Origin of the sequence: Azospirillum tabaci, assembly GCF_014596085.1 — a bacterium.
Classification (GTDB): domain Bacteria; phylum Pseudomonadota; class Alphaproteobacteria; order Azospirillales; family Azospirillaceae; genus Azospirillum; species Azospirillum tabaci.
In genome coordinates this window covers 56,599-110,785 of record NZ_JACCJY010000025.1, presented here as the reverse complement: position 1 = coordinate 110,785, position 54,187 = coordinate 56,599, and the positions used below count along the sequence as shown (strand labels likewise).

The following is a 54,187-nucleotide window of genomic DNA, read 5'->3' as shown; positions in this document are numbered from 1 at the left end:
GCCGGGCTGTTCCATCGGCTCGGCGAGCTGGTGCGGCTGGTCGCCCTGGCCCGCTGGAACCCGAAATGGGTGGTTGGGCTGGTTGATCCGGAAACGGTGCCGGTGTGGAGCGGGCGGGGCGGTGGCCGGCGCCGGCTGGAGGAGCGGCCCGGCATCCTCTATCACCAGAGCGACGTGGGACGGCTGCCGCTGCACCTCATGCGGTGGAGCCGGGCGGCTGTCGCGCTGGACCTGGAGGTCATTCCGCACATGGCCACGACCTGATGCGCCTGGGACATGGAAGCCTCAAACCTGTTACCCAAGGAATGAGGCTGGTGGGGTGGAGGGCAGAGCAGTGAGGAACCAAGGGGTTGGAAAGTTCATATCCTTCAAGGCGGCGGTTCGGTGTGGGAGCGTCGCGTCGGCATTGCTCATAGCGGCCTGCGCCAACCTGAGCCCGCCACCTCAAGCCGCTCCAGAACCCGGCGCGGTGAGCGCCCTGGATCGGCTAAGCTCAAACGCTTGCAACGACGTTGTCGCGTCGTCCCTCGCCGGAGCACGAATACCGGTATCCGATGTCCGCTATCTGACCTACGGGCTTTATCGCGATATCAATAGAGGGGAAATCGTCGGCTATGATGCCTGGATGGGAATGAACAACCAGCCTGGAGCAGTCGTTGTGCAGCTCGATGCAGTTTGCACACCAAAGCAGATCTATGCCCGTGGGGGCGCCCAACTGCCGAGCGTCCAATGATGAACAGCCCGGCTCGACGTCAGTGGATGGTCTGCACGTCGATGGCCGACAGCACCGCCCGCCGCCCGCGGTCTTCCCACCCGAACAGCGCCTGGGTGTAGACGAAGGGCCGCCCCACGCCGGTCACCGCGATCCGATTGAACAGGGCCTCGCCCGCGCCGATGGCCTCGGCATATTCCAGCCCGATCCGGTGGGCATAGTCGGCGTGCGGGTCGGCGGCCTCGGGCTGACCGATCATGGACCGACTCCAGCCCATGCCGAGAACCTTCACGGTTGGCGCGCCGATCCGGCGGAACAGCAGCGGCGTTTCCGCCTCCATCGCGGCCAGCACCGTGCAGCGGTCGAACAGGCCACGCCGTTCCAGCCAGTCGAACAGGTCGGCGCTGAGGGCGCGGCGCCGTCGGCACTCCGCAGCGATGTCCTGTTGCCAATCCGCGGCGGCGCGTAAGGTGAGCCGCTCGACGTGGATTTCGGTGTGGATGGGGCGCGGTGCGCCCCGATCCGTGTGGAACTGCAGGATGGACATCAAGCCGCCTCCATCATTTTGAGCGCCGCCGTCATCCCGGCCCGGAAGGCGTCGGGAGAGCAGCCGGCGGCGGTGGCGCCCGCCTCCACCATGGCGTCGGTGATGACGGTGGGGACGGCCGGCGCGGTGCGGGGAATGGCCCGGTCGGCGAGGCTGGCGATGGCCGCACCGAAGTCGTCCGATTCGGTCGCGACCGCAGCCTCGCTGGTCAGCATCACCTGCAATTCCGGCACCGCCCGCAGCGCGTCGGCGACCAGCCCGAAGATCAGCGCGTCATCTTCCTTCCGGGCAGCCGACACCGGGGGCGGGAAGGGAAGGGCGCCGGGCTTGCTGTCCGGGTGGCAGGCCACCGGGTGTCCGGCCCAGAGCAGGATCGCCTTGGCGGCCATGGCCAGCGTCGGGTTCCCGTCGTAGGTCGCGATCTGCATCGCGAGGCGGAAGGCCTCCTCGCTCGAGTCGATCAAGTCGGCATCGTCCTGGCCTTCGGCCCCGATGGTCGCTTCCAGCTTCAGCCAGCGGCGGACATCGGCGAGGAACGGGCCGTGGTCGGCGTCCTCTGACCCGGCGAGCAGCGTGTCCAGAGCATCACGCACGCGCTGAAGCGCCGGAGCATGGCGGTGCCCTTCACCGGCCAGCCCGATCTCGGGGCACAGCAACCGGTCAAGCACGGCCAGCACGTCGAGTGGCGTGACCGGCTGCGCAGCCAGCATCTTGTCTTCCAGCGGAGCGTATTCATGATGCAGGCCGTCCCGCGCGAGGTCGGCGATCCGCTGAGCGGCCCCGGCAAAGGTCAGGCCGATGCTGGGGATCATGGTGGAGCGCATCAGCGATCCTCCCGCGGCTGAACGTCAACCAGCCGCTTCCGCGCCACCTCGATCAGGTCGCCCAGCTCGGCGAGATTCTGTTTCGCCATCGGCCCAACGCCGGAGAAGGCCGGCGTCTCGTCCACGATGCTCTGCATCTTGTCCAAGAGGACGGCGATGTCCGTCGCTGCGTTGGCAGCATGCGTGCCGGCCTGGATCGTCCATGCCGCCTGCGCAGCGGCACGGGCGATCGCGCCTTCTTCCATCCGGTAGAGATCGTGTTCCGAGAACATGTTGGCCGGCAACCTCACCTCCGGCCAGATGGACGGATGCGGCATCCGCATCCAGCAATGAATCTTCTCGTCTTCACTGAGAGGCTGAAGGCTCGGGAACTGCAACCACTCACCACCCTTACGGAGGGCGGTGATGGCGTTACAGCCACCCGTCCAAAGCAGCAGCACATTGTCCTCGTTGGCCGGCGGCTCACCCTTGATGAAGACGAGGCCGCACCGGGCGAGAAAGTCGATGATGCCCTTCATCGCGAAGGGCAGGGGCAGCATCTCGTCTTGGGAGCCGCCGGTTACCGACTGCTGCGTGATGCTCAGCGTCGCCTCGGCAATTGCCCCGCACGCTTCCAGCAGCGAGACCGGATCGACGAACAGTTTGCTGGCCTGCTCGATCGCGGTGGTTTCCATCGCGGGGTAGGCCGTCGGGTCGAAGCGCAGGACGTCGCGCATTTCATCCTCTCGCGACCGCGCCGCATAGGCTTGGCTGACGAGCCGGTTGACCACCTCGCACAGATCCATCGTCTCATTGCGAAGGGCGTCGCGTTCAGCCTCAGCCTGCTTCAGGCTGGTGCCTAGCGACTTCGCCAGAGCGATCATGCCGTTGCCGGTCATGACGGTGGTGGCGAAAGCGTCTTCCAGCAGCTTCAGTCGGCCGGCGACATCTCTGTCGGCCGCCACGTTCGAACCCGACGCGCCAGCCTGTTCGCTGTCACCTTCCACGCTCGATTCGCCGTAGCCGGCCAGCGGGTCCAGGTCACTGCTCCCGAACAGCCAGTCGAAGGTGTCGCTGATCGCACCAGCTTCGACAGCCCCATCGCCGCCCGCTTCGGCCAGCACGGCGCAGCGGCCTTGAAGATCAAGAACATCGGCGGGGGAGCGCGACACCCTCAGGATGTGCACGTCTTGGAGGTGCTCTCCCGGCACACTTTCATCGCGCGCCTCGCTGAGTATCATGGTATTTTCCGGGTCGGTCTTCATGGGTTTTCCAATGCTGGTGGGGACCGTTGAGCCGTTCGCGCGGCTCTGCTGATAGGCGCTCGGCTGTTCGCGCAGCCGGGCGCTTGTCGTTTGATGACGGCAGGACCTTGGAGTGCCGCTGCAAGGCTTCCGGGTCTTTTTAATGGGTTGCTATAACCACCTTTTGGGTTACGATATACCCACTCCGCCGAAGCCGGCAACCCAAAAGTGGGTTCTCATAACCAAAAACAGAGGTGGAAAGGTATGTCGCTCACCATAAGCCGTCAGATGAAAGCGGCTCGGGCGCTCATCGGATGGGAACAGAAGGACCTTGCAGAGGCGGCAGGGGTAGCGATCAACACCATTCGGCGGATGGAAGCCGGAGACGGACCGATCAAAGCAAATGCGGAAACCCTGCGAAAGGTTGAGCGCGCGTTCATTGAGGCCGGTCTGGAATTGTTGAACCACGGTGCGCCCGGCGTCCGGATTCGTCCGGCATCGACATCTTGACCGTGCCGTGGTTTTCCCGCGCGCATACGCTTGCGCGCCCCAGATTTCGGGGGCACATTCAGCTGCATCACTCGCTCCATTGGTGAGTGTATGGGCTGGCGAACGGGAGCGGCGCCAACCACACCCCGCTCACCAGCCTCACCATCATGCTCTGTGGTAAGGCGCCCAGGTCGCCTGCCCGCGGCCTGGGCTACCGCCACATTCAGGCTGCATGGGCACGGTTCCGCACCAGCGGCCACTCATCGCCTTCACCCGGTTCGCGGTAGCATTCGGCGCCGGCCATAGGGTGATCCGCGTAGGGATCGACCGGCATCGTGTGGCCGTAGCTGACGAGCTTGCGCGTCATGGCGTAGGCGGCCTCATAGGCTGGCGTGCCGTAGACGCCCGGCGTGTGGTCCACGATCTGGCCCAGCGCAACCATGCAGTCCTCGAAATACACCCGCGGGCGCAGCATGTGGGCGTGCCACACCTTGTCCACCAGCTTCGACGGGACGAGGGTTTCCGTCGGGTAGGCGGCCACAGCAGTGAGGAACGACCGATAGCGCTCAACCGCCACCGAAGCCTCATCTTTCGGCATGCCGCTGCGCACGAGGTCATCGACCAGAATGTCCAGATTCATGGCGTTGATCGCCTGGACCTTGCTCAAGATATCCATCAGCTCTTTCCTCTTTTCATGATTTGCCGCGAAACCGGGCGGCTCCGGTAATCGCCCCCAATACGGCTACCCAGCGGGCAAGGCCCGTCTGACCGCGGTTGGCGAGTGCCCCAACATCCAGTTTCTTCAGGATGTTTTTGACCTGTTCGCGTCCGGTGCCGGGCGCTTTTCCGAGTTCTTTTGCTGCGTCGTCATTGGTGAAGCCGTTGCCGATCATGGCGGCCAGTTCAGCCTCCGCCGGGGTCAGCTTGAAGTCTCGGTGCAGCACGTCGGAAACGGCTGCGACATCAAGACTGGCCGGCGCGACCATCACGACCGCCGACCCGAGAGAATCACCACCTCGCGACACCGACACGATGTGCGACCTTCCTGCTGCAGCTCGAATGCTGGTGGCTGCGGTCGGCGCCAAAAGGCGGCCCAGGCTGGCAAGCGCTACGAGGCGCGACAGCTCTGAGGTGTCATCACCGTGAAGCGCTGATAGGCGTCCTTGCTCGTCCACCAACAAGCCGTCGGACCGACTGATGAGATCGGCCATGGCGGCGTTCTTGTGCTTGATCCGTCTGTCCGGTCCCAGAACTGCGATGCCGAATGCCAAGCAGTCGAGCGCCGCTGCGCACTGCTCAGCAGCTTCCCTTTGCCGGATCGCTTCGAGCAGCCCAAAGGTCGGAATGTCGCGTGAGAAGTATTGCCGAAGGCCGGCCCGATCCGGTTCGACACGAAGCTGTGCGTTCCACCCGTTGTCGAGACGGATATGTGCGCAGATCAATTCCGTTGGAAATCGGCGGGTGAACTCAAGGCGAGGGCTTCGGCGAGCGTTCTGTGCATCAGCAAGCTGCGCCTCGAAGTCTGGTGGACTGATGATCCCGTTATCCGCTCCGTGTTTCCATGAGGAGCGCAGCATTGATTCGAAGGTCAGTGGTGCAGAAAAATCGATGAACGGATACAGGCGCTTCTTATCTTGGCTGGCGTAAACGACGTTATCGTTTGGATCGATGATGACGAGAGATGCGCGCAGCCGTGACGCCATCACGGCCATGTCGGCGAATGGACCTGGGATGTCCCATGGGAGCGGCAGCATCGTCATCGTTTGGGCTATTCAACGGTTGTGGCTTTCCTTTCGTCTGAACGTAACAAAGCGCTCTTGCACGCTACCACCACCCACGTGGGGGGTGCGATGCACCGGCGCTCCAAATCTATGAGTAATTCTGTGGAGTTGGGCGCACCCAAATTGGCTTCAGGTGCTTGATTCGTAAGCCTTGCTGGGAATTTCATTGCGCAACCAGCGCAGCTCAGGGGGCAATGAACTTTTTTAGTTGCAGTAAGGCTGATGCATACCAGTATGTGTAGGTGGTGGCTGCGGTTGCTCGACACGATAATAATGCTGCACAATTTTCTCGAATCACGGGGGCGACTCGGACGAATTTGAGCGCGAATCGGACTGCTCCACCTTGAACACGTAGAGTGCCGCCCCAATGATCATCGCCGACCCGACCGCCTGCATGCCGCCCGGAACCTCGCCGAACAGCACGTAGCCAGCCACCAGGGCAATCGGCACGTCGATCAGCGACAAAGGTGCCAACCGGGCAGGGGAGGCGTAGCTGTAGCCCCGGACGGTGAACCACTGCGCCAGTCCGCTTAGCAGGGCCATGCCGACCAGCAGCGGGATATCGGCGGCTGGCGGCTCGATCGCCACGCTGGACGCGGGCACCGCCACCACGGCGGTCACCAGGATCGCAGAGACGGCCACCACGACGCTCGGTGGATTGGTCAGAGCCAGCCGGCGCATGCAGATGTGGCTCCCAGCTCCCGCGAAGGCAGCGAGCGGCAGGATCAGCGCTTCCCAACCGTCCCACACAGCTGCCGGCGTCCCAATGGTCGTGAGGCGAGGCCAGAGTGCTACGACACCCCCAGCAATGCCGAGGCAAACGGCGGCCCACACGTCGGGGCCAACCCGCTCGCCGAGGAACAGGCGAGCCATGGGGATCACCAAGGCAGCCCTGACGTACATGAAGGCCGTCACCAGGGCGATTGGCAAGGTGGCGTAGGAGTGGACTAGCGCCATCAGCGACACCGCGCCCACAATTGCCCGCACGAGGTGGATGTAAGGATCTCGGAGTTGGCGCAGATGGAGGAAGGCCCGCCACGCAACTAGCACCATGATCAGGCCGCCGGCCGACCGGAACATGGCCATCTCCAGCGGCGGCAGCTTGGCGCCCAGGTGTCGGATCGCGATGTTGGCGGCCATGAAGGCGAACGCTGACGCGATGATCCACAGGGCGCCGATGATCGTGGGGCGGGACATACGGCCTACTCTACCGTGGAAGGCGCAGGAGCGCCTACCAGAGACGATTGAGGCGTTTCAATCAATGTATCAATCGCCCGTATGGATATGATGTTTTTCCAATGCGTATGGAAGGCCGAGATATGCATAATTGTCGCTCCCATAGATTGCAATCATGCTGGCGAGGTGGATGGTGTCGAGAAACCCGTATTGGACCGATTCCAACGCAGAAAGCGAACGGAAGCTGGAGTCGTGGCAAAACCCAGATGCTAAAATTACATTCTCAGCGGGCTCCAGTAATTATTATGAAAATATCGGTTCTACTTCGGGGGCTTTTACAACATACGAGGTGATAGACTTCGTAACGTTAAGTCTTTCAAGTAATGCGACATATATGTTCGTTGCTAAGGGTACTTACCAAGTTGATATAAGTATATTCGATTCCAGTGGATATCTGCTCAATTATAAAGATGGTGATGACGTCGGGTTACCTGATGCGTATGGTTATGACAGTATTGTTGGATTTAAGCCGGACGCATCAGGAACGTATTATCTGAGTGTATCAAACTCGTTTATACGCGGCTCCGGAGTTTGGGGGCTCGCGGTTGCTGAAGATGTTGGCGGTGACGGGAAAAACACATCTTCAAATCCACCTGTGTCAAATCCGTCTACTCAAAACGACACGATTCCGTCAGCGCCAACGACAGTGACAAACCCTGTTACGCAAACCGTTGAGCCAACCAAAATTTTCGCGCGAACTGTTGGCGCCGTCAGCGACAGCGTTGCGTCCACAACCTATTCTGGTCCGGTATCCGGTCTCAAGTGGCAGTTCATCGGTTCATCTGCAGACGAGGCCGTGAAAGGTTCCGCCGACAATGATTTCTTAAACATGACTGCTGGGAATGACGCGGTCGACGCGGGCGACGGGGATGATGTGATCGACGGTGGTACCGGCTCTAACTTCCTAACGGGTGGGGTGGGCAAGGATACGTACTTCGTCGATGGTCGTGGCGGCGGCGTTACGTGGTCCACGGTGACCGACCTGGATGCTGGGGAGTGGACCACTGCTTGGGGATGGAGAGAGGGAACATCGACAATTACCTGGGCCGAAATGACCGGTGCTGACAACTACAAAGGCGCGACTGCTCATATTGATTTGGACGCCAACGGTTCAATCGACATGAGTGTTACATTCACTGGCAAAGCCGTCGGAGCGCTGACGAGCACAGTTGGGACGGTCGGTGCGGACTCTTATCTTGCCTTTATTCTAAAGTGACTTCGGAGGGGCGGCGAAGGTACACATCAATTTACCTTCGCCGCTTGATGCAAGGTTATACGGCCGAATAGGGATGAGCCAGCCACGTCGCACTCACCTGGATCGATGTCAACCGCTTTTAGTTCTTGAAAAGTTCTCATTCCGCGCCATCCTCGCCTGAGGGTCCAAATGGGGGAGGTGGGCATGCAGGCGCCGGTTCCGGTGTTGATGACGTCGTGTCCGGTGGTGGCGGTCGAGGCGGTGGTGTCGGCGGGCTTTCCCAGCCCGGCGGCGGACTACGTGGAAGGCCGCATCGACCTCGCCGAGGTTCTTGTGCCCCACCCCAGCGCCACCTTCACCCTGCGCGTTGCCGGCCACAGCATGACACGGGCGGGCATCCACGACGGTGACCTGGCCATCGTGGATCGCAGCCTGACCGCCCGGCATGACGATGTCGTGGTGGCGGTGCTGGACGGCGAATTGGTCTGCAAGCGGCTGCTGATCCGCGGCCGGCGGGTCTACCTGATCCCGGAGACCGACGATCCGAGCTACCGGCCCACCGAGGTCACCGACCGGCCCGGCTTCGAGGTGTGGGGCGTGGTCACCAGCACCGTCCGCCTGCATCGGCGCTGATCGCCATGGCGCCGCAGGTCTACGGGCTGGTGGACTGCAACAATTTTTACGTCTCGTGCGAACGGGTGTTCGACCCTCGGCTGGAGGGCGTGCCCGTCGGCGTGCTTTCGAACAACGACGGCTGTTTCGTTGCCCGCTCCGCCGAACTGAAGGCGCTGGGTGTGAAGATGGGCCAGCCGCTGTTCGAGGTGCGCGAGCTGGTCCGCCAGCATCGGGTTCGGGTGCTGTCCTCCAACTACTCGCTGTATGGCGACCTGTCGGCCCGGGTGACCGACTGCTTGCGCGGCTTCACGCCACGTCTGGAAGTCTACAGCATCGACGAGTCCTTCCTGGACCTGTCCGGCTTCGAGGGCCGCGACCTTCGGGCCTACGCCGCAGAGATCCGGGCGACGGTCCGGCGGTGGACCGGCATTCCGACCTGCGTCGGGATCGCCGTGACGAAGACACTGGCCAAGCTGGCCAACCACGCGGCCAAGAAGACGCTGCTGGACGACAGCGGCGTCTGCGATCTGGGCGGCGAATCGGAGCGAGAGCATGTGCTGCGCGTCGTGCCGGTCGAGGACGTCTGGGGGATCGGGCGGCGCAGCGCCGAGAAGCTGGGCATGCTCGGCGTGAAGACCGCGGCGGACCTGCGCGACATGGAGCCCCGGCGCGCCCGCCAAGTGCTGACCATCGTCGGCGAGCGGATCGTCTACGAGTTGCGCGGGCTGTCCTGCCTGCCGCTCGGTCAGGCGCCGGCGCCGCGCAAGACGACGGCGGTCACGCGTTCGTTCGGCCAGCCGGTCACAGAATGGGAGCCGATGCGGGAAGCGGTGGCGGCCTATGCGACTCGGGCCGGTGAGAAGCTGCGCGCCGAGGGGCTGGCTGCGGAGGCGCTCCAGGTGTTCATGCACACTTCGCCCTTCCGGCCCGGCCCGGCCTACAGCAACGCCGCTACGGTCGAGCTGCGACCGGCGACCGATGACACCTTTGCGTTGGTCGCCGCGGCGACGGCCGGCGCCGGCAGGATCTGGCGTGACGGGTTCCAGTTCAGCAAGGCTGGAGTGATCCTGACTGGGCTCGTGCCGGTGTCCAAAGTGCAGCCGGACCTGCTGGCCGCCGCCGATCGGGCGCGTGGTGCCCGGCTCATGGCGGCGATGGACGCGATCAACAGCCGGATGGGCCGGGACACTCTGGTGCCGGCAGCCATCATCGGCAGGGCGTGGCGGATGCGCCAGGACAGCCGGTCGCCCAGCTACACGACCGAACTGGAAGACGTGCCGGTGGTGCGGGCTTGATCTTCGAACAACACCCTGAACGGCTTGCCCCGTGATCCGGGCACCTCGGTGAGGATCAGCGCGAAATCCACGCCATCCAGAGATAACGTGTGCAGGATCTCGGTGACCTGGAACGTGAATGGCGTTCCATTCTCCTCAAACTGAACACCGTCGCCCCTGCTCGGTGGCAAGCGGAACGCCTTCTCGCTCCAGATAGGCGCCTCTCCTTCTCGGATGAGGAGGCAACGGCACTGAATGCTCACAGGTTTCCTCCGGCATAATAACGATGTTAAGGCAAGTAACCGCTCGGCTTAGAAGACGAACAAGTAAACAGCGATCATCGCGATAATCGCGAGCGGCAGACTTATCCCAAGAACATACCGTCCGACGTGTTTAATACTGCCTTGGCGGGCCTGCGTGGCGGTCCGAGTAGGGGGTGGCTTCTGATCGATCATGACGTTCCAGCCTCTGTCAGGTAGATTGTTGGCAGTTGGAAGCCATTCAGGTGCTCAGTCGATCTGATGGACCGATGACGGGCCTGGATCAGCTTCTGCTTCACCAACATCAATGGCTGGCAGTGGTTTCGCGCAGTTCTCGAACGACCTACTCACGGTCGACCGGCCGTGAGCGACTATGAATCTCGCATTTTGGATGGTTGCCCGGTAGCTACCGTGCTGTGGCAGAGCTTGGTGGGGTTCTGCGTCACATTGTGCGTACGGTTAGATGAATTGATTTGATAGGTTGTAAATCATGCCATAGAGTGCACGCACCGAAAGGATGCGTCATGCTCGCTGTGAAGAATGTTATCGTGAATGGGCGCCGCACGTCGATGCGACTGGAGCCGTCGATGTGGGAATCGCTGAACGATATCAGCCGGCGGGAAGGAATGAGGGTGAGCCAAGTAGTGAGCTTGGTGGAGCGGAAGGTTGTTGCCTTGACAGGGGAATGCTCGAATCTCACCTCGTCGGTCCGGACCTTCGTCGCCGAGTATTACCGGGCCGCAGCCACTGAAGAAGGGCACCGCTTGGCCGGGCATGGATGCGGAGATCCTGTTGAGGTGATGCCGCAGGATGCGGCCCCGAAGATGGAAAATGTGGAACTGCCGGAACACTCTGGGCAGCTGGCCAGCGAGGAGAGGTGCCTGATTGCCGAACAGGCCCCACCTGCTATCGAAGGTCAGTTCAACGCGTCTGGTCGAGGAGCGGCAGTCTGGCAGGCGGAGGCGCCGACAAGCGCATGCCTGTGATGGTCGCGCGTTTAGAAGACGCATCAGTCGGTTGCACGTCGTAAGCCCACAATGGGCGCCGATATAGCCTCCATTAGGCTATGCAACTTCAATGACTTGAGGCCAATTGGGAGGGTTTTTGTCCGCCTCTGGCTCCCAACTTGGGCAAATCCGAAATTGGATTCCTATGGGGATGCCTTTCACTTCTTGGACCGCACGCAGCGCCCAGATCGCATGCCAGGAACTGAGGGAGATGCGCCGCCGCGAAGCTTGGATTTACACGCAGGGCGCTGCGACGTGGACTAGGGGGACACGGGTGCTGCCATCAATCAGAAAGGTGGTCGTCTGCTGAGCGACACTCGCTCAGGTATTCCTGCTGTGGTGTGCCTGCGATCATTCGGTTGCACTATTCCGTTGACGATGGAATGGTGTGCTTGCGCTTACGCTTGAGAGTAGCAATGAAAGCCCTGGATGATCCGAGACAGGTAGACGCCTGGTACTTCAGCCTCGGTGGCCGCGCCGCCGGACCGTACTCACTAGACGATGTCCTGGGAATGGTGGCCGATGGCCATATCAAGCCCAACGACATGATCTGGACTCCAATGGGAGGCGAGTGGATCCAGGCCTGCCACGTTCCCAGCCTATTTCCGGCAAAGTCTGTCGTGCTGCCTGTGTCTCCTAGGGTGTCGGCAGAGCTTAGAACGCCGCAGGCCGCCGCCGAGCCGGACGACGCGGATGACAAGATTCCGGCCAGATCGGTGGGGGAGAAGCGTAGCAGGTTGGGCCGGTCCTACATCGCCCGCCACTGGCGAGGCGAACTAAGCTTGGGCGTCTCGTATTGGGTCAATGGCTTCCTCGGAAACATCGCTGCCATGGCGGCAGCGGCCGGACTGACAGCGGCATTGCCGGACATGTACGATCCCATGATCGGGCTGGTCGGCATTGTGCTCATATCGGCATTGGTTCTGCTGGTCACGCTATGGCAGGTGGTCGGCGTGTGGCGCTCGGCGAGAAGTCACAAGTCCCGTGGCGGTAAAGCGGTGTGGGCGCGCATCGCGCAGTTCATGATGGTACTGGCCTGCCTCCAAGCTGCCAATGTACTCGGCAGACAGGCCGTGCCGCAGATCACTGAAGCGTATCGGATCGTCAACGGCGATCCGACCGTCGGCACTTTTGAGCTGAGGTTGCTCAATGGCGGGACGGAGATCGAGTTCATCGGCGGCATTCCGTTCGGTGCGACCAAGGAGTTGCGGAAGTTCCTCGACGCCGCTCATGGCATTGGGGTTGTTCATCTCAACAGTACCGGCGGCCGGATCGCCGAAGCCCGTTTGATGCGCGATCTGATCCGCGAACGGAAACTGATTACCTATACGTCGGATCGCTGCCTGTCCGCTTGCACGATCGCGTACTTGGGTGGTGTGCAGCGGTATGTGAACCCTATTGCTAAGCTGGGTTTCCACTCCAGCAACTTCCCTGGCCTGACGGCTCAGGAGTTGCGCGAGGTGAACAATCTAGCGAAGCGCGAGGCGGTTCAATTCGGCGTCGGGAGCGAATTCGCCGAGAAGGCGTACAGCACCACCGCCAACACGACGATGTGGTATCCTAGCGTCCAGGAACTGCTGTCGGCGCGCTTCGCCACCGCTATATCCGACGGTCAGTTCGCGCTTTCGGGCGTGGGTTCCCGACCGAACCCTGAGGATATCGCGCGCAAATTGCGTGAGATCCCGCTTTACAATGTGGTGGCGCGGGCCGATCAGGCGCGCTTCGGCAAGCTCATGGATACATTCGTGGATGGTGCGATCAAAGGCCTGCCTGAGGCCCAAGTGTACTCGGCGATGCGAAACAGCCTCGGCGACATGATCCGCGCCTATCTCCCGCGAGCATCTGACGACGCCCTGATCGCCCTGGCCAGTGTGCTCGTCGAGGAGGTGGACGGCATCGGTAAGGTGAGCCCGGAAGTATGCCACGACTACGTCATGGGGACGCCCGGCAAACACATCGAACTTCGGTCTTACTTGTCGCCTGACGTGCTGCAGCGCGACCTCCGGGCTTCCGAGATGATCCTCGAGAGCGGGGTCGCCGGAGCGGGAAGTGCCATCCCACCGAAGGAGGCGGAAGCTTTGGGACGCCTGATCTTCACGAACATCTCTCGCAAGTACGGAGCCGCGACGGTCGAGCGCATGGCTCAACTCGGGACGTCACAGATTGCGAAGACCGACACCTGCGGCCTAGCGAAAATCCTGTACACCGAAGCTCTCGCAACTCCGGCGCAGATCCGAGGGAAATTGCTACGCACGCTGCTGACGGCCAAGTAGTCAGGCTTTGAGCCGCAGAATGCGATTTGATGTGGAATGTGGCATCAACCGGTACGACAGCAAGCTGTTGGAGCCGCGGGTCGGTGCCGTGTCGGCGACCCGCCAGTGTGCCGGACGGCCACGACGGTGTCCGGCCAAGCTACACGCCGACAATGGCTACTACTTCGTCCATTTCCGGCGGGGCTGCGCCAACGAGCGATCACTCTGCGGATTGCCCGGCGTGGCGTCGAGAGCAGTAAGCGTCTTGGCCGACACCGATGGGCAGTCCGGCGGACGTTCACCTTGTTCGTCCGCTTCCGCCACATCGCCGTCCGCTACGAACGGCGCGCCGACATCTTCACCGCCAGCCTCAACTGCAGGCGCTTTGTCCAGAGATGATTTTGTTTGGCGCTCTAACCCCAAGGATCTTCCACCTTATCGGTCGGCTTGATCGCTACTTGGTCTGGCAGTGCCTGCTCCTTCTCCAGCGCCGCGATGACGTCATCCAGGATAGCCTTCAGCTCGCGAGCATGCTGTAGGCCCTTCTTGTCCTTGGTGACGATCAGACTGCCGTAGATCGACACCCGGTCGGTCTGGTTCTCGACGGTGAGTTCGTCGACTTGAAGCGATTCGGCGTCGCTTGCGAAGGGCTTGATCTGCGACGGCATGGTCACCTCTCGAGGGGCAGGAATGGCGCTGGTGTGAATGTAAGCCGGTCGTCGCTGTCCGCCATCATCACCTGCGCGGCTTCGGCGTGGGCAACGTCATTGCGGTCGCCTTGGTCTCAGGCGGAAGTCCAGGAAAAACAGAGATGCCGGTGAGCTGTTCCAGCTCGGAGATGGACACGACCTTGAATGCCTTGGTGTCGATGTTCTCGACCACGTAGGCGCCGGCGGCGCGCTTGGCCGGGTCGTAAATCGCCTTGAACGCATGCGTCGGCACGATGACACGCCCGTTGATCCGCTCGAAGGTCGCACCGCGCTGGTAGATCGGCCCGGTCACGACGTACAGCTCACCGGTCCGCACGGCGTAATCGCGTGTTGCCGACTCGATCTGCTCCCAGATGATCTGGTTCATCCTACGGTTCTGGGGGATCATGTTGGCGAGGCTGAAACTCTCATGCTGAGCCTGGGCGTTGGGCATGTCTCCGCTGGGGCTCATGTGACCGCGGTCGAAGCCCGAGCCCTTGTAGTCGTCCAGTTCCGCACGCTCGTCTGGCGGCAGGTTGGGATCAGGATGGAACGTGTTCTTCCGCTTCATCTCCCGTGCGGCGGCTAGTCGGTCGGCGGTCAGGTGTTCGGCTGACCAGAGGGAGGTGCGGCTTACTCCAGAGTGGAGCAGGGCGTAAGCGCTGTAGCAGATAGGCCGAGTCTTCGCCGAGAGAGCTTGGCGGACCAAGTCCGGAGCCTGTCCATCGAGGAAGTGCTGTGGGCAATCGGTCGGCGCCGCCGCTGCACTCTGGAGGGGCCCAACAAGCGTGAGCGCGCCGAAGGCAAGAACGGCGGCAATGTGGCGTCCGAACATTGGGCGGCTCCTCTCGCATGGCGGCGGGGCCGGAGTATGCCGCCCGGACTGAGGTGGTTGCAATGAAGCCTTAAGGATCTCTCGTCAGGATATTGTGAGATTCGCCTTCTAGTTGGTGAGAACGATGCGCCGCTCGCTCCTTCTGCCCTTGATTGGGCTCATCATCGCAATATCCGGTTCACCTGCGACGGCACGCGGCCCAGCCCTGACTGATGACGAGGTGAGGGAGCGGATCATTCAGGAGTCGATCGCGTCCTACCCAGGTAACTGCCCGTGCCCATACAACACGATGCGGAACGGGCGGCGGTGCGGTGGGAACAGCGCCTATAGCCGGCCGGGCGGGCGGTCACCGCTTTGCTTCCCGAAGGATGTCACCGACAGCATGGTCAGCCGGTACCGGCAGACGCATTGAGGCTCAGCGAACAGGCAGACTGGATCGCACCGTGTAATGGGCTGGGTGGGCGACGCGGCCAGCTGCGGCGCCCTGGTGGATGTTACCGAGGGCGTGTTCATCCTACCGAAGAAGACGGCCGCCGTGATCGCCGCGGGTGGCCGGGTGAGCTGGGACAACACCGCGCACCAGTGCGACTCGCCCGGCGCCGGGCTCTACCCGGTGGGCGTGGCGGTGGAGGCCGCCGGCAACGGGGTCAGCACCGTGACGGTGCGGCTGGACGGCGTAAGCACCGCCGTTGCGGCCTGATCTGGGCGGTAGGAACTGGGGCGGCTGGCGGGGACGAGACTGCTGGGCCGGCCCAACGTGTTTATTAAATTCGCTGTTGAACGCAGATAGTACTCTTCTTTAAGAGACAGATCGTTATAGATCTACCCACCCGGTTTGTGCTTTGTATTCGGATGCTCGAGAATAGAAAGAAAAGCAAATCCGCTTTAATTAATCCAATTTCATTGATTATTTTCATTGATTATGATGACCGCAAAATCGCCCTTTCGCATCCAATCCTGAAACAAAGCAGTAAAGATCGATGTTGAGACTATCTAGCCGTTTGCGAAACTCAACCGCATTTTGTATCTCTTCCTCGCTATTCTGTCCTGAAAATTTGCAAGTAGATGAGTTTTTTTTCTCGTATATTTCCTTATAGTGAAGACGGTTAATGCAGGAATGAAGTTCACCGAACTGCGGCTGTATTTTTTGCTCAAAAAATCGTCGTTTCTCTAATCCATAATACTTGTTAATAAGCATGATATTGACCATAAGATCAGCATTCCACTCATCTAGAACTTTTAGGTAGCTTTCCCATGTATCTTTGCGATCCTGGGTGGGCAAACCGTCCTCGACAGCAAGCCCATAGCGCCTCATCCAAAACATGCGCCTCCAGGCGCTGCGAGTAAGTTCCCTTGAAAATTTTCCCTTGGCGTCTTCATTCGCTATCTGTAAAGAGTCTGGCTTAAGACCCAACTGAACTTGTGCTTTATCAGCTAAGTCGAGTACATCCTTACCAAATGATACAGCAGCCACAATAAGGCCGGATATTGCCACAACCGCAGCAATCTCAGGCTTTTGGCGTAATTTTAGGATGAGATTAGCCGACCACCGTAAAGCCATTGCTTTCTCCATAAGATGGCAGTTGGTAGGTTCATATTGCCTTGATTCAAGGGTTGGCTCAACTCAGCTTACAGGCAAAACATATCTCTGCAATATCTCGTCAAAAAGCATCAATAAAGATTATTCATGTTACTCAAGATCTTCATTGACCTGCTGGTGTCAACAGAAACGCTGCGTATTTTTCTGATGCTGCTGTTCGACGTGTCCCGCGCCCACACCCGAAGGCCAGCCCGATCCCGCGGCCGGCGCCATAGCCGATGTCCTGCGCCGGGTGGAGGTGCTGGAGGCGCATGTCGCCGACCTCCGGGGCAAGGCTGGCCGGCAAGCCAAGGTGGCCAGCCAGCAGCAACGGCTGATCGCCGCCGCGGGCCTGGAAGGTGTCATGACCCGTCTCCAGTACGCCGCGCACATCGGCGTGTCTAACCCGACGCTCACGCGCTGGGTGAAGCGGGGGATGCCTATTTCGTCATGATGGCCCCAGTCACTCAAGGAACGGGGCCTTCGGGAAACCCGGCGCGATTCACCGCCGCGATAGCTTCGCCCTGGTCCAACGGCCAAACCGAGGGACCGATCACCAAGCTCAAACTCGTTAAACGCCAGATATACGGTCGCGAAAAGCTCGATCTCCTTCAGGCGCGTCGTCGGCTTCCCGTGGCCGGCCACCATAGCAACTGTGTCAGAGCCCTTTCACAAGCCGATCCTGAGTCCCTTTCCAATACCGAATGACATACACCGATCTGCTTTTGGGAACGGAGCGCGCAGCGTTCGCAACAGATGCCCTACTCTCTTACGGACGCAAAAGTCGAACATAATTATTAATGATCCACAGAACGCTACCCCCGTCTTATATTCGAGCAGATGAGCAGCAGAACAATTGAGTTATCCCTTGTTTTTATCTGGTGGATCGGAATTAAGGGATCAACAATGCGCCGCTCTCCTCATGGCGAACCGCTGATGAGCAATGCCGCAGCAAGTCATGAGCAAAGGTGGGGCGGCTCGTGGGGGTACAGCGAAGCGTATCCACCTTGTTGAGCGAGGATCGATGCACGCACCCTGGGCCGCCGCCCGACACCAGCGCCGTGTGACGGCCTTAGTCCTCTCAAAGGGAGGTAGCGCAGGATGGCTGTGGGGATCGCAGGGATCGTACGTGCTGGCCGACTCGGTGGCACTGCGTCGCCGGCCATCGTCAAAAGGTTCCTGTGTTTTCTGAGATTTCCTTGCCTCTGTGAAACCGCCCGGTTCCGGACCCATCCAATCCGTACGATTTATGGGGCCTTTCGAGCCATCATGCACGCAGGCCGTAGCTTCGTTGACCGCGAACCGGCACACATAACCGATGGCGACTGTGGGACGGGGCGGAGCGTCCGCGCGCCAAGGCTGCAGCTTGTACCTGCCGTGATGGTGGCGATGGACACCCAAAGTGGAGGGCGTGCGTTGTTGTCGTCTGCCGCCGACAGTCGTTTCGGCGCGATCTGAGGAGCGTGACAGGAGCGCGGCACGAGGCGGGAACTCGCATGTAAAGACAAATCCCGGCGTGTTCGGCCCTTTACAGCGTGGCAAAAGGAGATGGCACCATGGCAATGACCGCGTCAGGCAAGTTTGCCTCCGGCAAGAACACCAACGCTGGATACAAGTTCGAGCTGGTGCGATCAGACGATGGAAAGGCCACCATAAGCATGCTGAAGGACGGCTCTCCGGTGTCAGGGTTGTCCGGAGTCAAAGCAGTTTGGGACGATGCGATTCCTTGGTCGGCCGGCCCCAAATTCCTCAAGTATGACCGTGACGTCTATGTCGATGCGCCATCGTTCCGAATGAGCCCGGAGCCAGCCGGCCGCACTGGTATTTTGCTGCACAGTGATGGTGGGTTTCAAGGCACTACAAAACCAACGAATGTTACGTTGGGCTGCGTGGCCACGGACGCTGACTTTTTGAAGTCTGCCGCCGACCTGCTTGCACAGGCCGGTGTGAAACATGCAAAAATACCTTTTGAGGTCAAGGACGTCGGCGCCGCACCGGTCGTGCAAATCGACATCGCTGTGAACAATCCCTCAATCAAAGAGGGCGAAAGCGGCACATTTAGAGTTTCTCTGTCCGGACCGGGAACTGCGAACGGTGTCACCAAGGACATCTGGGTGCGCCTCAATGTTGAAGAGCCTGTTGGAAACCAGCCAAAAGCGGATTGGGACTTTGTTGCAAGAAAGGCTGACGGCACGCCGCGCAAAGGAGACTTCGCCATCGTTCCGGTCGATGGCGGGCAAACTACTTATCAAAGCACGGACATGGCATATGAAGGCGGTGGGCTCCTCAGCAAGCAAGGCCTGTACGTCAAGATCCCCGCCGGCCAGCAATCCGCAACCTACAAAGTGGTGGCGCGGAACGACCGCGAACCAGAAGGAACCGTGGCGGGTGGGGCAAGAGATGGCAAGGAGGTGATCAATTTATCGATTGACGATTACTATGTCTACGACGAAAAATGGAAAATGTATGGCGACTCCCAGAAGCAGCCGGGCGTGTTGCTTCCGAAGGCCAAGCCTGCATCAATGACGATTGAGGATCCCTCCAAGCTTCTGAATGAAAACCTGTCCGGTGGCGTGGAAGGACTGCGCAAAGTCTACGATGTTACGGCGGGAGACGTCATCTCGTTCAACTTTGACGCCCTGTCGGTTCCGGACTCACTCCTCATCACAGATGGCCAGAGTTCGGTCGGCACGGGTGGGCTGGTGAGCGGTGTGCACACGGGGCAGATGACCGCGGCTACAAACCAGATCAGCGTGGTCGTGGTCGGCAGCTCGTCCGGCACCGCGTGGACGCTGGGCTTGCGCGCGCAGCCCGCAGTCGTCACCACCTCGGCCATGGCGGCGCTCGCCCCTGAGCCCATACAGGCCGGGCAGCTGTTGGCGGAGGCTCCCCAAAGCGCCAGCAACGCTGCGGTGGCGGTTCTCGGGTTACCCGAAAATACAGCATCCGCTGCCACGCCCATGAACGTCGCCTCTCGCGGCGCGGCGCCGCAAGCGGCGCCCGCGGCAGCGACCGTGACGCTTGTCCAGTCCTGGGAGGTTGCGGTCCCGGCCAACGGGGAAGCCGCTCCGGTGTCGTACACAGCCCTTGCTGGGCGAGAGTACCTGGCCCGCCTTGTGGGCGAAGAGTCCACAGGCCGCGACCCGGACCTGGATGATGGCTACCTCAAAATTCATGAGGGCAGCAACAGCCAGCCCGCGAGTGTCAGCCAGTTCTCGGATATGAGGGGCCAACCGGCGGAATTTTTCAAGCTGTCGGCCGACACCACCCTATCCTTCGTGGCGGGATCGGATATCGTCGGCCAGGGCGGGACCGCGCGAATCGAGCTCTTTGATGTGACCGGCATGACCGCGCCGGTTCTGCACATTGACGCTCCCGATGTCTATCGCACGAGCGAGGGAACCCGGGACGGCGTGGCGGTCCGCATCGCCCGAATCGGTGATCTGGAGCAAGCGGCGACCTACCAAGTGGCCATCACGCCAACGGGAGCCGCTCCCATCGCCGCCGATGATCTGGGGGGAGGGCCGCTGACCCGGACGGTCCGCTTCGAGGCGGGGCAGAGTGCCGCAGTGATCGACGTGCCCGTTCCTGACGATGGGCGAGCTGAGGGCGCTGAAACGGGCCTCCTGTCGCTGGATCTCTCGGCGGTTCCGGCGGAGGTGAGCGACAATATGGCTGTTTTGGGCCTGCGCTCGCAGGTAGGCCTGGAAATTCGAGATCGCCCCGCGATTATCACCCAAATCGTTCCAACGCTGTCAAGCGGCAACGCCGCGGCGGCCGAAGCCGACGGCTTCGTACGCTTTGAAGTCAGGCTCAGTGATGCGCCGACATCGCCGGTGTCCGTGTTTTATACGACGGTCAACGAGACCAGTATCACGGGCCAGGACTACACGGCGCAGTCTGGCGAGATCACGTTTGAGATTGGCGAAACGTCCAAAGTGATCGACATCCCCATCGCACGCGACGGCGTCGTCGAGCCCGACGAAACGTTCGCCCTGAAAATTCTCGACGCTTACGGCGTGATTCTGGATGGCAATAGCGAGGTTCTCACTTATCGCGGCACGATTCACGACACCGCAACGGCGACTTACCAGATCAGGAGCGACGCGACCGGACCGTTCGTGACGCGAAACGCTGGCATCTATGGGGGGCCGGTTAACGGCCTGGAGTATGAGATCATCGCTTCGGATGGCGACGAGGTCGTCGTGGCGACCCCCGGCAGCGACTTCGTCAACATGCTCGGCGGCGTGGACGGTGTGGATGGGGGGGGCGGGAACGACGTCCTGGATGGCGGCACCGGCTCCAATTTCCTGACTGGCGGTGACGGCCGGGACATTTTCTTCCTCGACGGGCGCGGTGGGCAGGTGACCTGGGGCACGGTCACCGACTTCAGCCCCGGCGAAGAAGTGAATCTGTGGGGCTGGCAACCTGGGCAGTCGAGCGCGACCTGGGTGTCGGACGCTGGCGCGCCGGGCTACACCGGCCTGACGATGCACGCCGACTTGGATGGCAACGGCACGGTCGACGCGAGTTTGACCCTGTCGGGCTGGTCCGCCCAACCCAGGGCGCAGGAGTTGAACGATCTGCTCTGGCTGTTCGGATAGCGGCGCCGGCGTACGGTCCTGACCCTTGAAATCTCTGCCCCGATGTAGTTGGCATGACAGTTTAGTATGAGAAAGAGGTTCTGTCGGACGCGGACTTTCAGCACAGCGGTATCGTCGCGGGCCAAGATGGCATCCGGGCCGCCAATCAGTTGATCAGTCGTTCACACCGGGATGGATTCGAGGGGAGCCGTGTCCCGGGAGCGGATGGCGATGAAGTTGTGCAGTTGGTCGTCGTCGCCGGGCGTTAACTTCGCGGCGATCGGCTATTGGCGGAGTAAGGTCTGCTTCATTAGCTGACCGTTCATGCTCTCGGCCTCGGGAGATGGTTGGTGCTGACCATTCCGATCCCACCCGTCGGCCCGTGGGGAAGGCTGGCGCCAAGCACCCCGATCCCATCGGGGCACTCACCCGCCGGCTTGGAGCTGCTCACCTGCATGGTGATGATCGCCACGCAGCTCGCCAGCCGGGCGGGGAGGGGCGTTGTCCGCCTCTCCGGTGCTGGGTGTCGCCTCGACCGGCGCCCGGTGACCGGTGACCAGCCAGTGGATGCCCGATGGAGCGCGATCCTGTGGGCCGTGGGTGCGGTCTACAAAGAGTAGAGAGATGCACAGCGCGCTCAAAGACCTTCCGCAGGGTTTCTGCGGTGTACCGGCTGGCGTTGGTGAGGAGCGCCAGCCCATCAACCAGTGTTTTCTATACAAGAAGGTAATCAGGCATTGGAATCGCTTTTCTCAGCATCCACAAGATCGAGGTGCTTAAAAGCAGGCACAGAAGATTCGAAGTCCGCATCGTAAATGCCCTTCTTTATCTTCTTTCTGGCGACCCCGAAGCACCAATTGGGCGCTGTCACGCAAAGCTGGCGAGCCTTTTCCATCCTCCCCATGGTCGCATCGAAGTGGCGTTCGAGTTCCTCTTCATCTTTGTGGACAGAAACAGTTGCGACCTGCCGAAAACGGTCGCGCAGGTTGGTGAACTCAGCAGCTGCTTTACTTACTTCCGTGATCCTGGTGCTCAGCTTGAGGGCGCGCTGAACGATGGGGAGCAAGCCTGCCAGCAGTGCAAAAATACCAACAGCAATCTTGTTTTCCGTAGCATCGAATACGCGCCACGTTGCCAGAGCACTGAAGATAATCGGCAAGATCGAAAGCGAGGCGTCGCAGAAGCGAAGAAATTTCAGCCACTCAAAAAGAGCGGCTGCTGTATAGAGGCAGTTTTCAAACTGGCGGCGCGCTTCCTTGGCAAGCTCAATTGTGTGTTTGTTCATTACACATACCTCGGAATATAGTAACCGAATATCTTCTGCCATTCATCACCTGCGGTAATCGTGTCATCTGCCTTCTCATAATCCGCCGCACGACAAGCCCTTGCATAGCCTGATTGCGCACGACTTAACCATGCGTCACCGAGCCAAATCAATTCCCCTGTCCCTGGTACTATAACATACCCATTTGCTCTCTGGATAATATAGTAAAAGAAATCCCGAACCATGAAATCATGATAGAAGTAACCATTGCCCTTGTGCGGCCATGCGGCCATGAATTCAATGGCGAGAAGTTCAATTTGGAATGATCGCAGTGGAACGTTGCACTCTGCTTGCCAGCATTTCATCATCTTGATTAGGTGTCTAAGGTCTCCTTTGGACGCGGTGTTGCAGTTGCTCATATTTGCAATGTCGGCTTTGGTGTCTGTTAGTTTGTACTGACCATTACCGTTGGTGTCGCAAATCAAGAACTGGCCATTTTGAAGCTCGAAGGCGGGAACTACTTCAACGGTAAAAGTAGTGAATGCAACCACAACAACCTGTCCGTCGCCGCGCATAGTGGTTGATGGGTATTTTGATGCAAGAACCCCTTTCACCTCTTGCAGGAGTTGGGACTGCTTATTCCCTCCTCGGTTCTCGAACCGATAATAAACTTCGCTGGGAAGGACAAACAGCATGTCAATGTCGCGGGGTGGGCGCATGCGTGTGGATTTACCCCACGAACCGGCCAAGATGCGGTTGCTGCTAGTCGAAATACTGTTCCAATACCAAATATTTAGGCACTGAGTAATTCCCTCGTGTTTGGTGCGGCCGTCGGCGATCTGTGCGTCCGTCAGCTTGAGGTTGGCGGCTAGCGCTTCAAAGCGCTGGCGGACAGCGATCCACATGACGACCCCATCTGCGTCTAATGAAGGTGTGTAGATTGGTGGTTATGCACGCGCAATCGACCAATGCCAAGCTTCTGTTGGTGCCTAACCACCTCTGTTGCCTGCCTCCCTTTTGCTCACTCTGCCGTGGCCAGATAGCCCCGCCGACCAATCACACCTTCAGCACACGCTCGACCAGCGACGACACCGACCGGTCATCGTCCTTCGCTGTGCGTGCGCAGCCGCGCCCCCGGCCCGCCTTCGCCCTTGTAGGGGCCAGCGGGAAGCAAATCGACCCCGGCTGCCTCTAGGGCTGAGCGAATGGCTATAAGGTTGGCGGAGACTGGCGTACGGCGCCCCTTCTCGAAATCACGGACGGTGCTCAAGCCGACCTGAGCGGCGTCGGCGAGCTGCTGTTGAGACCAGTCGAGAAGCCCGCGGGCCGCTCTGCTTTGTTCGGGCGTAAGCATACGGGCATCATACCTACCGGACGCAGAAGGTCAACGAATAGCGTTGACGGGTAGGGCGTCAACGAATATCGTTGACTGCATCGGCCGAGCCGAGTGGTTACGACACCCGGCCCGGCCTGACCACAATCGAGCTGACTGGAGCTACGGATCATGGCTGATTCCGAGAATACCACACCCTTGCCCGGCGCCGGCCGCCGGAAATCGTCCGGCGCCCTGGTGCCGACCAAGCCCGCCGACTTGCCACCCCTGACCCCCGATCAACTGAACGACCAAGACGGGGAGCCGCGCGTCTCCGACGTGATCCTGGCCGAGCGGTTGGGGTTCGGTCAGCCGTGTGACATTCGGAAGCTGATCGAGCGGAACCGGGCGGAGCTGGAAACCTATGGGGAGGTTTGCGCCACCGTGGCGCAAACCACCGAGAAGGGAGGCCGCCCCGGCAAAGCCTACTACCTGAACGAAGGCCAAGCGCTGGTCATCTGCGCCCTGTCCCGCACCCCGCAAGCCGCCCTGGTGCGCCGGCAGATCATCGAGGTGTTCTTGGCTTACAGGCGGGGCAAGCTCGCCTCGCCCGAGGGGGCCGCTCTGGCTGCCCTGGCTGCCGAGGTGGGCCGGCTGGCCGCGGTGGTGGGTGAGCTGGTGGCGGGTGCCGCCAAGCCCGTCCAGATCGCCGCGGCGAAGCCGAAGGCGCTGACCGGGAGCAAGGTCCGCATCCGGGCGACCGACAAGAGCGATTCCGATCTGCTCTACGGCGTGCCTGCCATTGCCAAGCACCTGAACATCCGGCCTCGGCAGGCGTACCACCTGATCGACAAGGCGGAGCTGCCGGCTTTCAAGCTGAGCGGCAAGGTGTGCGCCCGCCAGAGAGACTTAGCGAAGTGGCTGGACGGAAAGGCGGTGGCCCATGCTTGAGTCGACCGTCTGTCCGACCCCCAAGCACCTTGACCGCGTGAAGGCGCTGCGCCGCGCGATGGAAGGCGTGTCCCAACCGGCCCTTCTGCACCAGCTCCAGGCGGGCCGGTGCTTCTACTGCGACAGGCCCATCGGCACCGCCAGCCACGCGCCCGACCGGCCCGACGGCTGGACCATCGACCACGTCATCCCGCAGACCTTCGGCGGTGCTCGGTTCTTCGGGAACAAGGTGCTGAGCTGCGCGGCCTGCAACGGGGCGAAGGGGAACCGGCTCCCAACCGATCTGGAGCTTGCCGCAGTCCGCCAGCTCTGGGCCGCGGTGCTGATCATCAACCCCGGTGCGGCGCCGCTGCGCGCCCGCCCGGCCAGCGCCACGCACTGAGGGAGGGGTGGACCATGACGAGCTTGAATCTGTCCCACCGCTCCATCCTGGCCGGCGCGTCGGCGGTGGCCCTGGCCGCTCCCGGCTCGGCGGATGCCGTGGACCCCTTCGGCGCCGCTATCGCCTCGCTCGAAGGGCGTGCACTCGCCGCGGTGCCTGATCCGGTCCTTTCCCTGTGCGCGCACTGGCGGGAGGTGGACGCGAAGTGCGAAGGCGCCAACAAGCGGGTGGATGCTCATTGGGACGAGCTGGAGCAAGCCGGCCTGACCCACGACGAGATCCAGCGCGACCCGATCCAGCGCGTCATGTGGGACGAGACGTACCATTGGAGCGCGGAAGTCGATGCGGCTGAATCCGTCATCTGCTCCACCCCTGCCGCCACCCCCGCCGGCATTCTCGCCAAGCTCGAAGTCTGGAAGCAGACCAGCGAGGCGCTTGTGGGCGATTGCCAGCTCGTCGTGTCGGCCATCGAAGACCTCCGTCGGCTGGTGCATGGCGACGCCGGCCCATAAGGTTGCGGCAAAGCGACGCCCATCCCAAACAATACGATCGCGTCCAAATGGTGAAAATTACGTGAGAACGTGATGAGAACGCTGATCCTCGTACTATGACACCTTTCGTGCCTTCGCGGACCGTTTTTGTTCTCGCGCATTGCGCGTGTTGCGCGACAGCAAAGCCGCAGAAACAAAGGGATTTCACCGGTTTTGGCGGTGACTGGAAGTGGCGTTAACGGGTTTGCTAAACCGTTATAGGGGCTCAAACCCCTATCGTGGGTTCGAATCCCATCCCCTCCGCCATTCCTTTGGCATCAACAAGTTAGCAACAGATCAACGGGCGCGCCGAAGGCCACAACCTTCGTTAAGCCGTTGCAGCTATGCCAACTTCTGTGACGCCCCGTCCCCCGAACGTGCAACGCCCGTTGCCAGATCACGGGCTCCTCATGGTTGAGGTGCATGGCGGTCATCTTCGTCGACGGGCGACGGGGAGTGAACTGCAGGCCGTAGTTGCTTTCGCCGTCGCACGGATCGTTCGCCGCGAACAGGTGCCGCAGCCCATGCAGACAAAACGAAGGGGATTCCGCGCCCTTGTCGGCCTCTTTGGTCACCGCATTGATCTGGTTCCGGATCTGGATGTGGCGGGACGCCATGTTCCGGAGCGGCGGGCCGTCGTCATGACAGAAAACGTGCTGGGATGACGTGCTGGGATTTGGATGTGTCGGTGGTGTGTCAGCTCAGTGTGACGCCAGCCCGAAGGCGCAGTCGGGGTATAAGCCGCTTGGCTTCAACCTAAGTGCCTGATGTACAAGAACTTCTGGGAAAGGTTGGTTGGGGGACTAGGATTCGAACCTAGGCTGGCGGAGTCAGAGTTGGCGACAACGACAGTAATTTCAATAACTTACCTTCCGCATGTTGCAATCGTGTTGCGTGTAGCGCGTCACCCCAAAAGCCGGGCCTGAAGTTGCTCCATCGCAGTCCGGTCATCGTCAGGCGACGGGAACAGGTGGCCATAGACATCGAACGTCACCTGAACGGAACTATGCCCCATGACGGTCTGAACCTTCTTCGGGGTCCATCCCTGTTCGATGAACAGCGAGGCCGCAGCGTGCCGCAGGGAGTGGAAGGGATAGGGCGGTTCCGTGTCCTTGGCGCCCATCAACTCGCACATCTTCAGCAGCGCATGGAAGCCCTGGCGCAACAGGTTGGTGTGCAGAAGCACGCCGCCGGACTCGCTGGGGAATGCCAGATCAAGGTCCGTCACCGGGCAGACCAGCCGCCATTCGCGCAATGTGTTGATGACCATCGGCGCCAGAGGAATGTCGCGTCGACCGGCCTTTGATTTCGGTGGCCCCAGCTTCTGGTAACGGTCGGCGCGCTCGCGCACCCGGATCACGCCAGACTTTAGGTCCACATTGGGCCAGCGCAAGCCCCGCAGTTCCGACGCGCGCATGCCGGTGAAGATCGCCGTCACCAGCAACGGGCGCCACGGCACCGGCACCATGCGGCGCACCCGGCCCTGCCCCGCCATCCATCGACCCTCGACCACGCGCGTCAGGTCCCACAGCTTTGCCGACTTCGCCAGCATCAGGCGAATATCATCCTTGGACGGAATTGGCGCATTCTCGTCCTCTTCTTCGACCAGCCGGACGCCTTCAGTCCGGCGCTTGTCGATGGTCACGTCGTCGGCTGGGTTCTGGACGATCAAGCCCCGGCGGCGCGCGACCTTAAGAATCCCTTTGAGGCTGGTCAGCACGGCACGAGCGAGCGCGCGGGATCGCGTCCTAAGCAGTTCGTCCTTGAACGCCTCGATGCGGGGAGTATTGAGCTGGGACAGTTTCACGTTGCCGATCAATGGCACGATGTGCAGGCGGACATGTTCCCGACGCTGCTTCAGCGTGCTTTGCTCCAGGCCGTCCACTTCTCCGGCCTCGATCCACAGCGAAGCGGCACGCTCTACCGTCTCCGCAATGGAATCGGCGACATGCACACCCTGGGCAACTTCAGCGCGAGCCTTTGTTTCGAAGTCGGTCGCCTCGCGTTTCGTCGGGAATTGGCGTGACCGGCGCTTGCCGTGCTGGTCTCGGTAATCGCACTGCCACACCACCTTGCCGCTTGGGAGGGTGCGTTTCCGAACCGACGCCATGGCGATTGCCTTCCATCCATTCCGCTCGTTGACATACGCTAAGTGCCATTTGCGCTCATGTCAAAAGCATTTGACGCGCCTCCATTCATTCCCATAGGGTGTGATCGATAGACCAACCGAGTGGGTTAGGCGATGGCGAAGTTCTCCCAGTTGATGGCGTGCCTGTCGGAGGCCACTCGTGTTCCGGAAAGTGAGATCAAGCAAATTGGTCGGCGCGCAAGAGAAGGAGGTTTCATCGCTCAGGGCGCCCGCGGTAATGCAGCTCCTGACGTTGGTGTGCGCGATGCTGCCAACCTGCTGATTGCTTTCATGTGGGCAAACTTTGCAAAGGATGCTCCCGAGGCAATCGTTCGCTACCGTTCCCTGAAGCGAGGATATCGTCACGACGATGGGCGAATCACCAAGGTGAATTACGCTGTATTCTCGCGTGGCAACATCAAGCCCAAAGTGCTGTCGTGGTTTGAGCGGGAGCATGACTTCGGAGCGGCCCTTGAGTTCCTGATCGAGAAAGCGGCTGATGGAGCTTTCGATAGAAAGGCTCCTTCCGCAACTTCATCTCCGTTTGATGGCCGTGATCCAAAGGAAATAGAAATGATGTTCGCGGATTATGAGTTCGGGAACATGTCTTTTGCAATTGAAGTAAATAAAACAACTGATGTCGCTCGCATTGCGTTTTACGATGCGGAGTGTCCGAAACGAGTTGTCTGTGCTTACGTGGAATACAACGGTCGGCACACTGATGCTTCGTTTAGCAATGTTGTCCGTGTCGACGGAGATGTTTTTCTCAAGATCGGAAAGCTCCTCAGAACTTGAGGAGTTTTTTTGCGACGCCATTTGTCATAGGCGCAAATGACGCTTGCGCCAACAAGGAGAAGCCCACATGAACGCGCGTGCATACGAAGCTGGTGACCTGGGGCGCAGCAACGAGGCTGGAGAACAGCGCGACGATCGATTCGATCTGTCCGGTGACTTGCTGGAGGGGGCGGAAAAGATCGGCGCTTTCATGGGCTTGACGGCCCGGCAGGTCTATCACCAGAGGGAAAGCCTGCCCATTTTCACGATCGGCGCCAAGTTGTTCGCTCGGAAATCCACGATCATGAAATGGATTGCTGAGCAGGAGATGCGTGCTCAGGCGAAGCGGGCCTGATTATGTCGAAACTCTGTCGCCTCCCCCTGTGGCGCAGAGGCGGTGCTGGCCGCCCATCGCGATACCGGGCGCCGCCTTCCGGACCCCCACGGCCTGGGGGCGCTCAATGAGCGAGCGCTCTATCAAAGAGGACATCTGCGGCGGCCAGCCGTATGCGATCGTTCCCGCCGATGCTCTGGAGGACAAGAGCCTATCGCGCGATGCGAGATGGTTGTTCGCGGTCCTGTGCCGGCACGCCGACCCGGATGGGCACTGCCGCCGATCCATGACCAAGCTCGGGGCGCAAGAGGGGACGTCGACCCGGAGCCTACAGCGCTGGCTGTCGGAGCTGGAGGTGGCAGGGCTTGTCATGAAGCTGAACGAGCGGGGCAAGGTCGGCGCGTTTCGGGTGGTTCGTGACCCAGCAGAACGGAGCGCGGCGCAGCGGCAAAACCAAGCCACTGTCACCGCCCGGAGAGAAGAGTTCGGAGCCTATGGCCGGAAGGGCGCTCAATGTCGGTACACCCGTGACAGGGCTGTCACCTCACCCCTGACACCCCTGTCACCCTCCCGTGACGTGGCTGTCGCCTCTCCCGTGACAGCCACGTCGCCTCCCCGCGACACTGCTGCCGCCTCCCCCCGTGACAGGGCTGTCGGACAGAACAAGACCCCTGTGAACAAGACCCCGGAAGAAGCCCCACCACCACCACCAAAGGCGCGGCGAGGGTACGGCGAGGCCAAGGCGGAGAGGGAACGCAAACGGCTGGAGCGGGAGCAGAAGCGGGCTGAGCGGGGAATGTGGAGCTTGTACCGATGACAGCCCGCTCCACAACCATCGCCACCGCCGCCCGCGAACTGCTGGCCATCATCGTTGCCGGGGTGGAGCCCGCGCCCGATCCCGAGGCGCTGGCCAGCCTGGAGGCCGCGCTCCAACGACAGATTGTCGCCGTCGGTCCCGCCGTGGCCTCGGCTGTTTTGGACCGGCTGAAGGCTGCGCCCGGTCCGGCTGATCCAGCTCTCCGGCGGGCGAGGTTCACCGGACTCGCTGCGGTCATCGCCTCCGAGCCCGCCGGGCGCCCGTAGGCGCGGCAAGCCCGGAGGGCGGTGCCACCCCACTGTGCGGATGGGCGAGACCCACACCAGAGGCCGCCGGAGGGGCGCGGAGGGGGAGAATCGGGGGGTGAGGCGTGTCCGGGTCCTTCCAGGGGCAAAAGACCCGGGGGCAGCACCCGCCCCATGTCGCGAGGATTTTCCGGCCCTGAATTCATGGAAACCAGATGGTTTCGAAACCGCAGGCCGATGACAACCCCTTGACCTTGCATGTGAAACAACCCGTGCGCCACGGCGTGGCGGTTTCCTGTGCCTCGGTTTCCTAGCGAAAACAAAAAACAGTTTCGTTGACCCGCTTTTTCAAAAGCGTTACGTCTGAACCAGATTAGGACTCCAGACCTGAGGAGATGACATGGACCCGACCGAGACTTTTACCGCCGGACAGGTCGAGGACCTGACGGACATTAACCCGGAGACGCTTCGTGTCTGGCGCCGTCGCGGCTTCATCCCGCCGAATCCCGGCGGCGGGTGGGCACGGTACAGCTTCGGCTCCGTCGTCCTGATCGGCACCCTCTTGGACCTGACCGCGACGCACCGTCTCGACATCAGCGAGGCCTGGGACAAGTTCGTTCGCGGGGCTGGGGACTTCTACATCCGCGAGGCCGCCGCCGCTGCGCTGAACGGTCAGCCGGACATCTGGGTCGTGCTGGTGTTCAGCGACGTGCGAGAAGGGGGGCGGTCTTGGAAGCTCATCAAGACCGACGATCCCGCGACCGTGTATCGCGACATGAAGGCGATCCGGAGCGTACTGGCGATCAACGTCGGCGATGTCGCCCGCGGGATCATCGCCCGCATCGAGCGGCTGGAGGGCAGCGACGATGACGATGCCGAATAACGCCCCGGCCAGCGCCGTCAGCACGCGCGCCGCGTCGCTGGCGCCGTCCACCTTCAACGCCGACCGGCGCGAGGTGGAGGTGACCGCTTCCTCCGGCGCCGACGTGCGGCGCGTGGGCATGCGGCCGGACGCGACCTGGGGCGCCTGGAAGGAACGCCTCGACGTTGCCGGGGTGGATCTCTCCCGGTTCACCGGCGCGTCCGTCCTTCGCGACCATCGGCCGTCCACCGACGCCGTTGTCGGTTCGGTTCTCAGCGCGCGGAAGGCCGGCGGAGAACTCCGCGCCATGCTGACGTTCGATACGACCGACGCGGGCGAGCTGGCGTTTCAGCAGGTTCAGCAAGGCTCAATCCGACAAGTCTCGCTGGGCTACTTCGTGCAGGAATGGGCCGCTGGCCCTTCTGACGACATCGCCGAACCGCTGTTCATCGCGCGGCGCTGGCAGCCCGTCGAAATTTCCATCGTCGCAATTGGCGCCGATCCTGCGGCGCGCACCCGAAGTGCAGAGGGAACCACCATGAGCACCCAGACCACCCCGGCGCCGGCGCCGCAGCACCAGCCCGCTCCCGCCACGGAGAGCCGTGCGGAGCTGCTCGATCACATCCTGTCCCGCGCCACTTGCGCCCAGCTCGCACTTCCGCCCGACATGGTCCAGCGCGCGGCGGCGGACCCGACCATGACGATCCAGCGCTTCAACACCCTCGTGATCGATCACGTTGCGGCGCAGCCGTCTAACCAGCGCAACATCAACCCGCACATCCAGATGTTCGACAGCTACGATGATCCCGTGACGACGCGGGCATTCATGGCCGAGGCCCTGGCCGCGCGCTTGGCGCCCGGCCTGGTCAAGCCGGGCGAGCGGGCGCGGGAGTATATGGGCTGCTCGGCCATGGGCATGATCGGCGAGCTGATGGCCGCCCGCGGCGAAGCGGTGAACCGCCTGAACCAGAAGGAGCTTCTGAAGCGGGTCCACACGACCAGCGACTTCCCCCTCCTTCTCGAAGCCGCCGCGAACAAGGTGCTCCTGGCCCAGTACGCCGCGGCGGCGCCGACGTATCGGCTGTGGGCGGCCCGGCGCGGCTTCAACGATTTCAAGCCGGCTAAATTCCTGCGGGTCGGCGATTTCCCGTCGCTGAAGCCGATGGCGGAAGCCGGCGAGCTGAAATACGGCACGATGAGCGAGAACCGGGAAACCGTGTCTGCGAAGGAGTACGCGAGCGGCATCATCCTGAGCCGGCAAACGCTCGTGAACGATGACCTGGGCGCGCTGGGTGATTATGCCATGATGATCGGCGTCCGCACCGCCGCGGACGAAAACCGGATGGTGTATGGGCTTCTCAACAGCAACCCGACGCTCGCTGACGGAAAGGCCCTGTTCCATGCCGCGCATGGCAACCTCGCCGCCGGCGCGGCGATCAACGTGGAGAGCATCGGGAAGGCCGTGGCGCTGCTGCGGAAGCAGAAGAGCCTCGACGATATCCCGCTCAACCTCGCCCCGCGCTTCCTTGTGGTCGGCCCGGACGGCGAACTGGCCGGGCGCCAGCTCCTCGCCGCCATCGTCGCGAACCAGTCCAGCGCCGTGAATCCCTGGGCCGGATTGATGGAGCTGGTGGTGGATGCGAACATCGAAGGCACGGCGTGGCACCTGTTCGCCGACCCGTCGCTCTGCCCGTCGATCGTTTTCGGCTACGTCGGCGACGCGGAAGGGCCGCAGATCCTCACCGAAGCCGACTTCGACACGCAGGCGGTGAAGGTCCGCGCCTCGATCGACTTCGGCTATGGCGCCATCGACCACCGCGGCGCGGTCAAGAACCCTGGTGCCCCCTCAAGCTAAGGGGGCGCCGACCAAACGCGCGGCGATTCTCTGAGGGCCAGCGGCCGGCCCGACACCGGGAAGCTCCCTCCCTGCCGCGCGCCGATCCTTCGGGGGCGGACGTTATGTGGGACAAGGGAGCGAGGCCGAAAGGAAGGGGCGGGACTGCGGTTCCGCCCCTACTGATTCCAACGCGTGATACCGCCTCGTTCGTCTTCGCGACTGATGAGCAGCAGGATGAGTTGCTCGCCTATGGCTGAGCGGTTAAGTGCTGAGCCTATGAGCCGCATTGTGAGAGTGGCTTCTACTGAACCAAGGTGCGATTTGCCCTATGGGATGGGAACCCGCGCAGTGCGAGAACGAAGGGTTCACCTTTCTAATTTAAGCGAGTTGCCTGAAGGAGGGAGCTTTGGTAGGTAGGGGAAAAGCACCTGAAATACGCTTCAAGGGGCGTGCCTGCCTATAATTGATGCAGTGGAGTTGAATGTGAACGGCGAGAACATAACCTCATCAAGCATTGATAAGGCTCCGCGTTTAGTTGATCAAGTTAATGACATCAAAAGAAAAAACCAATCGCAGGCCTTAGTGGCGTCGTATGTTGTGGCTTTTTGTCTGGCGATTGTTTTCACCTCCGTCTTTGCTCATGATTTGGCTTCATTTTTTTCCGGAACCAAGAATTCATCACGCGTTACAAGTGAGCAGTACGCAGACATGGTGGCCTCGAACGTAAGTGCAATTAGAATTGGGGCGGGGTTCGCTGGTGTCGTGGCAGCTGCCATGATCACCTTTCTTTTTGCATCGGGGTTTTCATTTTCCAGATTCCGAGCGAGCAGTCAAAGTCAGGACGTTGCGACAGTGGAGGGGCTTGACGCCAGGACGCTTGCGACCATGGTTGATTCGGTTCGTGATGCTGCTGAAACAATCCGCAGCAGTCGCAATATCACAGATGAGGACCGTGTTGTGATCAGTAACCAACTCCAGGAGTTGGTTCGCTCATCTATTCCTGCTGAGGTTCTATCTGGGATCGACAAGAAGTATGGAGGCGCGATACGAAATGAGGTTGTATCGAGCTCTGTTTCCCAGCAGCTTAATGAAACGCGTATGCGGCTCAGCAAATTTCAGGACGATGTTTCGAGAAAGGCCACGGCTGCACTGGTTTGGGGATTGGGGGCAGCAGCAACAGGTGCGGGATTGCTAGCGTTGTTCATTTTAAATGGAAATACTATGCAGGGAGCCAGCACCGTTGCCGAAGTATTTTACTACACCATGCGTATCAGCCTTGTCGGATTGATTGAGGTGGTGGCATTCTTCTTTCTCCGCCAATATCGTGCCACTCTCCTTGATGCAAAATATGTAAACAACGAAATAACAAACATTGAAATGCGGCTACTTGCTATGAGTGCCGCCTTGAAGCTGGGCAACGCTACTGCCTGCTCCAAGATACTTCCTGAGATAGCTAAGACAGAACGCAACTTTTCTCTCAAAAAAGGAGAGACATCGATATTTCACAGTGCTTCTGGCAGTGACATGCTGCCGTCGAATGTTGTCAGCGATATCTTAGGTAAGGTAACAGCCGCAACGCGAAGTGGAAAGGAATGACTCTTGGCGTGTGCTCACCTGTGCGGCACCTTGAGGTGGCTTGACCCATGTACGTTGTGCCGGGCTGGTGTGCTGGCGCGGTGCGTGGGGGTGGCAACGGCGCCGGCACGGTAAAGGTCCGCCTGGACGGCGTGAGCACCGCGGCGGCCTGACCTGGGCGGAAACGCCCCATCCTTGAGCCGGCCGGCGCGTCATGCCCGGCCGGCTTTTCTATGCGAGGTGACCATGAGCAAGCCTGAATCGTCGTGCCCGGCCGTCGAGGTGCTGGACCTTCGCCTGTCGGACGGGAGCGGACAGACGCTGGCCGTTGCCGTCGTTCAGGTGGGGCCGGTGGAGATCCGTAACGTGCGGGTGACCGACCGGGACGGGCGGCTGTTCGTTCGGCTGCCGGGCACCCTCATGAAGAAGCGGCTGAAGCCGGCCGTCTGCCTCGACGAGCCGGTGTTTCTGGAGCTGCGCGAAGCGGTGCTGGCGGAGTACCGGGTGGCGACCGGGGCGGACCCGTGGGGCGATGTGCGATCGGCATCGAGGCCCCCTTGCGAGTCGGCTGGGAGTTGAGTGCGCGACCACTCCAAGCTAGTATCCTGCCAGTGGCTAATGAGCCTATCCGGCACCCCAAACCGGGGTGAACCGAAAAGGACGAAATCAGTCGGAAAGATCGTTCCGACTTTCGGAAAGACATTTCCGGTTAGTCTTGTCCCATCTCAGATTGATTTGTGTGATTGTTGACTTCGCCCAAGGCTGAACGTCACGATGTGCCTGTCCAGCACCTTGCTGCGACAGCCTTCTGGCCGATACAGCCAGAACTCAATGAAGGGAGGCCGGCTAGAGGGGCGCGGACGGGCGGTGAAGTGGTCACCGCCCCGCCGCTCTTTGGAGAGAAGAAGATGAAGGATTTCTTCAGCCTCCTGATCCTGGCTCTGGAGATCATCAAGCGGTTGCTTGACCTGCTGAGCTAAGATCGGGTCTGGAGGGCGGGGGCTCGTCCCCCCCGTCCTCCTCTTTCCAATCGTATTTCGTTACCGGTAACGAAACAAGCGGATCGAACCATCTGCCTCATGAGGGTTGCCCACCGACAGCCGGCTATGGCCGTGGGCCGCATCATGGCTGGCAAGCCAAGGTGGCCAGCCAACAGCAACGGCTGATCGCCGCCGCGGGCCTGGAAGGCGTCATGACCCGTCTCCAGTATGCCGCGCATATCGGCGTATCCAACCCGACCCTGACGCGCTGGGTCAAACGGGGAATGCCGGTGCGCGACGATGGGCGGCTCGATGTCGAGGCGGTGGAGAGCTGGCGGAAGGCGAACGAGTCCCGACTCCTGGCGGAGAGGGTGAAGGGGTAGAGGGGCAGGGCCGGCGAGACCGGGGCCAGCATTTACGGCACCGGCTCATCGGAGCGAGATATCCGGAGAGGCTGGTAAGCTACCGATAATACTTAATCCTCATCGCTTCTCTGGCGTGTGAAACCGAATCGCTTTCTGTGACAAATTAGTGCTTGCTCCGTTGAGTGCATCTCCTTATCGATAGGGGTAGTTTATAACTAGCGGCCTGAGCGCTATGAGTGTCGCAGCAGATTCAGAGTTGGTTGTCAAGCTTCCGTACTCCCTCAACGAGGCCGGAATGTACGATATAATTCAAAAGACACCTAGGCATCTGTTTGACAACCCTGGAATAAAGATTGTATTTGACTTCTCTGGACTGAGATTTGCCGAGCCAGTTGGTCTATCAGCTTTCTATAACCTTCTATCTCTCTTGCGAAAACTAGACGCTGATGTTTGGTTTAGAGGAATAGATGCGTCTATTCCATCTCATGCTTATTTGGATGACTGTGGATTTTTTAAAGATTATTTAGGGGAGTCGTTGCGCTCTTGGTCGGACCCCCGCAGATCAACTTTTCCTGTGGTAAGAGTTGAGCATCGCGATAGTCATTATTGGCTGTCTGAGAACTTTCTTCCGTGGTTGGCAAGAGAGCTGTGCGTTCAAAAGGGCCATCTTTCTTCGGTAAAAACATGCATCGGCGAGCTTTTCAACAATATTGAAAACCATTCTGGTGAAACAATCGGATGTGTATTTGCTCAGCACTTCCCGAATAAACGCTGTATTAAAATTTCTATTTCAGACTTTGGAGTAGGTATCCCTCATACTATTAGAAAAATGAAGCCTGAGCTTTCTGATCCCGATGCGCTTGTTACGGCTACAATTGAGGGCTTCTCCTCAAAATCACTCCCTACGAACCGTGGAGCGGGATTCGGATTCGTTACCGATAACGTGGTTGTCAGAAACCAAGGAACTGTGCGTATATACTCTGGGTCAGGGATGCTGACCTGTGCGCCTAGCTCGAACGGAGTGCAACGTTCCGCCCGTTTGGCTGCTGGCATTTATCCTGGTACGCTGGTTGAACTGACTCTAGAAACGGATAAGTTCCGACCAGACGAACTGGACCGGGAGGATTTTGAATGGTGATCCGCGCTCTCGACCACGTATCGCAGGCATATACCGCTGAAGACGGGGCGGTGCTTGCGCGCCTCCTTATGCCTGAGCTGAGTGCCCAGAGAACCGTCATTCTGTCCTTTGCCGGAGTCGATGGGGTAACGTCGTCGTTTGTAAACACCGCGTTCGTGGCGTTGCTTGACAGGTTTCCCTACGAGCATATTAAGCGCCACCTCCGTATTGTGGACTCCACTCAAAGCATTAATGCGGCAATACGGAAGCGCCTAGACTTTGAAGTGTCGCAACGAGACAGGGTGTTTGCGTAGATACTATCAGGGGCGCTTGCTAGCGCCCCTGATTGTTTTGGATTGTCTCCTGTAATCGTTCATCCGCCGCCCTGGGGCACCGTCCAGCTCCGGACCATGCCCCGCCTGGCGCCACCGCCCCACCGCCGGCCATCTCGAAGGGCAGGGAGGGGCGACAACCCCGACCCCCTCGGGGCACTCACCCGCCGGCCTGGAACTGCTGCCCCTGCATGGTGATGATCGCCACGCAGCTCGCCAGCCGGGCGGGGAGGGGCGGTGTTCCGCTCCTCTGGCGCTGGGTGCCGCCTCGACCGGTGCACCGCTGGCAGATGCCCGATAGATCGCGCTCCGGCGGGCCGTGGGTGGGTGCTGAGGGAAGGGGGCTGCCTGGGCGGCCTCTCCGCCTTGGGTGCGCTGGCCGGACTGCTGGCACCCGACATGAAGAAGCCCGCCGGGTCTCCCGCGGCGGGCTTTCTTATGGGCGGTGGGGCGCGCTCTGGTGGGCCGTGGGTGCGGTCTGCGGGGAGGGGCTACCTTGGTGGCCTTTCAGTCGCGGGCGCGCTCGCGGCGGGTGGGTGCGTCACCAAAACACTTCATCTTTCCTTCCTTCAATCGCGTAGACAACCATGCAGTTGACGCGATAGTCAGAAAACAGATCTTTCAGATTGTTGTGCAGATCCTTTGATATTCTGAGCGTTTCCGAATCATTTTCAAGAAACTGGAGTTGTTTATCAGGGGTAAATTGATAGTGAAAAGTGCCATTACGAAATCGACGTAAGCGATCAATATAATCAGTTTCGCATCTAGAAATGATAGATAACCGAGTTTTAAAGCTTGAAAAGCTTTCCGGAAGGTTGTCAAGGATACCGCTCTTCTGTATTTCTGCAATTCCTTCCAAAACCACGTATAAAAAACCAAGCCATGTAATGACGTAATGTGCGTATGTAACATTCTTCTTTTTTGAAAGCCTCCCTCTTCGGTAGTATTCGCGATCTATTGCATTTGCATGCCCTCGCATGAGATCTGCTAGTTCGAAATAATGGGCATGAAGCCGGAGAATTGGGTCAGAATCTCTGTGAGGTAATTTCGTCATTGCTTTCTCGATAATCTAAGACTTAAATATACGAGCAGCTTACTGGAAGCTTCTATTCAGCCGACCGTCTTGTTCTGCTCGGTCTTTGTTATGCTGCGTAACCGGGCGCCTGCTCCCCCGTCGCCCTGGTAGGGTCCTTCGGGGATGAACTCGACGCCGGCCCCCTCCAGGGCGGTACGCATCGAATCGATCGTGCTCTCCTTCACCCGTTCGCCGCGCTTGAAGCGAGCAATCGTGTCCATAGAGACGTTCGCCGCTGCCGCAAGATCACGGACGCCCCACTTTACCGCGGCCAGCGCCATGTCGAGTTGGATAGGGTGCATTTCTGAGCATCGCTACGATTGTCGTTGCAGGCATCGCCTGTTCGGAATATCGTAGCAGGGCTCAGATATCTGGGCAAGCGGCCGAACCGAGTGCTGGAACCACCCGGCCCGGCCTGACCACAATCGAGCTGCTTGGAGCTACGGATCATGGCTGACTCCGAGAATACCACACCCTTGCCCGGCGCCGGCCGGCATTCCACGTTCACCCCTGCCGGGCGCGGGGAGACGATGCTGCCCACCTCCAACACCGGGGAGGCCTGCTGATGCGCACCAAGAACGGCGACCACACCGTGACGTCCAGCGGCTCCAACGTCGTCTCGTCCGGCACCCGCTGGCCCTGCCCCGGCCCGTCCACCATCGTCCCTTCGCTGGGCATTCCGTTCCGCGAGGCGGCCACGCGAATCGCCGCGCTGGTCAAGGAGCAGGACGAGCTTCCCGACACGCCGGAGGCGGACGCCCGCTCGGACGAGATCACTGAGCAGTGGGAGGTGCTGGGTCGAGCGGTCCTGGGCTCCATCCCCCGCACGCCCGCCGACAGCGTGGCGGTGATCGATACCGCGCTCTGCCCCGCCATCGGCCCGAACATGGAGCGCTCCGCCAAGGAACTGTTCCAGCGGATCCGCGGCGTGCTGGTGCAGGCGGCGTTGGACGCGGCGCAGCGGGAGGCGGGTGCGGCTGGAAAGGCGATTGGCGGAAACGCTTCGACCATAATCCCTGGCATCGGACGGACCTTTACCGATGCCGCCGCCCGAGCCGCTGCGCTGATCGAGGCGCAAAACAATCTGCAGGGCAGCGAGCATCCCGACGCCGAAGCCGAGCGCGCTCTGCTGTCCGGCGAATGGGGCAAGCTGGTCTTCGCCATCCTCACCGCCGAGCCGGCCACCCTGGCGGATGCGGTGGCTGTGCTGGACCGGCTGCTCTGTCCACACACCGGCATCGGCGGGACAGATATCGAAGTTGAGGCGCTTACCCGCCTCCGGGGCCTGCTGGCGCGGCAGGTCGAGCAGCATGATGACGGCGTCGACCGGGGCCCACTCCTGACACAGGTCCGCCGCTGGCTGGAACTGGAAGGGGCTTCAATGTCCGAAGGCGCCGCAGCCTCCGCGACGCTCGCCCGCCAGATTGCGACCTACCAGGGCGAGCCGACCGTTGCCATGGCCGCCAAGGCGCTGCTGCTGTGGGCTGGGCATCCGGACGGCTTCGACGCCGCGCTGGGCAAACTCTGTCGTCCGCCGGCTGTTGCCGTGGCGACGAACGAAGAGGACGCGCTGCTGTTCGGGCTCGTGCATGATGCGCTGCGCGCGGTGCCGGAACTGCGGGCGATCATGACCGGGCCGGTCAGCGAGGCGGACACCTTCGGCGCGGGCGTGGCTGCATTCGACGGCGCTGCGGAAAAGGCCCTGGCCCTGCCCCTGGAGCCCACCGCGGCCATGGTGGATGCGGCGTGCGCGGCGACCGGGTGCACGCCGGAAAAGGCCCGTGCCGGGTTCGCCGCGATGGTCGAGGCGTACCGCCGGGAGGCCGCGTGATGGGCGCCGTGCATTTCATTGCCAACGGCAGGGGCGCTGAGCGCCCCGCCGGAGGGCTTCATCTGGAACGCCTGCCGGTGGGCGCCGCGGTGGATTGGCAGGCCGCCGTCATGATGGAGTGTCGCCGGCAGGGCGCCCTGTCGCCCATGCTGTTCGCCTTCTTGGAGCGCGCCGGCCTGTTGGATCGGTGCACCTTCCTCGCCAGCGACGGCGCCGATGATCCGCTGCGGTTCCGGTACCTGGGTGCCCCGACACGGGCGTTCTTCGGGCGTGGGTGGGCGCGTGGAATGATCGGGCAGCCCGACCAGGATGACCCGCACCAAGCGCTCGCCCAGCGGTTCGCCGCGGAGTACCTGGAGGCTGTGGAAGGCGGCGTGCCGGTGCTGAACCGTGTGGTGATCTCCGGCTTGTCCGCGGTGCCGCTGGTCTATCAACACACCCTAATCGGGTGGAAGGACCGGGCCGGGCGGCGCGCGGTGCTGTCCTGCATGGATGTTTCGGTAGCCGGGCACGCCTGACCGGCCCGGCCACGCTGAAGGGGGCCGCCAGCGGCGGCCCCTTTCGTGTGAAGCTGGCTCTCCACCCTTACTGGAGACCAGCATGGACCAAGAAACCAAGGCGCTCTGTCTGGACGTCGCCCGGGCGGTGATGCGCAAGCAACCCCCTTCGGGCGGCCTCCCGCTCGCCAGTACCGTGGGTAGCGACCTCGCCGACATGCTGGCTCTGGAGTTGGCCAGCCGTCTCGCTGCGGTGATGCCGCCGGCTCTGGTCCGCACCATCGGTGAAGACCTTCTTGAAGGGGCCGACGCCATTGCCGAGTTCGTCTATGGCGACGCGGCGGACAAGCGCAAAGTCTATCACCTCGTTCAGAACGGGCGCTTCCCTGCCTTTCGCCTGGGCGACAAGGTGTGCGCGCGGAAGTCCATTATCCTGGGCTGGATTGAGCGGCAGGAGGAGGCGCTCCGGGATGCCTGAAGAATTCTGCCAGCTTGACCGAGTCGCCCCGTGCTGAGCTGTACCAGCGCGAGAACAGCAGGCGAACAAACCCCCGGCGCCGTGTTGCGTGCGTGTCGCACGGAATTTTTAGCAACGCCTGTAAAACGTTGATTTTCCTTGGTTTGGGTCGGAAGCGTGTTGCAACACGCCGAAACAGAAAAGCCCACCGGAACGGCGGGCTTATGTGATTGATTTTCAAAGCTTTGGAGTTGGTTGGGGGACTAGGATTCGAACCTAGGCTGGCGGAGTCAGAGTCCGCTGTCCTACCGCTAGACGATCCCCCAGACCGTCACCGGGAGTGGCGCTGCGCCGCGTCCCGTCGTGGGCCGCCCTTTTAGCAAAGCAGGCAGGGCTTGTATAGCCCTTTTTTCGTTGCCGGTACCTTGGTGTGGGCGCGCGGACACATTTCAATGCCATTCGTAGGCTTTCGCTGAGAGGTGAAACCGGGTTAAGATGACTCCCTTAAGCATGGCGGGGAGGAGACGTGGACCTTCAGGTGCACAGCGAGCGGCAGAACGACACCGGACGGTTGCGTTCGTCGGCCCCTGCGCGCCCGGTCTTTGCGGCTCTCGACCTCGGCACCAACAATTGCCGCCTGCTGATCGCCCGTGCGATCCCCGGCGGCTTTCGCGTCATCGACGCCTTCTCCCGGATCGTCCGGCTGGGCGAAGGCCTGACGCGGAACGACCGGCTGTCCGACTCGGCAATGGAGCGCACCCTTGCCGCCCTGAAGATCTGCGGGTCCAAGATCGAGCGGCGCGGCGTCACCGCCGCGCGCGCCGTGGCGACCGAAGCCTGCCGCCGCGCCCGGAACTGCAGTGAATTCATCGACGCGGTGGAGCGGGAAACCGGCATTGCCATCGAGATCATCTCCAGTCAGGAGGAAGGGCGCCTCGCGCTCGCCGGCTGCGCCTCGCTGCTCGACCCGAACGTGCCCTATGCGGTGGTGTTCGACATCGGGGGCGGCTCGACGGAGCTGATGTGGCTGGCGGTGGAGCGGGGGCGGCCCCCGCGCATCCTCGACCAGACCTCTATCCAATGCGGAGTCATCGGCCTGACCGAGCAGTTCGGCGGCGCGGACGCCGATCGCGGCATGTACCGGCGCATGGTGGAAGAGGTGGCGTCGGCCATCGCCTCCTTCGAGGCGCGCAACGGCATTCGGGAGCGGGTGCTCGCCGGGCAGGTGCAGATGCTCGGCACCTCCGGCACGGTGACGACGCTGGCCGGGGTGCATCTCGGCCTCTGCCGCTACGACCGGCGGGCGGTGGACGGCAGCTTTTTGCGCATCGACCATGCCCGTACGGTCATCGAACGTCTCGTCACGCTGGACTTCGACGGGCGGGCGCGGCATCCCTGCATCGGACAGGACCGCGCGGATCTGGTGATCGCCGGATGCGCGGTGCTGGACGCGCTGTGCGACTGTTGGCCGGTGGAGCGCCTGCGCATCGCCGACCGTGGCCTGCGCGAGGGCATCCTCGTGGAGCTGATCGGGTCGGCGCGGCAAATCTATTAAGGAAATGTGAGACCATGGTTGGAAAGCCTCCGTCCTCCTCGACGCCGGGTGGGCGCCGCGCCACCGTCCGCGTGAAGTCCGCGGCCAAGCGCACCACCTCCTCGGCCCGCTGGCTGGAGCGGCATCTGAACGACCCCTATGTGCACGAGGCGACGAAGCGCGGCTTCCGCTCCCGCGCCGCCTTCAAGCTGCTGCAACTGGACGAGAAGTTCCATCTGTTGGGGCCGGGCAAGCGCGTGGTCGACCTCGGCGCCGCCCCCGGCGGCTGGACGCAGGTCGCAGTGGACAAGGTGCAGACCGGGCGCGAGGGCTGGAAGGTCGTCGGGCTGGACATCCTGCCCATGGACCCGGTGCCCGGCGCCACCACCATGCAGGCCGACTTCCTGGAGGAGGGCGCGGCCGAGCGGCTGAAGGAGGCACTGGGCGGCCCCGCCGACGTGGTGCTCAGCGACATGGCGGCGCCGACCATTGGGCACCAGTCCACCGACCATCTGCGCATCATGGCGCTGGCCGAGGCCGCCTACGACTTCGCGGAGGAGGTGCTGGCCCCCGGCGGGGCCTTCGTCGCCAAACTGTTCCAGGGCGGGGCGGAAAAGTCCCTGCTGGAGCGTCTGAAGCGCGACTTCGCCACGGTCCGCCACGCCAAGCCGCCGGCCAGCCGTGCGGAATCCTCCGAAACCTACGTGGTCGCCACCGGTTTCCGTGGGGCGAACATGAACGACTAGGTCCACCTCAGGCTGCGGCCCGTTCGCGCAGGTCATGGCTGGCCTGCGCGGATGAGGCCCGGTACACGACAGTTTGTGGTTCAGGCGCCTTCACAAGCCCACGGTCTTGTGTATAGTGCGCCAAATTTTTTTCCGGCCCCTTTTTATCTCCCGGGAGACCGCCGATGGCCCGCTCGTCCACGATCCGCGAAGCTCTGACCTTCGACGACGTCCTCTTGGTTCCGGCCGAAAGTTCGGTCCTGCCGAACGAGGTGGACACCCGGACGCGCCTGACCAAGACCATCGAACTGGGCATCCCGCTGATGTCCTCGGCGATGGACACGGTGACCGAAAGCAGCCTTGCCATCGCCATGGCCCAGGCCGGCGGCATCGGCGTGGTCCACCGCAACCTGACCATCGAGCAGCAGGCCGAGGAGGTCCGCAAGGTCAAGCGGTACGAGTCCGGCATGGTGGTCAACCCGATCACCATCACGCCGGGCCAGACGCTGGCCGACGCGCTCCAGCTCATGGCCGACCACCGCATCTCCGGCATTCCGGTGGTGGAGGGGCGCGACGCCCGCGGCAGCGGCAAGCTGGTCGGCATCCTGACCAACCGCGACGTCCGTTTCGCCACCAACCCGAACCAACCGGTCAGCGAACTGATGACCAAGGACGTGGTGTCGGTGCGCGAGGGCGTCAGCCAGGACGAGGCCAAGCGCCTGCTGCACCAGCACCGCATCGAGAAGCTGCTGGTGGTGGACGAGGACCACCGCTGCATCGGCCTCGTCACGGTGAAGGACATCGAGAAGGCCCAGGCCTATCCGAACGCCTGCAAGGACGCCCAGGGCCGTCTGCGCGTCGCCGCTGCGACCGGCACCGGTCCGGACGGTCTGCGCCGTGCGGAAGCGCTGTTCGACGCCGGTGTCGACGTGCTGGTGGTCGACACCGCGCACGGCCATTCGCTGAAGGTGCTGGATCAGGTGCGCGCGGCGCGCAACATGTCCAACTACACCCAGGTGATCGCCGGCAACGTTGCGACCGCCGAGGCGGCGAAGGCGCTGGTCGACGCCGGCGCGGACGCCGTGAAGGTCGGCATCGGCCCCGGCTCCATCTGCACCACCCGCATCATCGCCGGCGTCGGCGTGCCGCAGCTCACCGCCATCATGGACGTGGTCGAGGCCTGCGAGAAGCTGGGCGTTCCGGTGATCGCCGACGGCGGCATCAAGTTCTCGGGCGACCTCGCCAAGGCCATCGCGGCGGGCGCCAGCGTGGCGATGCTGGGCAGCCTGTTTGCCGGCACCGACGAGAGCCCCGGCGAAGTCATCCTCTACCAGGGCCGTTCCTACAAGAGCTACCGCGGCATGGGCTCGGTGGGCGCGATGGCTCGCGGCTCGGCGGACCGCTACTTCCAGCAGGAAGTCTCCACGATGAAGCTGGTGCCGGAAGGCGTTGAAGGCCGCGTGCCCTACAAGGGTCCGGTGTCGGCGGTGATCCATCAGCTCGTCGGCGGCCTGCGCGCGGCCATGGGTTACACCGGCAGCCAGTCCATCGCCGAGATGCAGACGAAGTGCGAGTTCGTCCGCATCACCAACGCGGGCCTGCGCGAGAGCCACGTCCACGACATCACCATCACCAACGAGTCCCCGAACTACCGTCAGGGCTGATCGGCCGTTCCTTGGGTTGAGCGTTGAAGAGGCGAGGGGGCATCCCCCTCGCCTTTTTCATGCCCGAGATTCAGCGTTTCTCTGTCAGCGGTTGGCGGCGAAGTGGCTGAACAGCGCCACGCTGGCCGCGACGGTGGCGTTGAGGGATTCCACGGCCCCCGTGGTCGGGATCGACAGGCGCTGGACGGGCAGGGCGGCGGGAATGCCCTGGCCTTCCTCGCCCAGGACCAGACGGACGTCGCGCGGCCAGCGGTAGGCCGCCATGTCGGCGCCCCCGGCATCCAAGGCGACCAGCGGCCCGGCGGCCCGCGTCACATCCTCCCACCGGCCGCCGCGCAGCAGGGTCAGCTCGAACTGGGCGTTGGAGGCGGCGCGCAGGCATTTGGGGTGGTAGGGGTGCGCCGCCCCGTCGAGCAGGATCACCCGCCGGGCGCCGAAGGCGGCGGCGCTGCGCAGCAGGGCGCCGAGGTTGTTGGGATCGCCCAGCGCGCAGACCAGTTCCAGCCCTTGCGGCGGTTGCGACAGGTCGATCGACGGCGTGTCCGGCACCGTGCCGACGAGCAGGGGGAAGCCGGTGCCGGGAGTATCCAGCGTGCGGAACAGGGCAGGGGCGAGTTGGACCACCTCCAGCCCCGTGGGCAGGCGCCAGCCCTCGGCCTGCGCCGGGTCGGTGACGAGCAGGGTGGAGAAGCGCTCCGGCCAGCGGGCCAGTGCCTCCGGCACCGTCTTCAGCCCGGCGAGCAGGAACTTGCCCTGTTTCTTCAGGCCGCGGCTCTCCAGCAGCGACTCCCACAGCTTGAACTGCGGATTCTGCAGGCTTTCGATCAGGCGCGGCGGGCGGGTCATGCAGAAGGAGCTTTCAAGGGACGGTCGGAAAGGGACGGTCGTGGTGTTTGCGGACCTTACGGCGCGGGCCGCCGGCTTGGGAAGACTGTTCCGCCGCCGCCCCATTCTCCCGTCGCCGCGCCGCTGCTATCATCGCGAACCAACCGAAAGGCGATGCCCATCATGCTTGCGCTGCGGCCCAACTGCGAATGCTGCGACCGGGATCTGCCCCCGGAGTCACGCGATGCCTACATCTGCTCCTTCGAATGCACCTTCTGTGGCGACTGCCGGGATGGGGTGTTGAAGGGGCACTGTCCGAACTGCGGAGGCGAACTGGTGCGGCGGCCCGTCCGCCCGGCGGCAAGGCTGGCCAACAACCCGGCGTCCACGCAGCGGGTGCTCAAGGCGGGTGGCTGCGCCTCCGCCTTTTAAAGGGCGCCTTCTGAACCGTGCTCAGTCCATGCGCCGGCCGAGGAACAGCAGCGCCCCCCGCTGGGTCGCCGCGGTGAATCCGGCGCGCTGGTAGAAAGCGACGTTCCGCGCGAACACCCCGGTCACCAGATGCAGGCCGGGCAGGCCATCGGCGCGGCAGTCCTCCGCGAAGCGCTCCACCAACGCCCGTCCGATCCCGCGGTCGCGGAAGCCGGGCCGGACGTTGACGTGCAGGTGCGCGGGAAAGGTGGCGAAGCGATCCGCGAAGACCTCGTATTTCGGGATGGTGCGGGCGAGGTCCACCGCCCCGGCGCTGTCCTTGCAGCCGGTCAGATAGCCGATGATGGCGCCGTCCCCGTCCAAGGCGAACCACACGTCGTCCGGCGCCCGCTCCACATACCAGCCCGTCCAGGTGCGGAAGAAGGCCGCGCGCGCCTCCGCCGAGGCGAAGCCCTCGCGCAGCGTGGACAGGAAAAAGATCTCCTCCAGCCCGGCGAGGGCGGCCTCGCGGTCGGGCAACTCGGACAATCGGACCAGCATCGACGGCCAGACCTCAGCGGCGTTGGGCCAGCGTGAAGGAGGTGGTGCGCGGCGCCAGCATCGTGTAGCGGCCCCGTGCCTTCATGACCCCGGCGCCTTCCGCGGCTTCCGCCCCATGGCCCCAGAACAGGTCGCCGCGCACCGCCCCCTTGATGGCGCCGCCGGTGTCCTGGGCGACGACGAGGCGCTTGATCTCGCCCTGCGGCACCGGCGCCTCGCGGACGTCCAGCCACAGCGGCACGCCCAGCGGGATGTGACCTGGATCAACGGCGAGGCTGCGGCCCGCCGTCAGCTCCATGTTGCGGGCGCCGCGGGCGCCGACGTCGGGGCGGAGCTGGAAGAAGACGTAGGACGGGTTCATGTTCATCACCCGCTTGGCCTCGCCGGGATGCTCGGTCAGCCAGCGGCGGATCAGCGGCATGGTCACCTGCTCCGGCGTGGCGTAGCCGATGTCGATCAGGTGCCGCCCGATGGGGACGTAGCGGTGGCCGTTCTGCCCGCCATAGCCCAGAGCCACCACCGACCCGTCGGTCATCCGCACCCGGCCCGACCCCTGGATTTCCAGGAAGAAGGCGTCGATGGGATCGTCCACCCAGAGGATTTCCAACCCCTTGCCCTTCAGCGCGCCATCGGTGATGCGGGCGCGGCTGGGCAGGCCGCGCTTGGTCCGCTTCGGCGCCTTGTAAAGGGGGACGTTGTAGCGCTCGGTCCGGGTCCAGCTTCCGCGCAGCTCGACCTCGTAATAGCCGGTGAACAGGCCCTCCTGCCCCTCGGACAGGGCGATGGGGGTGAAGTAATCCTCGAAGAAGCGGCGGGCGGTTTCCGGCTGGGCGTCGGGCAGGCCGCGCAGCGCCTCGCAGATCGGGCGCCAGTCCGAGGTGGTGCCGGCGGCCGGGTTGGGGCCGAGCGGCTTGCCGGCGGGCTGCGACGCCACCCAGCGGCAGGTGCGCTGAAGCGCGGGCAGGGCCTGCGCGTGGTCGTCGTCGATCCAGCCCGGCAGGCCGCGGAAATCCGCCGAGACCCTCTCCATCCCCGGCCGCCAGGACGCTGCGGTGACGCCGCCACCGGGTCCGGCCCCGGTCGCCGCGTCGCCCGCACAGCCCGCCAGCAGGCCGAACGCAAGAAGGGTGGAGACGCGCGCCATCGCACGCGCCATGACACTGCCGACCGCAGCCGCCATCGCGGACCCCGCACCAGATTTCAAGAAGACGCCAAAGACGAGGGAAGGCTGGACTTGCCGCGGCCAAGACGGCTGAAACAAGAACAACTACCCCTTTTTTGCCTCATTCATGGGATTGCGGTCAACCGCTCTTCGCGCGGACGGTTTCAATCGGGCCGTCTTGTCACAGGGCGCCCGCCTGGGGCGGCGACTCGAAAGGCTGCCGCGCGTGCGCGGGGGATGACAACCGCCCCCCGCTCGGGTTATCGAGCAGGGAATCTAGCCGAGGACCATCCCATGACCCCCGCCGCCCGCCTTCAGGCGGTCATCGACCTGCTGACCGAGATCGACGAAACCCCGCGCCCCGCCGACGCGGTGATGAGCGCCTATTTCCGCGCCCGCCGCTACATCGGATCGAAAGACCGCACCGCGGTGGCGCAGACGGCCTACGCGATCCTGCGGCGGCACGCCCGCCTGTGCTGGTGGCTGGAGCGTCAGGGCCATCCGCCGACCCCGCGCGCCCGCGCGCTCGCCAACGAGATCCTGGCCGAGGGCAAGGCCGCGGCGACGGTGAAGGCGCTGTTCGGCTCCTCCAAGTTTGCCCCGGACCCGCTGGCGCCGGAGGAGGCGAAGCTCGCCAACGAGCTGGACACCCACACGCTGGAGCATCCGCAGATGCCCGAAAGCGTGGCGGTGGAATGCCCGCCCTGGGCCGAGGAGCCGATGCGCGCCGCCATGGGCGACCGCTTCGCCGTGGAGATGCGGACGCTGCTGGACTCCGCTCCCCTCGATCTGCGCATCAACCCGGTGAAGGCCAACCGCGAGAGCGCCATCAAGGCGCTGGCCCGCGCCCGCATCACCGCGGAGCCGACGCAGTGGTCGCCGCTGGGCCTGCGCGTTCAGGGCCGTCCGCCGCTGGGTGCCGTGGACGCGTTCAAGGACGGTCTGGTCGAGATCCAGGACGAGGGCTCGCAGCTCGTGGCGATCGCGGTTGCGCCGAAGCCGGGGCAGCAGGTGGTGGATTTCTGCGCTGGGGCCGGCGGCAAGACGCTGGCGATCGCCGCGCTGATGAAGAACAAGGGCCGCGTCGTCGCCTGCGACGTGCTGGCCGGGCGCCTGAAGCGCGCCGCCGAGCGGTTCCGCCGCGCCGGCCTGCACAACATCGAGGCGCACCCGCTGTCCAGCGAGCGCGACCCCTGGGTGAAGCGGCACAAGCGCAAGTTCGACCGCGTGCTGGTCGACGCGCCGTGCAGCGGCACCGGCACCTGGCGCCGCAACCCCGACAGCCGCTGGCGCCAGCTCGGCCCCGGCTTGGCGGAGCTGGTGCCGCTCCAGGCCAACATCCTGGACAGCGCGGCCCGTCTGGTGAAGCCCGGCGGGCGGCTGGTCTACGCCACCTGCTCCCTGCTGCCGGAGGAGAACGAGAATCAGGTCGCCGCCTTCCTGGAGACCCACCCCGACTTCACCGTTCTGCCGGTCGCCGATGTCTGGGCGGAGGAGGGGGCGGGCACGCCGCCGGCCGAAGGGCCGTACCTGCGCCTGACCCCGGCCCGCCACGACACCGACGGCTTCTTCGCCGCCGTGATGGTGCGCAAGGCGGAGGAAGAGCCGGAGGCGGAGGTGGACCGGATGGCCGAGGCTGATCCGGCGCCTTCAGAAGGGTAACATCGGCGGGGAGAACCTTTTCCCGTGGGATGCGTCAGGCCGGCGGTGTGTCGCCGGTCTGCGCGTTTCCGGTTTGCGGCTTTCCCGCTCCGGCCTTCAGGGCTTCCAGCAGACCGCTGGCAACCGTGTTCTGGCCTTCGCTGGTGTTTCCGGCAACCGCGCCCAGGACACCGGTTCCGCCTTTCGACGCGCCCGACGCAAGCGCCGATTGGAGCATGGACAACGCCGCCTGTGCGTTGCCGGGGTCGCTCGACGCTGGCTTGCTGACGGTATCCGGCGGCGATGGGCTTTCGGCGGCTGGCTTGTTCGTGACGGCTGCCGTCTCCGTGGCAATCTTGTTTTCCGCAGCGGGCGTCGATGCCGGAGCGGCGGCGTCGGCCTTCGGGGCAGCGGATTTGGGCCCGACGCCGGGAATGTCCACGGCTTCCGCAAATGTCTGGAACGCGTTGCCGAAGACGGTCCGGTCGAAGCCGAGTTCCTGAAGCTTCTGCTCGGCGGCCTCGCCGTCCGGCGCGTACAGGTCCGCGAAGCCAGCGTCCTCCCCCATGGAAGCCAGCGCGGATTTAAAACCCTGCATGTTTTTGGTGAATCCGCTGGCGTCGCTGAGAATGGCCGTCTGATCGGTCGGCTTTCCATAGGCGCCACGGGTCGCCGCGATCTCGCCCTTGAACGCGTCCTGGACCGGCTTCAGGCGTTCGTTCATCTCGTCCATCGAGATTTCGCCGCGCTGCTGGGCTTCCTGAATCTCCTGGGTCGTGCGCCCGACCTCGGACAGCGCGCCGGACATCCGGCTGCCATAGGCCTGCAGTTTCTGCCAAGCGGCCTCCGAGTCGGCGAGCCGCTGCTTGTCCTCCTCGTCGCGGGGGCGCTCGGAGACGTAGCGGTTGAAGGTCGCCTTGGTCGCCAGCGATTTCAGCCCGGTCACGACGTCTTCGGCGCTGATCTCGCCCGAGTTGACGAGTCCTTCCAACATGCCGCGCGCCTTTGAGTCGAGTTGCTTGAACACATCGGCGGCGGCACCGTTCAAGGCTTGCCCAAGCTTGCTCACGGACACGGCATCCGTCTTTTCGCCGCTCCCGACGCTTGAGGATTGATGCCCGGAGGAACCGGCTCCGGACGGCACAGGTTTCCAGTATCCGGCGGCGGACGAGGAAAGAGAGGAAATGTTTGAACTCCCGACCATGGGTTTTCTCCCTGCCTGTCGGTGACGATCAATTCGTTGATTTCAATGAAGCAATAAATGCCTAAAACCATATTAATGATCGTTAGGTTTCTAAGTATAAATCCGAAGCAAAGGGGAACTTGTTAGTTCATTAGGTAATTTTATCTCGTGATTCTTGTCTTGAACGATGGGGCGTGTGGCGGCTTCCCGGCCTGTATGGCTTCGCGCTCTCTTCCAGACGGCACCCATGAAAAGGCTGTTGCAGGACTTGGGCGCGATCAGAGCGGTGAGGCGATTGGCGGTGGAAGGAAAGCCGCCGACACCGATCTCGGGCGGAACGCAAGCCGGCTCGCCCTGCCCACCATCGCCGCATCATCGTGCGACACTGCCTTTGCGCTAACGGCTCATTCTCTTTGCACCATTGGACGACCGGCTTCGGCGGCTGGAACGGCGCCGGGAGCTTGGGTTGTCGGTCACGCCAATCTTGAAATCATTATTCCTATGGAAAGGCCGCCCTTTTTACTGCGATAACCCCTTTGGTTGCGCTTTTTCGGCGGAGCGCATACTGTGATATGTATCGCAAAGGAATGGGCGTTAATGGCAAGAAATCCGTACTGGAGTGACAACCTCGCGACCCAGGTGCGTCGGCTTGAGGCGTGGCAGCATCCTGACGCCCATGTGTCATTTGCGAAAAGCAGCTCAACATTCTATGAAAATGACGGCGGCGCCAGAGGCTCCTTCACATCGACCGAAACGCTGGATTTCGTGACGGTGAACCTCTCGACGAACGCCGAATACACGTTTGTGGGGGTCGGGACTTATCAGGTCTCCATCAACCTGTACGACTCCGGCGGGTATCTTCTCCTGACGGTGGACGGGGACGACATCGGCTACCGCGATCCCTACCGCGCCGACTCCATCGTCCAATTCCGCCCGGACGCCCCGGGCACCTATTATCTGAGCATCTCCAACTCGTACACGGCCGGCTCCGGCGATTGGGGGCTCGGAGTCGTCGAGGATATCGGTGGCGATGAGAAGAACAGCGGCCCGGCGGCCCCCATCGTTTCGGTGACCATGAAGCGCACCGTGGGCGGCGTCACCGAGGACGTGAGGGCGGCCGCCTATGACGGGCCGGTTCCCAGTCTGCAATGGACCTTCCTGGGTGACGCCCGCAATGAGGTGCTGGGCGGGTCCGACGGCAACGACTTCATCAACCTGCTGGGCGGAGACGACGCGGCGACGGGCGGCGCCGGCGACGACGTGCTGGACGGCGGATCTGGGTCCAACTGGTTGGTCGGCGGGGCCGGCAAGGACACCTTCTTCGTCGATGGCCGCGGGGGTGTAACGACCTGGTCCACGGTCACCGATCTGGAACGTGGCGAGTTGTCCACCCTGTGGGGCTACAAGGAGGGCGTCTCCAAGCTGTCCTGGGAGGAGATTGGCGGTGCCAGCGGCTACAACGGTGCCACCGTCCACTGCGACATCGATGGCAACGGCACGATCGACGCCAGCATGACCTTCAGCGGAAAAACCGTCGGGGCGATGACGTTCTCGACCGGTACCACCGCCGATGCCAACAGCTACGTCGCCTTCTTCCAGGCCTGAGGCGCCCGGCGGGCTTCGCTGTTGCGGCCCCGTTCCCTGCCGCCAACGTGATGCGGGTCCGGATCGCCGCCGCCACTCATGCGGGGACACACGGACCGGCCTGCTGATTTCGTGCGGGTCATACCGCGAGGTTTGCGGTTAGGGTGCGACCTTTCCCCGCATGTTGGAGCGCAATGATGTGGAACACGTCCCGCTGGCGGAGCGCCGCCCTGTCCGCCCTTTTCCTGTTGGGGCTGGGCACCTCCGCCGAAGCGGCTGAGCCGGTCAAGGTCAAGGTGTTCGTCGGCGCCATGTTCGAGATCGGCAAGAACACCGGCGACCGCGCCGGAGAGTTCCAGAACTGGTACGAGCGCTACTGGCAGTCCGCCGAGCCGATCGCCGTGAAGGGCGCGCTGAACCCCGTCTACTGCAACGCCGACGGCGTCTGCGGCGCGGTCCTGGGCATGGGCAAGGTCAGTTCCTCCGCCTCCATGCAGGCGATCCTGCTGAACCCGCAGCTCGACCTGTCGCAGGCTTATTTTATCATTTCCGGCGTGGCCGGCACGCCGCCGTCGCGCGGCACCATCGCCGAGGTCAACTGGGCGACCTGGCTGGTGGATTACGATCTCGGCCACCGCTGGGCACCGGAGGAGGGCAAGCCGGGCGAGCCGACCTTCATGCCGCGCAAGGGCTATGAATCGGTCCGCCTGTTCCAGCTGAACCCGGCGCTGGTATCCTGGGCGATGAAGCTGACCGGCGACACGCCGCTGAAGGATTCCGACAGCGCCCGCGCCTACCGCCAGCGCTACCCGCAGGACGCCGCCCGGCGCGCGCCCTTCGTCGGCACCGGAACGCACATGACCGGCGACACCTTCTTCCACGGCCCGGGCATGTCCGAGCAGGCGCAGTACATCGCGAAGCTCTACGGCGCCGACGATTACGTCATCACCGAGATGGAGGCCGCGGCGATCACGCTGGTCATCAAGCGCACCCTCGGATCCGACCGGGTGATGAGCCTGCGCGGCGCCGTGAACTTCGACCAGGGCAACCCCAAGGAAACCACGCTGGAGCATCTCGACCCGAAGCCGGGCGAGACCGCCGGCGGCTTCGCCGAGACGGTGGAGAACGTGGCGCTGGTCGGCGCGCGCATGACCGATCACATCGTTTCCCACTGGGACCAGTGGCAGGCGGGCGTTCCGGCCCTTCCGGCCCAGTAACCTGAAGGCCGGCGGTGCGGCGGCCATCCACCGTCGCCCCATCCCGGCCCTTTTGGCTGACTGGACATCCTCCGGCCCGACTCCCAGTTTCCAATGGGGTGGGAAACGGGTCCGGAGATGTCCCATGGATGAAGCGCTGGTGATTCGCGACGCGCGCCCGTCGGACGCGGTGGGCATCGCCAAGGTCCATGTCGCCACGTGGCAATCCACCTATCCGGGCCTCGTTCCCGACGCCTATCTCGTCAACCTGTCGGAAGCCGCCGCGGCGATGCGCTGGCACAACGCCGTCCAGGCGCACGGGCCGGGGCAGGGCGCCCTGGTCGTGGTGGACGGCACGGACTCGGTGTTGGGATTCGCCACCTACGGCGGGCGCCGCATTCCCGTGGAAGGGTACGAGGGGGAATTCTACGCCCTCTATCTGCTGGACGAGGCGCAGGGGCAGGGGCTTGGCCGCCGCCTGATGGCGACCATGGCTGAGCGGCTCCAGGAGGGCGGCAAGCGCACCGCCGTGGTCTGGTGCCTGCGCGACAACCCGGCGCGCTGGTTCTACGAGCGGTTGGGCGGAGTCCGGGTGGCGGAACGGCCCATCCGCTTCGCCGGTGCGGAGCTGGTGGAGATCGCCTATGGCTGGCGCGACCTCGCCCCGCTTGCACGCTTGTCCGCGGGGCCTGAAATGCGGTAGTCAGGGGCTTGTCCCCCCGCATCAGGTTGTCGTCCATGTCCGCCGAGCGCGTTCTCATCCTCGATTTCGGGTCGCAGGTGACCCAGCTCATCGCCCGCCGCGTCCGTGAAGCCGGCGTCTATTGCGAAATCCATCCGTTCAGCATAAGCGAGGAGCGGATTCGCGACTACGCGCCGAAGGCGATCATCCTGTCGGGCAGCCCGGCCTCCGTCACCGAAGAGAACGGTCCGCG

Annotated in this window: 55 protein-coding genes, 1 tRNA gene and 3 pseudogenes (1 of these 59 cut by a window edge); 38 read left to right on the top strand and 21 right to left on the bottom strand. The window is 62.7% G+C overall.

Going from position 1 to position 54,187, the window contains the following annotated elements:
* Positions 1 to 264 (top strand): annotated as a pseudogene (locus H0B54_RS21380) (hypothetical protein); the annotation flags it as partial.
* A 488-nt stretch (positions 265 to 752) separates the two neighbouring features.
* Here H0B54_RS21380 and H0B54_RS21375 read toward each other — a convergent pair.
* The 3 genes from H0B54_RS21375 to H0B54_RS21365 are packed head-to-tail and all read right to left on the bottom strand — an operon-like array spanning position 753 to position 3,327.
* Positions 753 to 1,259 carry a hypothetical protein gene (locus tag H0B54_RS21375; RefSeq protein WP_188261999.1) on the bottom strand — a complete coding sequence of 169 codons (507 nt, stop codon included), beginning with the start codon at positions 1,257 to 1,259 and terminating at the stop codon, positions 753 to 755.
* Positions 1,259 to 2,083, bottom strand: coding sequence for a hypothetical protein (locus H0B54_RS21370; protein WP_188261998.1), 825 nt, complete (start codon positions 2,081 to 2,083; stop codon positions 1,259 to 1,261). The genes H0B54_RS21375 and H0B54_RS21370 overlap by 1 nt, the downstream gene beginning before the upstream one ends.
* Positions 2,083 to 3,327 carry a hypothetical protein gene (locus H0B54_RS21365; RefSeq protein WP_188261997.1) on the bottom strand — a complete coding sequence of 415 codons (1,245 nt, stop codon included), beginning with the start codon at positions 3,325 to 3,327 and terminating at the stop codon, positions 2,083 to 2,085. Before H0B54_RS21365 ends, H0B54_RS21370 begins: the two co-directional genes overlap by 1 nt.
* 243 nt (positions 3,328 to 3,570) lie before the next feature.
* Here H0B54_RS21365 and H0B54_RS21360 point away from each other — a divergent pair, with 243 nt between their 5' ends.
* A complete protein-coding gene (locus tag H0B54_RS21360) occupies positions 3,571 to 3,816 on the top strand; it encodes a helix-turn-helix domain-containing protein (protein WP_188261996.1) in 246 nt (81 codons plus the stop codon).
* A gap of 202 nt (positions 3,817 to 4,018) precedes the next feature.
* Here the strand turns inward: H0B54_RS21360 and H0B54_RS21355 are convergent, their stop codons facing one another.
* The 3 genes from H0B54_RS21355 to H0B54_RS21345 form a co-directional block, all read right to left on the bottom strand.
* Positions 4,019 to 4,471, bottom strand: a complete 453-nt coding sequence (locus tag H0B54_RS21355; protein WP_188261995.1) for a glycine-rich domain-containing protein — start codon at positions 4,469 to 4,471, stop codon at positions 4,019 to 4,021.
* Between the two features lie 16 nt (positions 4,472 to 4,487).
* Positions 4,488 to 5,555, bottom strand: a complete 1,068-nt coding sequence (locus tag H0B54_RS21350) for a helix-turn-helix transcriptional regulator (RefSeq protein ID WP_188261994.1) — start codon at positions 5,553 to 5,555, stop codon at positions 4,488 to 4,490.
* A gap of 315 nt (positions 5,556 to 5,870) precedes the next feature.
* Positions 5,871 to 6,773: a DMT family transporter gene (locus tag H0B54_RS21345; RefSeq protein ID WP_188261993.1), complete on the bottom strand. Its 903-nt coding sequence runs from the start codon at positions 6,771 to 6,773 to the stop codon at positions 5,871 to 5,873.
* A 154-nt stretch (positions 6,774 to 6,927) separates the two neighbouring features.
* Between H0B54_RS21345 and H0B54_RS21340 the strand changes: the two genes are divergently transcribed.
* The 6 genes and pseudogenes from H0B54_RS21340 to H0B54_RS21315 all read left to right on the top strand — a co-directional run.
* Positions 6,928 to 8,028, top strand: a complete 1,101-nt coding sequence (locus tag H0B54_RS21340) for a glutamyl endopeptidase (RefSeq protein WP_211109477.1) — start codon at positions 6,928 to 6,930, stop codon at positions 8,026 to 8,028.
* A gap of 183 nt (positions 8,029 to 8,211) precedes the next feature.
* Complete coding sequence (locus H0B54_RS21335; protein ID WP_188261991.1) at positions 8,212 to 8,640, top strand: LexA family protein; 429 nt, start codon at positions 8,212 to 8,214, stop codon at positions 8,638 to 8,640.
* A complete protein-coding gene (locus H0B54_RS21330; protein WP_343068994.1) occupies positions 8,598 to 9,917 on the top strand; it encodes a Y-family DNA polymerase in 1,320 nt (439 codons plus the stop codon). The genes H0B54_RS21335 and H0B54_RS21330 overlap by 43 nt, the downstream gene beginning before the upstream one ends.
* Before the next feature lie 763 nt (positions 9,918 to 10,680).
* On the top strand, positions 10,681 to 11,142 hold the full coding sequence (locus H0B54_RS21325) for a ribbon-helix-helix domain-containing protein (RefSeq protein ID WP_188261990.1): 462 nt from the start codon (positions 10,681 to 10,683) through the stop codon (positions 11,140 to 11,142).
* A gap of 437 nt (positions 11,143 to 11,579) precedes the next feature.
* Complete coding sequence (locus H0B54_RS21320) at positions 11,580 to 13,436, top strand: GYF domain-containing protein (RefSeq protein ID WP_188261989.1); 1,857 nt, start codon at positions 11,580 to 11,582, stop codon at positions 13,434 to 13,436.
* Positions 13,437 to 13,482: 46 nt separating this feature from the next.
* Positions 13,483 to 13,814 (top strand): annotated as a pseudogene (locus tag H0B54_RS21315) (transposase family protein); the annotation flags it as partial.
* A 14-nt stretch (positions 13,815 to 13,828) separates the two neighbouring features.
* Here the strand turns inward: H0B54_RS21315 and H0B54_RS21310 are convergent.
* Together H0B54_RS21310 and H0B54_RS21305 are read right to left on the bottom strand one after the other, a co-directional pair.
* Complete coding sequence (locus H0B54_RS21310) at positions 13,829 to 14,083, bottom strand: hypothetical protein (RefSeq protein WP_188261988.1); 255 nt, start codon at positions 14,081 to 14,083, stop codon at positions 13,829 to 13,831.
* A 67-nt stretch (positions 14,084 to 14,150) separates the two neighbouring features.
* A complete protein-coding gene (locus tag H0B54_RS21305) occupies positions 14,151 to 14,939 on the bottom strand; it encodes a DNA/RNA non-specific endonuclease (RefSeq protein WP_188261987.1) in 789 nt (262 codons plus the stop codon).
* A 448-nt stretch (positions 14,940 to 15,387) separates the two neighbouring features.
* On the opposite strand from H0B54_RS21305, the gene H0B54_RS21300 reads away from it, so the two are divergent.
* Positions 15,388 to 15,639, top strand: a complete 252-nt coding sequence (locus tag H0B54_RS21300) for a DUF2190 family protein (protein ID WP_188261986.1) — start codon at positions 15,388 to 15,390, stop codon at positions 15,637 to 15,639.
* Positions 15,640 to 15,852: 213 nt separating this feature from the next.
* On the opposite strand, the gene H0B54_RS21295 is transcribed toward H0B54_RS21300, so the two are convergent.
* Positions 15,853 to 16,500, bottom strand: a complete 648-nt coding sequence (locus H0B54_RS21295) for a hypothetical protein (protein WP_188261985.1) — start codon at positions 16,498 to 16,500, stop codon at positions 15,853 to 15,855.
* Between the two features lie 271 nt (positions 16,501 to 16,771).
* Here H0B54_RS21295 and H0B54_RS21290 point away from each other — a divergent pair, with 271 nt between their 5' ends.
* Positions 16,772 to 16,972, top strand: coding sequence for a hypothetical protein (locus tag H0B54_RS21290; RefSeq protein WP_188261984.1), 201 nt, complete (start codon positions 16,772 to 16,774; stop codon positions 16,970 to 16,972).
* 1,102 nt (positions 16,973 to 18,074) lie between these two features.
* On the top strand, positions 18,075 to 21,122 hold the full coding sequence (locus H0B54_RS21280) for a Calx-beta domain-containing protein (RefSeq protein ID WP_188261983.1): 3,048 nt from the start codon (positions 18,075 to 18,077) through the stop codon (positions 21,120 to 21,122).
* Positions 21,123 to 21,217: 95 nt separating this feature from the next.
* Here H0B54_RS21280 and H0B54_RS30545 read toward each other — a convergent pair.
* The 4 genes and pseudogenes from H0B54_RS30545 to H0B54_RS21265 form a co-directional block, all read right to left on the bottom strand.
* Positions 21,218 to 21,385 (bottom strand): annotated as a pseudogene (locus H0B54_RS30545) (IS701 family transposase); the annotation flags it as partial.
* Positions 21,386 to 21,831: 446 nt separating this feature from the next.
* Positions 21,832 to 22,386 carry a hypothetical protein gene (locus tag H0B54_RS21275; RefSeq protein ID WP_188261982.1) on the bottom strand — a complete coding sequence of 185 codons (555 nt, stop codon included), beginning with the start codon at positions 22,384 to 22,386 and terminating at the stop codon, positions 21,832 to 21,834.
* Positions 22,386 to 23,270 carry an SMODS domain-containing nucleotidyltransferase gene (locus H0B54_RS21270; RefSeq protein WP_188261981.1) on the bottom strand — a complete coding sequence of 295 codons (885 nt, stop codon included), beginning with the start codon at positions 23,268 to 23,270 and terminating at the stop codon, positions 22,386 to 22,388. The genes H0B54_RS21275 and H0B54_RS21270 overlap by 1 nt, the downstream gene beginning before the upstream one ends.
* Positions 23,271 to 23,464: 194 nt before the next feature.
* On the bottom strand, positions 23,465 to 23,719 hold the full coding sequence (locus tag H0B54_RS21265; RefSeq protein ID WP_188261980.1) for a helix-turn-helix domain-containing protein: 255 nt from the start codon (positions 23,717 to 23,719) through the stop codon (positions 23,465 to 23,467).
* A gap of 150 nt (positions 23,720 to 23,869) precedes the next feature.
* Between H0B54_RS21265 and H0B54_RS29525 the strand changes: the two genes are divergently transcribed.
* The 4 genes from H0B54_RS29525 to H0B54_RS21245 all read left to right on the top strand — a co-directional run bounded on the left by H0B54_RS29525 (position 23,870) and on the right by H0B54_RS21245 (position 26,205).
* A complete protein-coding gene (locus H0B54_RS29525) occupies positions 23,870 to 24,628 on the top strand; it encodes a helix-turn-helix domain-containing protein (RefSeq protein ID WP_211109476.1) in 759 nt (252 codons plus the stop codon).
* Positions 24,621 to 25,010: an HNH endonuclease gene (locus H0B54_RS21255; RefSeq protein ID WP_188261979.1), complete on the top strand. Its 390-nt coding sequence runs from the start codon at positions 24,621 to 24,623 to the stop codon at positions 25,008 to 25,010. The genes H0B54_RS29525 and H0B54_RS21255 overlap by 8 nt, the downstream gene beginning before the upstream one ends.
* 14 nt (positions 25,011 to 25,024) lie before the next feature.
* Complete coding sequence (locus H0B54_RS21250) at positions 25,025 to 25,522, top strand: hypothetical protein (protein WP_188261978.1); 498 nt, start codon at positions 25,025 to 25,027, stop codon at positions 25,520 to 25,522.
* A 428-nt stretch (positions 25,523 to 25,950) separates the two neighbouring features.
* Positions 25,951 to 26,205: a hypothetical protein gene (locus H0B54_RS21245; protein ID WP_188261977.1), complete on the top strand. Its 255-nt coding sequence runs from the start codon at positions 25,951 to 25,953 to the stop codon at positions 26,203 to 26,205.
* Between the two features lie 239 nt (positions 26,206 to 26,444).
* Here the strand turns inward: H0B54_RS21245 and H0B54_RS21240 are convergent, their stop codons facing one another.
* Positions 26,445 to 27,650: a tyrosine-type recombinase/integrase gene (locus tag H0B54_RS21240; RefSeq protein WP_188261976.1), complete on the bottom strand. Its 1,206-nt coding sequence runs from the start codon at positions 27,648 to 27,650 to the stop codon at positions 26,445 to 26,447.
* Positions 27,651 to 27,782: 132 nt separating this feature from the next.
* On the opposite strand from H0B54_RS21240, the gene H0B54_RS21235 reads away from it, so the two are divergent.
* From H0B54_RS21235 to H0B54_RS30540, 11 genes are all read left to right on the top strand, one after another.
* Entirely contained in the window at positions 27,783 to 28,463 is a 681-nt protein-coding gene (locus H0B54_RS21235) for a hypothetical protein (protein WP_188261975.1), read from the top strand.
* 67 nt (positions 28,464 to 28,530) lie between these two features.
* Complete coding sequence (locus H0B54_RS21230; protein ID WP_188261974.1) at positions 28,531 to 28,797, top strand: DNA-binding protein; 267 nt, start codon at positions 28,531 to 28,533, stop codon at positions 28,795 to 28,797.
* A 106-nt stretch (positions 28,798 to 28,903) separates the two neighbouring features.
* Positions 28,904 to 29,593: a helix-turn-helix domain-containing protein gene (locus H0B54_RS21225; protein ID WP_188261973.1), complete on the top strand. Its 690-nt coding sequence runs from the start codon at positions 28,904 to 28,906 to the stop codon at positions 29,591 to 29,593.
* Positions 29,590 to 29,859 (top strand): hypothetical protein, encoded by a 270-nt coding sequence (locus H0B54_RS21220; protein ID WP_188261972.1) that lies wholly within the window; start codon positions 29,590 to 29,592, stop codon positions 29,857 to 29,859. The genes H0B54_RS21225 and H0B54_RS21220 overlap by 4 nt, the downstream gene beginning before the upstream one ends.
* A gap of 379 nt (positions 29,860 to 30,238) precedes the next feature.
* Positions 30,239 to 30,721 (top strand): MerR family transcriptional regulator, encoded by a 483-nt coding sequence (locus H0B54_RS21215; protein ID WP_188261971.1) that lies wholly within the window; start codon positions 30,239 to 30,241, stop codon positions 30,719 to 30,721.
* The gene (locus tag H0B54_RS21210) at positions 30,654 to 32,555 is read left to right on the top strand and encodes a prohead protease/major capsid protein fusion protein (RefSeq protein WP_246472664.1); all 1,902 of its coding nucleotides are present in this window, start codon (positions 30,654 to 30,656) and stop codon (positions 32,553 to 32,555) included. Before H0B54_RS21215 ends, H0B54_RS21210 begins: the two co-directional genes overlap by 68 nt.
* Positions 32,556 to 33,020: 465 nt before the next feature.
* Positions 33,021 to 34,133, top strand: a complete 1,113-nt coding sequence (locus tag H0B54_RS21205) for a hypothetical protein (protein WP_188261970.1) — start codon at positions 33,021 to 33,023, stop codon at positions 34,131 to 34,133.
* Positions 34,134 to 34,358: 225 nt separating this feature from the next.
* Positions 34,359 to 34,691, top strand: a complete 333-nt coding sequence (locus tag H0B54_RS21200) for a hypothetical protein (RefSeq protein WP_188261969.1) — start codon at positions 34,359 to 34,361, stop codon at positions 34,689 to 34,691.
* Between the two features lie 613 nt (positions 34,692 to 35,304).
* Positions 35,305 to 35,475, top strand: a complete 171-nt coding sequence (locus H0B54_RS21195) for a hypothetical protein (protein ID WP_188261968.1) — start codon at positions 35,305 to 35,307, stop codon at positions 35,473 to 35,475.
* A gap of 277 nt (positions 35,476 to 35,752) precedes the next feature.
* The gene (locus H0B54_RS21190) at positions 35,753 to 36,595 is read left to right on the top strand and encodes a hypothetical protein (RefSeq protein WP_188261967.1); all 843 of its coding nucleotides are present in this window, start codon (positions 35,753 to 35,755) and stop codon (positions 36,593 to 36,595) included.
* Positions 36,589 to 36,888 (top strand): STAS-like domain-containing protein, encoded by a 300-nt coding sequence (locus H0B54_RS30540; protein ID WP_188261966.1) that lies wholly within the window; start codon positions 36,589 to 36,591, stop codon positions 36,886 to 36,888. Before H0B54_RS21190 ends, H0B54_RS30540 begins: the two co-directional genes overlap by 7 nt.
* A 559-nt stretch (positions 36,889 to 37,447) precedes the next feature.
* Here H0B54_RS30540 and H0B54_RS21180 read toward each other — a convergent pair.
* Positions 37,448 to 37,960, bottom strand: coding sequence for a hypothetical protein (locus H0B54_RS21180; protein ID WP_188261965.1), 513 nt, complete (start codon positions 37,958 to 37,960; stop codon positions 37,448 to 37,450).
* Positions 37,961 to 38,016: 56 nt separating this feature from the next.
* A complete protein-coding gene (locus H0B54_RS21175; protein WP_188262005.1) occupies positions 38,017 to 38,262 on the bottom strand; it encodes a transcriptional regulator in 246 nt (81 codons plus the stop codon).
* Between the two features lie 284 nt (positions 38,263 to 38,546).
* Between H0B54_RS21175 and H0B54_RS21170 the strand changes: the two genes are divergently transcribed.
* The 3 genes from H0B54_RS21170 to H0B54_RS29520 all read left to right on the top strand — a co-directional run bounded on the left by H0B54_RS21170 (position 38,547) and on the right by H0B54_RS29520 (position 40,787).
* The gene (locus H0B54_RS21170; RefSeq protein ID WP_188261964.1) at positions 38,547 to 39,812 is read left to right on the top strand and encodes a hypothetical protein; all 1,266 of its coding nucleotides are present in this window, start codon (positions 38,547 to 38,549) and stop codon (positions 39,810 to 39,812) included.
* Complete coding sequence (locus H0B54_RS21165) at positions 39,812 to 40,330, top strand: hypothetical protein (RefSeq protein WP_188261963.1); 519 nt, start codon at positions 39,812 to 39,814, stop codon at positions 40,328 to 40,330. The genes H0B54_RS21170 and H0B54_RS21165 overlap by 1 nt, the downstream gene beginning before the upstream one ends.
* Before the next feature lie 82 nt (positions 40,331 to 40,412).
* A complete protein-coding gene (locus tag H0B54_RS29520; RefSeq protein WP_211109475.1) occupies positions 40,413 to 40,787 on the top strand; it encodes a MerR family transcriptional regulator in 375 nt (124 codons plus the stop codon).
* 231 nt (positions 40,788 to 41,018) lie between these two features.
* On the opposite strand, the gene H0B54_RS21155 is transcribed toward H0B54_RS29520, so the two are convergent.
* Positions 41,019 to 41,092 (bottom strand) — tRNA-Gln (locus H0B54_RS21155).
* A 200-nt stretch (positions 41,093 to 41,292) separates the two neighbouring features.
* On the opposite strand from H0B54_RS21155, the gene H0B54_RS21150 reads away from it, so the two are divergent.
* The 3 genes from H0B54_RS21150 (at position 41,293) to guaB (ending at position 44,689) form a co-directional block, all read left to right on the top strand.
* Complete coding sequence (locus tag H0B54_RS21150; protein ID WP_188261962.1) at positions 41,293 to 42,321, top strand: Ppx/GppA phosphatase family protein; 1,029 nt, start codon at positions 41,293 to 41,295, stop codon at positions 42,319 to 42,321.
* 14 nt (positions 42,322 to 42,335) lie between these two features.
* A complete protein-coding gene (locus tag H0B54_RS21145) occupies positions 42,336 to 43,046 on the top strand; it encodes an RlmE family RNA methyltransferase (protein ID WP_094306430.1) in 711 nt (236 codons plus the stop codon).
* A 164-nt stretch (positions 43,047 to 43,210) separates the two neighbouring features.
* On the top strand, positions 43,211 to 44,689 hold the full coding sequence (guaB, locus tag H0B54_RS21140) for an IMP dehydrogenase (RefSeq protein WP_188261961.1): 1,479 nt from the start codon (positions 43,211 to 43,213) through the stop codon (positions 44,687 to 44,689).
* A gap of 84 nt (positions 44,690 to 44,773) precedes the next feature.
* Here guaB and H0B54_RS21135 read toward each other — a convergent pair whose 3' ends face one another.
* Positions 44,774 to 45,535: a TrmH family RNA methyltransferase gene (locus H0B54_RS21135; protein ID WP_188261960.1), complete on the bottom strand. Its 762-nt coding sequence runs from the start codon at positions 45,533 to 45,535 to the stop codon at positions 44,774 to 44,776.
* A 153-nt stretch (positions 45,536 to 45,688) separates the two neighbouring features.
* Here H0B54_RS21135 and H0B54_RS21130 point away from each other — a divergent pair, with 153 nt between their 5' ends.
* Complete coding sequence (locus H0B54_RS21130; protein WP_343068993.1) at positions 45,689 to 45,946, top strand: DUF1272 domain-containing protein; 258 nt, start codon at positions 45,689 to 45,691, stop codon at positions 45,944 to 45,946.
* 21 nt (positions 45,947 to 45,967) lie between these two features.
* Here H0B54_RS21130 and H0B54_RS21125 read toward each other — a convergent pair whose 3' ends face one another.
* Entirely contained in the window at positions 45,968 to 46,486 is a 519-nt protein-coding gene (locus H0B54_RS21125) for a GNAT family N-acetyltransferase (RefSeq protein WP_188261959.1), read from the bottom strand.
* 13 nt (positions 46,487 to 46,499) lie between these two features.
* Positions 46,500 to 47,642 (bottom strand): murein transglycosylase A, encoded by a 1,143-nt coding sequence (gene mltA, locus H0B54_RS21120; protein ID WP_246472663.1) that lies wholly within the window; start codon positions 47,640 to 47,642, stop codon positions 46,500 to 46,502.
* Between the two features lie 300 nt (positions 47,643 to 47,942).
* Between mltA and H0B54_RS21115 the strand changes: the two genes are divergently transcribed.
* Positions 47,943 to 49,310, top strand: coding sequence for an RsmB/NOP family class I SAM-dependent RNA methyltransferase (locus H0B54_RS21115; RefSeq protein WP_188261957.1), 1,368 nt, complete (start codon positions 47,943 to 47,945; stop codon positions 49,308 to 49,310).
* A gap of 34 nt (positions 49,311 to 49,344) precedes the next feature.
* On the opposite strand, the gene H0B54_RS21110 is transcribed toward H0B54_RS21115, so the two are convergent.
* Positions 49,345 to 50,358, bottom strand: coding sequence for a hypothetical protein (locus tag H0B54_RS21110; protein ID WP_343068992.1), 1,014 nt, complete (start codon positions 50,356 to 50,358; stop codon positions 49,345 to 49,347).
* Positions 50,359 to 51,243: 885 nt separating this feature from the next.
* On the opposite strand from H0B54_RS21110, the gene H0B54_RS30430 reads away from it, so the two are divergent.
* From H0B54_RS30430 to guaA, 4 genes are all read left to right on the top strand, one after another.
* On the top strand, positions 51,244 to 52,077 hold the full coding sequence (locus tag H0B54_RS30430; RefSeq protein ID WP_246472670.1) for a calcium-binding protein: 834 nt from the start codon (positions 51,244 to 51,246) through the stop codon (positions 52,075 to 52,077).
* A gap of 173 nt (positions 52,078 to 52,250) precedes the next feature.
* Entirely contained in the window at positions 52,251 to 53,273 is a 1,023-nt protein-coding gene (locus H0B54_RS21100) for a purine-nucleoside phosphorylase (protein ID WP_246472662.1), read from the top strand.
* Positions 53,274 to 53,397: 124 nt separating this feature from the next.
* On the top strand, positions 53,398 to 53,955 hold the full coding sequence (locus H0B54_RS21095) for a GNAT family N-acetyltransferase (RefSeq protein WP_188261955.1): 558 nt from the start codon (positions 53,398 to 53,400) through the stop codon (positions 53,953 to 53,955).
* A gap of 35 nt (positions 53,956 to 53,990) precedes the next feature.
* Positions 53,991 to 54,187: the beginning of a glutamine-hydrolyzing GMP synthase gene (gene guaA, locus H0B54_RS21090; protein ID WP_188261954.1), read on the top strand. 1,354 nt of this gene lie beyond the right edge of the window; 197 of the gene's 1,551 nt are visible here — the first part of the coding sequence; its start codon is at positions 53,991 to 53,993; the stop codon falls past the right edge of the window.

Coding starts and splice junctions, on each gene's coding strand:
- H0B54_RS21375 (WP_188261999.1), bottom strand. CDS start 1,259: ATGTCCATCCTGCAGTTCCACACGGATCGGGGCGCACCGCGCCCCATC.
- H0B54_RS21370 (WP_188261998.1), bottom strand. CDS start 2,083: ATGCGCTCCACCATGATCCCCAGCATCGGCCTGACCTTTGCCGGGGCC.
- H0B54_RS21365 (WP_188261997.1), bottom strand. CDS start 3,327: ATGAAGACCGACCCGGAAAATACCATGATACTCAGCGAGGCGCGCGAT.
- H0B54_RS21360 (WP_188261996.1), top strand. CDS start 3,571: ATGTCGCTCACCATAAGCCGTCAGATGAAAGCGGCTCGGGCGCTCATC.
- H0B54_RS21355 (WP_188261995.1), bottom strand. CDS start 4,471: ATGGATATCTTGAGCAAGGTCCAGGCGATCAACGCCATGAATCTGGAC.
- H0B54_RS21350 (WP_188261994.1), bottom strand. CDS start 5,555: ATGACGATGCTGCCGCTCCCATGGGACATCCCAGGTCCATTCGCCGAC.
- H0B54_RS21345 (WP_188261993.1), bottom strand. CDS start 6,773: ATGTCCCGCCCCACGATCATCGGCGCCCTGTGGATCATCGCGTCAGCG.
- H0B54_RS21340 (WP_211109477.1), top strand. CDS start 6,928: ATGCTGGCGAGGTGGATGGTGTCGAGAAACCCGTATTGGACCGATTCC.
- H0B54_RS21335 (WP_188261991.1), top strand. CDS start 8,212: ATGCAGGCGCCGGTTCCGGTGTTGATGACGTCGTGTCCGGTGGTGGCG.
- H0B54_RS21325 (WP_188261990.1), top strand. CDS start 10,681: ATGCTCGCTGTGAAGAATGTTATCGTGAATGGGCGCCGCACGTCGATG.
- H0B54_RS21320 (WP_188261989.1), top strand. CDS start 11,580: ATGAAAGCCCTGGATGATCCGAGACAGGTAGACGCCTGGTACTTCAGC.
- H0B54_RS21310 (WP_188261988.1), bottom strand. CDS start 14,083: ATGCCGTCGCAGATCAAGCCCTTCGCAAGCGACGCCGAATCGCTTCAA.
- H0B54_RS21305 (WP_188261987.1), bottom strand. CDS start 14,939: ATGTTCGGACGCCACATTGCCGCCGTTCTTGCCTTCGGCGCGCTCACG.
- H0B54_RS21300 (WP_188261986.1), top strand. CDS start 15,388: ATGGGCTGGGTGGGCGACGCGGCCAGCTGCGGCGCCCTGGTGGATGTT.
- H0B54_RS21295 (WP_188261985.1), bottom strand. CDS start 16,500: ATGGCTTTACGGTGGTCGGCTAATCTCATCCTAAAATTACGCCAAAAG.
- H0B54_RS21280 (WP_188261983.1), top strand. CDS start 18,075: ATGGCAATGACCGCGTCAGGCAAGTTTGCCTCCGGCAAGAACACCAAC.
- H0B54_RS21275 (WP_188261982.1), bottom strand. CDS start 22,386: ATGAACAAACACACAATTGAGCTTGCCAAGGAAGCGCGCCGCCAGTTT.
- H0B54_RS21270 (WP_188261981.1), bottom strand. CDS start 23,270: ATGTGGATCGCTGTCCGCCAGCGCTTTGAAGCGCTAGCCGCCAACCTC.
- H0B54_RS21265 (WP_188261980.1), bottom strand. CDS start 23,719: ATGCTTACGCCCGAACAAAGCAGAGCGGCCCGCGGGCTTCTCGACTGG.
- H0B54_RS29525 (WP_211109476.1), top strand. CDS start 23,870: ATGGCTGATTCCGAGAATACCACACCCTTGCCCGGCGCCGGCCGCCGG.
- H0B54_RS21255 (WP_188261979.1), top strand. CDS start 24,621: ATGCTTGAGTCGACCGTCTGTCCGACCCCCAAGCACCTTGACCGCGTG.
- H0B54_RS21250 (WP_188261978.1), top strand. CDS start 25,025: ATGACGAGCTTGAATCTGTCCCACCGCTCCATCCTGGCCGGCGCGTCG.
- H0B54_RS21245 (WP_188261977.1), top strand. CDS start 25,951: ATGGTTGAGGTGCATGGCGGTCATCTTCGTCGACGGGCGACGGGGAGT.
- H0B54_RS21240 (WP_188261976.1), bottom strand. CDS start 27,650: ATGGCGTCGGTTCGGAAACGCACCCTCCCAAGCGGCAAGGTGGTGTGG.
- H0B54_RS21235 (WP_188261975.1), top strand. CDS start 27,783: ATGGCGAAGTTCTCCCAGTTGATGGCGTGCCTGTCGGAGGCCACTCGT.
- H0B54_RS21230 (WP_188261974.1), top strand. CDS start 28,531: ATGAACGCGCGTGCATACGAAGCTGGTGACCTGGGGCGCAGCAACGAG.
- H0B54_RS21225 (WP_188261973.1), top strand. CDS start 28,904: ATGAGCGAGCGCTCTATCAAAGAGGACATCTGCGGCGGCCAGCCGTAT.
- H0B54_RS21220 (WP_188261972.1), top strand. CDS start 29,590: ATGACAGCCCGCTCCACAACCATCGCCACCGCCGCCCGCGAACTGCTG.
- H0B54_RS21215 (WP_188261971.1), top strand. CDS start 30,239: ATGGACCCGACCGAGACTTTTACCGCCGGACAGGTCGAGGACCTGACG.
- H0B54_RS21210 (WP_246472664.1), top strand. CDS start 30,654: ATGTCGCCCGCGGGATCATCGCCCGCATCGAGCGGCTGGAGGGCAGCG.
- H0B54_RS21200 (WP_188261969.1), top strand. CDS start 34,359: ATGAGCAAGCCTGAATCGTCGTGCCCGGCCGTCGAGGTGCTGGACCTT.
- H0B54_RS21195 (WP_188261968.1), top strand. CDS start 35,305: ATGACCCGTCTCCAGTATGCCGCGCATATCGGCGTATCCAACCCGACC.
- H0B54_RS21190 (WP_188261967.1), top strand. CDS start 35,753: ATGTACGATATAATTCAAAAGACACCTAGGCATCTGTTTGACAACCCT.
- H0B54_RS30540 (WP_188261966.1), top strand. CDS start 36,589: ATGGTGATCCGCGCTCTCGACCACGTATCGCAGGCATATACCGCTGAA.
- H0B54_RS21180 (WP_188261965.1), bottom strand. CDS start 37,960: ATGACGAAATTACCTCACAGAGATTCTGACCCAATTCTCCGGCTTCAT.
- H0B54_RS21175 (WP_188262005.1), bottom strand. CDS start 38,262: ATGGCGCTGGCCGCGGTAAAGTGGGGCGTCCGTGATCTTGCGGCAGCG.
- H0B54_RS21170 (WP_188261964.1), top strand. CDS start 38,547: ATGCGCACCAAGAACGGCGACCACACCGTGACGTCCAGCGGCTCCAAC.
- H0B54_RS21165 (WP_188261963.1), top strand. CDS start 39,812: ATGGGCGCCGTGCATTTCATTGCCAACGGCAGGGGCGCTGAGCGCCCC.
- H0B54_RS29520 (WP_211109475.1), top strand. CDS start 40,413: ATGGACCAAGAAACCAAGGCGCTCTGTCTGGACGTCGCCCGGGCGGTG.
- H0B54_RS21145 (WP_094306430.1), top strand. CDS start 42,336: ATGGTTGGAAAGCCTCCGTCCTCCTCGACGCCGGGTGGGCGCCGCGCC.
- guaB (WP_188261961.1), top strand. CDS start 43,211: ATGGCCCGCTCGTCCACGATCCGCGAAGCTCTGACCTTCGACGACGTC.
- H0B54_RS21135 (WP_188261960.1), bottom strand. CDS start 45,535: ATGACCCGCCCGCCGCGCCTGATCGAAAGCCTGCAGAATCCGCAGTTC.
- H0B54_RS21130 (WP_343068993.1), top strand. CDS start 45,689: ATGCCCATCATGCTTGCGCTGCGGCCCAACTGCGAATGCTGCGACCGG.
- H0B54_RS21125 (WP_188261959.1), bottom strand. CDS start 46,486: ATGCTGGTCCGATTGTCCGAGTTGCCCGACCGCGAGGCCGCCCTCGCC.
- mltA (WP_246472663.1), bottom strand. CDS start 47,642: ATGGCGCGTGCGATGGCGCGCGTCTCCACCCTTCTTGCGTTCGGCCTG.
- H0B54_RS21115 (WP_188261957.1), top strand. CDS start 47,943: ATGACCCCCGCCGCCCGCCTTCAGGCGGTCATCGACCTGCTGACCGAG.
- H0B54_RS21100 (WP_246472662.1), top strand. CDS start 52,251: ATGATGTGGAACACGTCCCGCTGGCGGAGCGCCGCCCTGTCCGCCCTT.
- H0B54_RS21095 (WP_188261955.1), top strand. CDS start 53,398: ATGGATGAAGCGCTGGTGATTCGCGACGCGCGCCCGTCGGACGCGGTG.